Here is a 56,600-nt window from a genome sequence, read left to right as displayed (position 1 = left end):
ACATTTTCAATTCCAAATATTTTTTTATGATTTTCAGGATTAAAAACTTCTAAATTGGGACTCATGCATTTTATAAAATTACCATCGTTTTGACATTTAAAATCATTGAAATTCAGATTAATTTCAGATGAGTTTTGTTCTTCTCGAATTTGTGCATTTAAAGCATTTTCAAATTTTTTTGTGATGGATTGATCTAGTGAATTACTACTACATGCTGTAAAGAAAATTAAACTTGCACTAAGTATGAGATTTTTTTTCATAAACATCCCTTAATAATTTTTTAATAAAGAAAATTATAACAAGAAACTTTTTGATTTTATACAAAAAACAGAATAAAAAATAAAAATTTTTAAGTATAATACCTTTCTTAAAATTTTTAAAAATGATTAAAGAAAGGATAAAATGAAAAATATATTTTTAAGCTTTTTTGCTACTATAGTAGCTATATTTTTAAGTGCTTGTGGGGAAAATTCAAATTATATAAATTCACTTGAAAAAATAAAGCAAAATGGAGTAGTAAGAATAGGTGTTTTTGGCGATAAGCCTCCTTTTGGTTATGTAGATGAAAAAGGCAAAAATCAAGGTTATGATGTTTATTTAGCTAGACGCATAGCAAAAGAACTTTTAGGAGATGAAAATAAGGTTCAATTTGTGCTTGTTGAGGCTGCTAATAGAGTAGAATTTTTAAAATCAAACAAGGTTGATATTATTTTGGCTAATTTTACTCAAACTCTAGAAAGAGCAGAGCAGGTGGATTTTTGTTTGCCTTATATGAAAGTGGCTTTAGGGGTTGTTACACCAAAGGACAGTACTATTCATAATATAGAAAATTTAAAGGATAAAATCTTACTTATAAATAAGGGAACAACAGCAGATGCGTATTTTACAAAAAATTATCCTGATATAAAAACTCTAAAATACGATCAAAATACAGAAACTTTTGCAGCTTTAATAGACAAAAGAGGTGATGCGTTAAGTCACGATAATACTTTACTTTTTGCTTGGGTAAAAGATCATCCTCAATTTACAATGGCAATCAAAGAGTTAGGAAATAAAGATGTAATAGCTCCTGCAGTTAAAAAAGGAGACAAGGAACTTAAGGAATTTATTGATAATTTAATTATCAAGCTAGGCGAGGAACATTTTTTTCATAAAGCCTATGATGAAACCTTAAAACAGCATTTTGGCGATGATATTCAAGCTGATGATGTAGTTATTGAAGGCGGTAAGATACAATAAAGGTTTTTCCTTTATTGTATAAAAATATGCAAAAAAAATACAAAAATATTATTTATGCGTCTTTGGGAGGTATATTAGAATTTTACGACTTTGTTCTTTTTGTATTTTTTTTAGGTGTTTTTTCTAAAATTTTTTTTCCACAAAATGACTTTTTTTGGACTCAAATAAACTCTTACATAGCATTTGGAGCAGCATATTTAGCACGTCCATTTGGTGCTATAGTTATGGCACATTTTGGAGATAAATATGGGCGTAAAAATGCTTTTTATTTATCTATATTTCTTATGGTTATACCCAATTTAATTTTAGCCTTTTTACCAACTTATGAGAAAATAGGTTTATATTCCACTTTTGTTTTGTTTTTAATTCGTATTTTTCAAGGTTTAGCCATAGGAGCTGAAGTGAGTGGATCTTGGGTGTATATTAGCGAATTTGCAAAAGGGCGTCAAATTCCATTTGTACTTGGTTTTGCCTCTGCTACTTTAACTTCGGGTTTATTGCTTGCAAGCTTTACAACTTTGATTTTAGATGCATATTTTTCTAAAGATCAAATAGAGCAGTATGCGTGGAGATTTCCTTTTATTTTAAGTGGAATATTTGGAATTTTTGTTTTATTTTTAAGAAAAAAGATAAATGAAACTCCGGAATTTTTAAGATTACAAGTGCAAAAAAAACTTTTAAAATTTCCTTTACAAGAAGCGTTAAAAACGCATAAAATGAGTATGTTTATTTGTTTTTTAATGACTATAGTTCTAACAAGCGGAGTGGCAACTTTGATGATTTTGCCTATGCATTTTAAAGAACTTTTACATATGAATACTAAAGAAGCCTTATGGATGCAAAATTTTGGTATTTTGGCTGTAGTTCTTGGATCCTTTATTCAAGGAGTTTTGGCTAGCAAATGGGGAAGTTATAAAATTTGCACTCTATTTAGTATTTTATTTATGATTTTTGGAATCTTTTTTAGTTTTTATAATCAACAACGGTATTTTTTCATTGTTTGTTTTTCGCAAGGTATCATTACGTTTGCTCCAGTTTTTATGACTCAAATTTTCAAAAGTGAGCTTAGATTTAGTGGTTTGAGCTTTGCTTATAATATTTCATATGCCATATTAGCTTTTTTGACACCTTTTATGATTGATTTTTTGTATAAAAAATATTTGGGATTTTATTTTTTATTTGTAGGTTTATGCTCCTTATTTTGTATTTTTTTATTAAAGAAATTTTTTCACAAGGAGCTTTAGGATTAATTAAGATTTTCTAAGACTTCAAAAACAACTTTAGAAATTTTTTCTATAGAAGCTATTTCGCAATGTTCATCTGTAGAGTGAGGATTGTAAATATTTGGACCTATAGAAGCACATAATAATTTTTGTTTTTTCTCTATGATTCCACACTCAAGTCCTGCGTGAATGGCTGAAATTTTAGCTTCTGGAGATACTTTTTTTAAAGCTTTTAAAACCAAATCGCTGAGTGCATTTGGTTTGCCTTCCCAAGGAGGATAAAAATTAAAACTTTTACTTTGATAGCCAAAAGTTTTGAAAAATTCCAAGGTTTCAAATTCAATTGTTTTTAATCCGTCTAAGGTATTTGATCTTGCAAAAAGCCCAAATTCTATTTTATTGTTTTGCATTTTTAAGGTTGCAAGATTGATACTAGTTTGAACTATACCTAAATTTTTATCGTAAGCCCTAACTCCATGCGAAAAGCTGTTGATAGTATCTAAAAGCTTGTCGCTTTGATTGCAAATTTCAAATTCTTTCTCGCTTTTAAATTCACATTTTATCCATTCATTGCTTTTAACTTCGTTTTCAAAACACACTAAAGCTTTAGCGTGTTTTGGTATAGAATTAACCCTTTCTCCGCCTTCAAAAAATATGATTTTTCCATGATTTTGTTTTATAAATTTGGCCATTTCTTTAATGGAGCTTTTTTCGTTGTTTATGATATTAATTCCTGAATGACCGCCTTTAAAATTTTGCGCTTGTAATTCATAAATTTTACCTTTGCTTTTTATATTCTCATAATGCAAAGTCGCTTCTATATCGACACCACCGGCACAACCTATCATGATTTCATTATCGCTCTCATGATCTAAATTTAAAAGCATGCCTGATTTGATAGTATGTTCTAAAGAATTTACTCCCATGAGGCCAACTTCTTCATTGTTGGTAAAAAGGCATTCTAAATTTTCAAACTGATTCATCGCACTCATCATAATCGCTATTCCTATGCCATTATCTGCGCCTAGACTTGAATTTTTGGCTTTTAAATATCCATTTTCTTCATAAACATCCACTTTAGGCGCATTTCCCATACACACCATATCATAATGACTTTGCAAGCAAAGTTTAGGATTGCCTTTGATAGCGTGGATATTTCCAGCCTTATCTATATTAACTATAAAATTTTTATCTTTAGAATAATTGACTAAAAATTCTTTCATTTGTTCTGTTTCATAACTACAATGTGGAATTTTGCACAAATCTTTAAAATTATCTATAACTTTTTGCATTTTATCTCCTTTTCTTTGTTAAAATTATGACATATTTTTTTAAAAAATCAAGGATAAAATTGAGGATAAATTATAATAAAATCTTAAATTTAAGAAATATTCTAAGCGATCCTAAAAAACTTTTAGCAATTTTAATTTTTTCTTTTGTAGTTGTTTTTATTCAAAATTATATGGCAAAAACTCCAAACTTTAAAGCTAAGGTTGTAAGAGTTGTTGATGGTGATACTATAGAAATTTTAGATTCTAATAAAATTAAAAAAGTAAGATTTTATGGCATAGATGCGCCTGAAATTCGGCAAAATTTTGGAAAAGAAGCTAAAAATAATTTAAATCAAATTTTAAAAAATAAAGAAGTGGAAATTTTTTATAAAAATAAAGATATTTATGGTAGAATTGTTGCTGTTGTCAAGCTTAATAATATAGATATCAATTGTTGGTTAGTGAGCAAAGGTTATGCTTGGGCTGATACTTATTATACAAATGTGTATATTAAAGAGCAAAAAATTGCACAAAAATATAAATTAGGACTTTGGCGAGAAAAAAATCCTATTGAGCCTTATAAATGGCGTAAGCAAAATAGATTTTGAGGGTAAATTATGAAAAAATATATATTAATTATAGCTTTACTTTTGGGATTTTCTGGATGTTTTGTTAACGAAAGAGGAATGTCAAATCGCTTTTATGATGATTGTAGGGAATATTATGATGCAAGTGGGATGTATCATAAAGATTGTCCTAAAAATTGGATAAATATTAAAATGACTCCTTGATTATTTACCCATTGATGCAATAAGCGCTGATGCCATTGCTTCTGGACTAGCTATAGTTGCTGGAGCATTTGGATCTTCAGCAGGTTTAGCTGTGGTGAGCGGAGGGCGTTTTAAATTAAAAATATGTTCTTCTGTATTAACTATTTGTATAGTAGCCTCAAACATTTTAATTTCTTTGGTATATCCAACCACTTTAACATCTCTTTTTTTTGAGGTTTCATCAAATAGAGCGTGAGCTTCTAATTCTAAAATATCACCTATTTTTAAAGGGGCATAAAAGAAACATTTTGAACCTATAACAACAGAAAATTCTTTATTGATTGCAGCTTGTGCAACGTAATTTGCAGCAGCAAAAATAAAAGCATCGAAAACAAGGCCTTGTTCATCTACTACCATATCATTTGTAGCAACTAAAATAGATTTTGCAAAATTTTTATCAAGCTTAATAATAGTTCCAGTTATTGAAGTGTTAAGTTCTGGACAAGTTAAAAGTTCTGATTTTATACTTGATATTTCTTCTTGTGAAGCATATTCTTCAAGTTGTGCATATTCTTCAAAATTATCTTTTTTTGCCATTTTATACCTTTTAATTTGAATGATTCAATATATTCCAAAATATTTTTACAACCAAATCGGCAAAAAATAAAAATAATTTATATCTTTATTTTTATATAAACTCTTTTTGGAGCTTCATAACCTTCCACGGTAAGGTTTTTATCGTTTGGATCTAAAAAATCATTTAAAGAATAAGAATCAATCCATTCTGTTTTTCTTTGCTCATTTTCATCGGTTTTTTTGGTGCTTAAAATTTGAAAATCTTTAAAACCCGCTCTTTCGCACCAATTTTTTAAAGCACCTATGCTTGGAATAAAATAAATATTTGGAATTTTTGAATAGGTTTTATTTGGAACAAGTGCAATTTCTCTTTCATCTTCTATATACATAGTATCTAAAAAAACCACTCCATTTTTATTGAGTCCTGATTTTAATTCTTTTAACATCTTAACTGGATCGCTTCTATGATAAATAACTCCAAGGCAAAAAATCACATCAAATTTAAGCGGATATTTTGGAAGATCTTCAACGCCTAAAAGCTCATATCTTATTGAGGTTTTGGCCAAGACATTGATGAGTTCAAATTGCAACCGATATTTTATCGAAGGATCAAAACCTACTAATAATGCTGGATCAAATTCAAGCATTTTAAACATATAATAACCATTATTGCATCCAATATCTGCTACGGTTTTTCCTGAAATCTCATTCATAAAAGGCTTTAAAATATTGAATTTTATAAAACTTTGCCATTCGGTATCAATAAAAAGATCATCTATCTGAAAAGGACCTTTTCTCCATGGTTTTAATTCTTTTGCAATTTCTAAAATTTCATTTTTTTGAGTATTGTTTGTATTTAAGATCACGCTATTTTTTAAATAAAGCTTATTTTCACAATTTAATTCTTTTAATTTTTGAATTTTGGAGTATAAAGGGTGTTTTAATAATTGATTTTCTAAAGTATTTTTTTGCATAGATGTTTTATCCTAAAAATTAAAATTTTAGCATTTATTTTTTAAAAAAATATTTAATGATATAATTCCAAAATTATTGATTTTCAAGGATATATTAATGAAAATAAGAATTTATTATGAAGATACAGATGCTGGTGGAGTGGTTTATCATAGCAATTATTTAAAATTTTGTGAAAGGGCTAGAAGTGAAGTTTTGTTTTCTAAAAAAGCTTTGATATTTGATGCTACCAATGGCCATTTTTTGCTTACAAAAGCAAATTGTAATTTTATAAAACCTGCTAAACTCGGTGATATAATCGAAGTTGAAACAAAAATTTTAGAAATTAAAAATGTTTCTATAGAAATTTTGCAAGAAATTTATAAGGATAAAGATAAGATTTTTAAACTTATTGGAACTCTTGCTTATGTTAAAAAAGAAAAACCTGCTAGAATGGAGCCAGAAATTAAAAAGCTTTTTGAAGAATTATTTTAATTCTTCAAAGCTAGCTTTTATTCCTTGCATCAGTCGAACTTTATATATGACTTGAGAATTTTCGATTCTTTCATCAAAAATACTTTTGCTATTTTGATTTAAGAAATTTGTATAAAAATAATCAGTTCCAATACTTGTCGCATAAGCTACCCAATTGTAATCTATATTTTGATTAAAAATTTCATTCAAATAGGATAAGTTATCGTCATGATTATTTATAGAGTTAGCGATAATAAATTTTTTTCTATCGGCTTCTTGAGTGAGACTTAAAAAGGCAGGATTGTAATTGATTTGAGTGGATAATAATACATAAGGATATATATCATGAACACGCAATTGAGAACTTGTAAGTGCTGTTTTAACTAATGGTGTATTAAAGAAGATTGAAGTGTGGTTAAGACTTCCTTGAGAATTAAAAAGTTTAGAAAAATTGAGTTTATCTCCACCAATTTTATAAATCTTTGCATCACGATTTTTTTCAAGTATTCGCGAGTTTAAGTTATTAGATAAAGTAGAATTATCACTAAAAACTGCTATATTTGAGTTGGTTTTTTCCAAAAGAGTGGCAATTTGTGCATCATAATCTATACTGCCAAAAATTATATTTTGATTAGGATTAGAAGCAAAATTTTTATGGAGGGTTGGAATAAATATTTTCATATTTTTAGAATAATCTTTAAGCGCTGAAGCTCCTTTTAGTGTGAGAGCTGCAATAACATATTGATAGCCTTGATTTTCAATTAAATCAAGAGTTTGGCGTATTTTATTTTCATTTTCGGTACCTATTAAAAATACTTTAACTTTAATATCTGCTCTTTGTCTTAAAAGATAAGCAATACTAGAATTAACAATAATATTAGAATAGCTTTTAACGGTTTTTTCAGGAATAATGATTGCCATTTTTACTGCAGTAATTTTTTGCACCGCTTGATCAAAGTCAGTAATAGAATTTAAAAGTTTTGCATATACATTTGATAAAAATTGGTCTTTTTGGTCTGTAAATTCACTTAAAAAACTAAGATAAAGCCTTGATTCTAAAAGTTCAAAAAGACAATTTATGCTACATTCTTGCGTGTTAAGATTAGGATAGAAATTTTCAGAAGGGGGTATATCTACCAATTTTTGCTCTTTGGCTAAAAGACAGCAAAAACATAAGCTCAATATTAGAAGTATTTTTTTCATAAAAATCCTTTAATTTTTTGTAAATCTTCTATAAATTTTTTTTCATAACTTGGATTTTTTTCTATAAATTCAAGTTCAAAACTTGCTATAAAAAATAAATTTTTATAAGTAAAAATTTCTCCTCTTAAGGCGTTAAAATTTGAAAAACCTAAACCCTTGAATGTATATTCTCCTAAACAAAGGATAAGGTTAGGTTGAAGTAATTCTACTTCGTTCCAAAAAAATGGCAAACAAGATTGTAGCGAAAAATCATCAAATTTTCTATTAGAATAACATTTAAAAAGATAAGAAAAATAAAATTGTTCTTTTTTAAGCCCTAAAATATTATAAATGTAATTTTGTAGTTTTTTTCCTTTTTTGGATTCTAAGATACTACCGCTTTCATTTTCGCTTTTTTGTCCCAAAGTATCTACAATCATTAAACTAGCATCTTTTAGCTTGGTTTCCATAAGGGTAAAGTGGCGTAATTTTGAAAAATGACATAAAGTACATTTTTGTATATTTTTTTTCAAATCTTCAAAATTTTGCACCTTGGATTTTTTTGTTCTTATTTCGTCTGTAAAATTATAACCAATAGCTTTTAAATAATGCAAACTTCTTATCATTAAAATAACTTATCTCTAAATAAATCTGTAAAGTTATAGTATAATTAAATCTTGCTAATAATTAAATTAAAAGTTTATTCAATTTTCACATAAAAGCAATTTATAAGTAAGATTGAGATACAATTCGCTTTTATTTTATTGAATAAAATTTAAGGAATTTTTATGAAAAGAACTTATCAGCCACATGGTACTCCAAGGAAGCGTACTCATGGTTTTCGTGTTCGTATGAAAAGTAAAAATGGTCGCAAGGTAATCAATGCAAGACGTTCTAAAGGTAGAAAAAGACTTGCTGTGTGAAAATTTTTGATAAAATAAACACAAGTGAAGAATTTTCAGCCGTATATAAATTTGGAAAAAGATGGTATTGTGATGGTATCATTATTTTTTATTTTAAGTGTAATGAACGAAAAACAGCGGTTGTTGCTAGTAAAAGGGTTGGAAAGGCAGTGATTAGAAATCGTTCTAAACGCATCTTAAGAGCATTATTTTCTAAAATTGAAACAGAAATTTGTGATGGGAAGTATATTTTTGTTGCAAAAAGTGAAATTATTCAATTTTCTTTTTCTAGATTAGAAAAAAGCTTAAAATGGGGATTAAAGAAGTTGGAATGTTTAAAATAATATGTTTAAAACTACTCAGTATTTATCAGAAATTTATAAGTCCCCTTAAGTCTTCAGTATGTAGATTTTATCCATCTTGTTCAGAGTATGCTTATTGGCAATTTCAAAAAAAGAATTTTTTTTCAGCATTTTTTTTAACATTCTTTAGAATTTTAAGGTGTAATCCATTTTTTAAAGGCGGGTTTGATTATCCAAAAATTAAAAAAAAGATAATTTCTTGTAATTTTTGCTTCAAGCCTATTTATTTAGTCCGTAAAAAATTCCATTATTTTTACATACCCTATAATGATAAAGTTTTCTACCTTGTAAAATATATTAAAAAGGATAAGTAGTGAATAATACAAATAATTTATTTCAACAAAAACGTATACTTTTAGCCGTAGTGCTTTCTTTTTTATTTTTTATTGTGTATGATTATTTTTTTATACCAAAAAATCCTTCTAAAATAAGTCAAAATATTACTAAATCCGAAGTTAAATCTCAAAATAGCGCTCCTCAAGCAAATATGCAACCTTTAGAAATCTCTAAAGAAAATGTACTGCAAGATAGTATTATAGCTGATGTTAAAGGGGAGCATTTTGAGGCAAAAATTGATGCTTTGGGTAGAATTTCTAGTTTTTATCTTAAGGATAAAAAATATCAAAATGAAAAAGGAGAATCGATTAATTTAATTTCAAAAAGTAAATTTCCTTATCCTTTAGAAATGCGTTTTAGTGACAACAAAATCAATGAAGAAGCTTTTAATACTGCATATGTTTCAAATTTTAAAGAACTTTTTATTGATGAAAACGGTAGCAAGGCACTTAAACTTGTTCAAACACTTCCTTCAAATTTGATTATTGAAAAAAATATCACTTTTTATCCTAAGGGAAACTATAAAATCGAAGTAAATCTCAATAAAAATACACATTATTTTATAAGCCCTGGTTATCGTCCAGATGTAGCGGTAGATAGTTATACGGTGCATGGAGCTTTAACTATGGACGATAAAGAAACCATTCATACTTTTGAAGATGGTAAAACCGATAAAGAAGAAAATATGCAAAATGTTTGGATGACATCTGCTTTTGATAGATATTATGCAACGTTTTTTTATAATTTCCAAAAACCATTAAATATAGCTATTAGTAGAGACAATCAAGAAAATCCTTTGATTTTTGCATATAGTGATAATAAATTTGAAGCAGGTGGATATATAGGTTCTAAAGAACATGTGATCTTAAGAAGTATAGATTCACGTCTTGAAGCAGTAGTAGAATATGGCTGGTTTACCTTTATTGCAAAGCCTATGTTTGTATTTTTGGATTTTTTACATAATCATATAGGGAATTGGGGTTGGTCTATAGTAGTAATGGTGCTTATTATTCGTATTATTTTATTTCCATTAACTTACAAATCTATGATTTCTATGAACAAATTAAAAGATCTAGCTCCAAAAATGAAAGAATTAAGAGAGCGTTATAAAGGCGATCCTCAAAAAATGAATATTCATATGATGGAACTTTATAAAAAACACGGAGCAAATCCTATGAGTGGATGTTTGCCTATACTTTTACAAATTCCTATTTTCTTTGCAATTTATCGCGTATTATTAAACGCAATTGAACTTAAAGCTGCGCCTTGGGCGTTTTGGATACACGATTTATCAGTTATGGATCCTTATTTTGTACTTCCAATATTAATGGGTGCAACAATGTTTGTGCAACAACTTATTACGCCAATGACTATACAAGATCCTATGCAAGCAAAAATTATGAAATTTTTACCAGTTATATTTACATTTTTCTTCATTACTTTTCCAGCGGGACTTACCCTTTATTGGTTTGTAAATAATCTTTGCTCTTTAATACAACAATGGGTGATCAATAAAATTTTTGCTAAAGAGCATCACAAAAAACAAATGGAGTAAAAATATGAGAATCGAAGCTAAAGATCTTCAAGCTGCATTAACCGAAGCTTCAAAGAATCTTGAATGCTCGGTGATTGATTTAGAGTATGAAGTTATCCAATATCCAAAAAAAGGTTTTTTAGGTTTTGGACGTAAAAATGCTATTATTGAAGCAAGGGCAAAAAAGAAATATTATAAGAAGAATGCAAAAAAGAACTTCCACTCAAGCAAGTCTTATGAAAAAATATCTTCTGGGTTTGAAAATATTAAAAAAGATGTAAAAATAGATAAAGCAAAAGAAATTGTAGAAATAAAAAAAGAAGAATATATCGTTAAAAATGATAAAATTTTCGATAATTTTCATCGCGAAAGTAAAGATAGTCGCAATATTCAAGATATTTTAGATGAAATTCGTATTCAGCTTGAAAAACTACTTGCATCAACTCATTTTAAAATTTCTGTAATGGAATTAAAAATGTATAATGAAGATAGCGTTTTTATTTATTTAGATGGAGAAGATGCTGCTTTGCTTATCGGCAAAGAAGCACATCGTTACAAGGCTATTTCTTATCTTTTGCATAGCTGGATTAATGCAAAATATGATCTTTTGGTTCGTCTTGAAATAGCTCAATTTTTAGAGAATCAAATTCAAAATATGCAATTTTATCTTCAAGATGTAATTAAAAAGGTTAAAATGAATGGAAGTGGCCAAACTAAACCTTTAGACGGAGTTTTAATTAAAATTGCTCTAGAAAGATTAAGAAGTGAATTTCCAAATAAATATGTAGGCATTAAACAAAATAACAATCAAAGATTTGTAGTTATTAATGATTTTCTAAAAAAAGATGAATGATACTATAGTAGCCATTGCAACAGCACACGGAATAGGTTCGATTTCCATTGTAAGATTAAGCGGAGAAAGAGCTTTAGAAATTGCATCAAAAATAAGCAAAAAAAAAGAATTAATTCCGCGTTATGCTACTTTTACCAAGCTTTATAATCACAAAGATGAATTTTTAGATGAGGCTATAGTTATATATTTTAAAGCGCCTTTTAGTTTTACAGGTGAAGATATAGTGGAATTTCAAATTCACGGTGGTTTTAGCGTGAGTGAGATTTTGCTCGATGAGCTTGTAAATTTAGGAGCTAGATTAGCTCAAGCTGGAGAATTTAGCAAAAGAGCATGTTTAAATGGAAAAATGACTCCTTTAAAGGCTTTAAATATACAAGATTTAATCGTTTCAAAATCTGCTCTTGCAGCTAAAGTTATCGCAAGAAATATGCGAGGTGATTTAGGAGACCTTTTAGAAAAAATTCGCACCGATTTGGTTAAAACTTTGGCTTTTGTAGAAACAAGTATTGATTATGCTGATGATGATTTGCCACCTGATTTATTAGAGCAAATTAGCCTTATGTGTCAAGATAATGCTAAAATTTTAAGAGAAATTTATACGATTTCTCAAAGCAAAAAAGGACTTATAGAAGGTTTTAAAATAGCTATAGTAGGCAAACCAAATGTTGGAAAATCTTCTCTTTTAAATGCTTTACTTTCTTATAAAAGAGCCATAGTTTCAGATATAGCAGGGACAACTCGTGATACCATAGAGGAAAATTTTAAATTAGGTTCTTATTTGCTTCGCATTATCGATACAGCAGGCATTAGAGAAAGTAAAGATAAAATAGAACAAATAGGTGTAGAGTTAAGTAAAAAAAGTTTAAAAGATGCGGATATCATTTTGGCTGTTTTTGATTCTTCTAGAAAAGAAGATAAAGAAGATTTAGAAATTTATAATTTATTGCAAGATAGCGATAAAAAGGTATTTTGGATTTTAAACAAAACTGATTTGTGTGAGGTTTTTGAAAATAGTCAAAATATAGATTTTATAAGGTTAAGTGCTCAAAATGATATTAATTTGCTTAAAGAGGAATTGGAAAAATATCTCAATTCTTTTGATGCTGAAGATACTATGGTAAGTTCTTTGGAGTTAATTAATTCTTGCAAAATTGCAAGTGAGGATATATCAAGAGCAAGGGATCTTTTAAAAGAAAGTTCTCTAGAGCTTTTTGCATTTGAATTAAATTTGGCAATAGGCGAACTTTCTAAATTTACTAAAGATTTTGAAAGAGATGAAATTTTAGATGAAATGTTTAGTAATTTTTGTTTAGGAAAATGAAAGGTAACAATATGGATAAAGAAATTATAAAAGCACATAAAATCAGCGATGAAGAATATGATCAAATTTTAGAAATTCTTGGACGAGAACCTAATTTACTTGAATTAGGCGTTATTTCTGCTATGTGGAGTGAGCATTGCTCTTACAAATCAAGTAAAAAATACCTTAATGGTTTTCCAACCAAAGCGCCTTGGGTAATTCAAGGTCCTGGTGAAAATGCAGGGGTGATAGATATAGGTCAAGATATGGCAGCGGTTTTTAAGGTTGAAAGTCATAATCATCCTAGCTTTATTGAACCTTTTGCGGGGGCAGCAACTGGAGTAGGTGGAATTTTACGCGATGTTTTTACTATGGGTGCAAGAGTTGTTGCTGGACTTAATTCTTTAAAATTTGGAAATATTTATGATGAAAAATATGGAAATCATCAAAAATATCTTGTAAAAGGTGTTGTAAGTGGAATTTCTCATTATGGAAATTGTATGGGTGTTCCAACCATAGGTGGAGAATGCTCTTTTGATGAATGTTTTAATGGAAATATTTTAGTCAATGCATTTGCATTAGGGATTTGCAAAAAAGAAGATATTTTTTATGCCAAAGCTGAAGGGGTAGGAAATCCTGTAATTTATGTAGGATCAAAAACGGGTAGAGATGGGCTTGGTGGTGCTGTTATGGCTAGCGATAGCTTTAATGAGCAAAATAAAAGTTTAAGACCAACAGTGCAAATAGGAGATCCTTTCAGTGAAAAACTTTTAATGGAGGCGTGTTTAGAGCTTTTTAAAACCGATTTTATTATAGGAATTCAAGATATGGGAGCGGCTGGGCTTACTTCAAGTTCTTTTGAAATGGCAGGGCGAAGTGGAAGCGGAATGAAGCTTTATCTTGAAAAAACCCCTATGAGTGAAAGTGGTATGACGCCTTATGAATTAATGCTTAGTGAATCTCAAGAAAGGATGCTTATTTGTGCAAAAAAAGGTTGCGAAAATCAAGTTATAGAAATTTTTAAAAAATGGGATTTGGATGCTGTTGTGATTGGTGAAGTAACAGATACGGGAAATATGGAGCTTTTTTGGAATAATGAGCTTGTAGGAATGATACCTATTGAACCTTTAAGCGAGAAAGCACCTATTTTAGATCGTCCAATAAGTAAGCCAAAGTATTTAGATAATATTAAAGATTATCAGTTTGAGTTAAAAAGTGATATACAAGATTTATTCATTCAGATGATGAAAAATGAAAATGTTAATGATAAGGCTTTTATTTATGATCAATTTGATTCTAGTGTGCAAACTAATACAATTAAAGCTGATGGAAAATTAGGTGCGAGTGTTATACGCGTAAAAGAAAATAATGCAGCTATAGCAATGGCTATAGAGTGCAATTCTCGTTTAAATTATATTGATCCAAAAGTTGGAGCAAGTGCTGCTGTAGCAAGTGCTGGAAGGAAAGTAGCTTGTACAGGAGCAAAACCTTTAGCAATTAGCGATTGTTTAAACTATGGGAATCCACAAAATCCTGAAGTGATGTGGCAATTTGCACAAGGATGCGAGGGGATTAAGGAAGCTTGTAAGGAATTAAATACTCCTGTGGTTAGCGGTAATGTCTCTTTGTATAATGAAACAGAAGGAGTGAGTATTTATCCAAGTCCTACCATTGTAAATGTTGGTGTTTTAGAAAATTCTAGTCGTGTTTTAAAGGCAAGTTTTGATAAGGCCGGGGTTAGAATTTATCTTTTGGGAGAAACTTCGGGTAATTTCGGTGGTTCTTTAGTGATGAAAATTCAAGATAAAAAAGTAGCAGGAAATCTTAAAAATATAGATTATAAAGCAGAATTAACGCTTTGGAATTTTCTTTATAGGGCAAATCAAGAATCTTTACTTGAATGTGCAAATAGTGTAGGAGTAGGCGGTATTGCTATAACTTTGGCAAAAATGTGCGCTATTTCTAAAAAAGGTACGATTTTAGAAAGTGGCTTTAGTGATAAAAAAATGATTTTTGATGAAAGTTTTAGTCGTGCTATAATAGGCGTTGATGAAGCATATGAAGAACAATTTTTGCAATTAATTAAGGAATTTAATATAAAAGCTTACAAATTAGGCATAAGCACTGATGAGGATTGTTTTAGACTCGATGAAATTAATTTAAGTAAAAAAGAGCTTGAAAATCTTTATTTTGAAAGTTTTAAAGAGCAAATCCAATGAGTTTAATTTTAATCATTTTAGTTATCTTGGTTTTTTATTGGTATTATAAAACTTGGGAAAAACAAGGTTTTTTAAATTTGGCTGCACGTGGTGCTAAAGGTTTTGCAAAAGGCTTTATGCGTGGAGTGGTTGAAGAAAGAATGGATGAAATTAAAAGACGGATGAATTATTATGTAATCGCACTTTTGGCAAAAATTGCGAAAAGTGATGGCAGAATCAGTCAAGATGAAGCCGATATGATCACTCAAATTTTAGATGCAAATGCAAAAGATAAGCGAGAAAGAGAATTTTTAAAAGCAAGTTTTAATGAGCATAAAGAAAATTTAAATGATGCTTTTGAGGTTGCAAAAGACTTTTTAAGAGAAGTCCCTTTACCAAAAAGTGAGCGTTTTAATGTACTTAGAGTGCTTGTTTTTATGGCTTTTATTGATGCAGAATTTAGCCCTAAAAAGAAAGAAATTTTAGGACAAATTGCACAGGCTTTTGATATAAGTCAAAGTGAATTAGAGAATTTTATCAATAATTTTTCAAATTTAAATACTTCTAAACAACAAATAAGTCTAGATGAGGCTTTTGAAATTTTAGAATTACCAAAAAATGCTGATATCAATGCTGTAAAAAAACAATACCGAAATTTAGCGAAAAAATACCATCCTGATATTTTAAATGCAAATAATGTTAGCGAGGAAGAAATCAAAAAAGGAGTAGAAAAATTCCAAAAAATAAACGAAGCTTATGAAAAAATCAAAAAGCATTTGGAAAAATAATTTTGAATTTATGAATTTTTAGCCAGATAGTGCATAAGGAGAAAAAATGAGAGCATTGCTTAGTGTCAGCGATAAAGAAGGTATAGTAGAATTTGCTAAAGAACTTGAAAATTTAGGCTTTGAACTTCTTTCAACGGGTGGAACTTTTAAAATCTTAAAAGAAAATGAGATAAAAGTTGTAGAAGTGAGTGATTTTACAAAAAGTCCTGAACTTTTTGAAGGGCGAGTAAAAACCTTGCACCCTAAAATTCATGGAGGGATTTTACATAAAAGAAATGATGAAAATCATGTTAAACAAGCCAAAGAAAATGGAATTTTAGGTATTGATTTAGTGTGTGTGAATTTATATCCTTTTAAAAAGACTACTATTATGAGCGATGATTTTGATGAAATCATAGAAAATATCGATATAGGTGGGCCTGCGATGATTAGATCTGCAGCAAAAAACTATAAAGATGTGATGGTGATTTGTGATCCACTTGATTATAAAGAGGTTATTGAGGCTTTAAAAAATAAAAAAAATGATGAAAAATTTCGCTTAAATTTAATGATAAAAGCTTATGAGCATACGGCAAATTATGATTCTTATATAGCAAATTATATGAATGAACGCTTTAACGGAGGATTTGGAGCAAGTAAATTTATAGTAGGTCAAAAGGTTTTTGATACCAAATACGGGGAAAATCCTCATCAAAAAGGTGCTTTATATGAGTTTGATTCCTTTTTTAGTACCAATTTTAAAGCTCTTAAAGGCGAGGCTAGTTTTAACAATCTTACCGATATCAATGCGGCTTTAAATTTAGCTAGTAGTTTCGGGGAAGTTCCAGCTGTCTGTATAGTTAAACATGGAAATCCTTGTGGTTTTGCAATCAAAGAAAATCTTTTACAAAGCTATATTAGTGCTTTAAAATGTGATAGTGTAAGTGCTTATGGTGGAGTGGTTGCGATCAATGGAATGTTTGATAAAACTTTGGCTGAAAAAATAAATGAAATTTATGTTGAAGTGATTATTGCAGCAAATGTTACTCAAGAAGCTTTAGCCGTATTTGAGAGTAAAAAGCGTATTAAAATTTTTACTCAAGAAAATCCTTATTTGGTGCGTAGTTTTGATGCGTATGATTTTAAACATGTTGATGGTGGATTTGTATATCAAAATAGTGATGAAGTGAGTATCAATGAGCTTAAAAACGCAAAACTTGTTTCTCAAAGAGAAGCGAGCAAGGAAGAACTTCAAGATTTAGAAATAGCTCTAAAAATTGCAGCTTTTACAAAATCAAATAATGTTGTCTATGTTAAAAATGGAGCTATGGTGGCTATAGGTATGGGAATGACGAGTAGAATTGATGCTGCAAAAGCAGCTATTGCTAAGGCTAAAGAAATGGGACTTGATTTGCAAGGTTGTGTTTTGGCAAGCGAAGCTTTCTTTCCATTTAGAGATAGCATAGATGAAGCAAGTAAAGTTGGAGTTAAAGCTATAGTTGAACCTGGTGGAAGCATAAGGGATGATGAAGTGATAAAGGCTGCGGATGAATACGCTATGGCTCTTTATTTTACAGGAGTGAGACATTTTTTGCATTAATATTTATTAGATATTAATCTGAAATTTTGTTTGTTTATAAGTACGATTTAATAAAAATTAAATAATCTTTGAGTACAATGATTTTTAAGATTTTATTTTGAAAGTAATGTAAATGTTTAAGACTATTGGATTTAAAGTTTCTTCAGCTGTTTTTATTGTTTTATTATTTAGTTTTGTGATTATGCAAATTATAGTTAGTTTTGATTTTAAAAATACAGCTAACCAAATGAGCAAAGAAAATCTCAATACGGCTAGTAATTTAGTTTTCCAAACTATGAGAATGGCTATGAATTTAGGAGATCCAGATAAAATAAAAGAGGCTATTGATGATGCTAAGACTATTGAAGGAATTAGCGATATAAAAATTTATCCATCAAAAGAAACTATAGAGCTTTTTGATATTAAAAATCCTATAATTTCTAACGAAAATATTATATTAGATCAATTTTCAAATCCTAATTTAGTTTCTTTAGAACAAAGCATTAATGGAATAGATCATTTAAGACTTGTCCGTCCTTTGGTTGCAAATAAAACTTGCATAGCTTGTCATACAAATGTCAAAGAGGGTGATGTAATAGGAGTTATGGATGTTTATCATTCTTTAGAAAGCGTAGAAAAAGATATTTCAAGGACAAGTCAAACGTATATAGTAATTTTTACAATCGCTTTAATAGTAACTCTAGCCGTCGTGCTTTTTATACTAAAAATTGTCATAGGACAACCTATTTTAGAGCTTTTAAATCACGCAAAAGAATTAGCACAAGGTAGTGGAAATTTGAAAGCACGAATTCGTGTAAAAGGTCAGGATGAAATCGCAGTTACTTGTGGGTATATAAATCAATTTATTGAGAAAACTCATAAGGCTGTAAGCGGAGCAAGTTTAAGTTCTAAAAATGTTGAACAACAAAGTGTTCTTTTAAATTCGAATGCAACTTCTCTAAATGAAATTACTGAATTAAACCATAAAAAGATTGATTCAAGTTTTCATCTTGGAGCGAATATAGGTTCAGATTTGAGAGAATTAGCAAATTTATCAAGTGATGCGAATACTGCTAATGACAAATCTTATGAGTTGCTAGAACAAATGCTTCAATCTTTATTTTCAGTAGCGCAAAAAGTTACAGATATAGCTGAAAGTGAGAGTAGTTTGGCTAAAAAAATTGAAAGCATGGTTGAACAAGCAAAAAATATACAAAAAGCAACTCAAATGATGAATGAAATTGCCGATAAAACCAATCTTTTATCTTTAAATGCAAGTATAGAATCTGCAAGAGCTGGAGCTTATGGGAAAGGATTTTCTGTTATTGCTGAGGATATAAGATTGCTTGCTAGTAATAGTGAAGAATTTTTAAATAGTGTTGCAGTCATTACAAAAGAATTATTAATTAGCATAGAAAAAGTAGCTAATGAACTTAAGGATAATTCTCAGAAAATTTATTCTTTAAACGAAGATACAAGTGTATTGGTTAATAGTGCAAATGAGGTTAAGTTTTGTAATCAAGATGCAAAAAATCTTGTTCATCAATGCACTCAAAAAATAAAAGTAAGTCAAGAGAATATACAAGATTTGCTAATGAGAATGCAAGAAAATGTTGAAGTAAGTGAAAAAAATGAAGAAATTTCAAAAATTTTACTTCAAGTTGCTGATGAGTTAAAAATAGTATGTCATAATCTTGAAAACGAATTAAAGCAATTTCAAATTTAAAGGACAAAATATGAAAAAAACATTACAAATCGTTTTAGCTACAGCTTTTTTTGCAGGTTGTGCGAGTACTTCTGTATCTTCAAATTCTACTTCAGATATTCAAGGAAAGTTTATGCAAAATCAATTATTAAAAATAGAGAAAATTGTCGTAAATGGAAAAACGTTTGATCCTAGAAATGCAGAAGAAACTCCAAATATCAGCTTTGATAAAGACAAATTTTATGGTTATGCAGGATGTAATCGTTTTTTTGGTTCTTACAAGAATAATGGAAATACTTTAAAAATCGAAGGAGATCGTGCAGCTTCAACCCAAATGCTTTGTCATCCTCTAGATGTGATGGATTTTGAAAATTCTTTTCTTTCTAATTTCAATGGAACTTTTAAAATTTCAAACGAAAACGGAAAGCTTATCTTAAACAATGGTAAAATGAAAATCTTTTTTAAATAATTTTTAGCCCTTTTTTGGGCTACTTTCTAATAATATAAATTTCAAAAAATAAAAATCAGTTGTTTTAAAGGTTTAAAATGGTGAAATCTATTCCAGAATGGAATGAACAAGAATATTTAATTCTCGCTTTACCTCATAAAAAAACAGATTGGAGATTATATTTAGATGAAATTTTAAAAAGCTATCATGAATTTGTAAGGGTTGTGAGTCAATTTCAAAAAGTTTTATTGATTGCTCCGCAAGATCAAGATTTTATCCCTTTTAAGGATATAGAAAATGTTGAATTTTTTAAATGTGATACAAACGATACATGGATAAGAGATTTTGGTGCTATAGATATTTTTAAAGATAATCGTTTGCAGGCTCTTGATTTTACTTTTAACGCTTGGGGAAATAAATTTCAAAGTGAGTTAGATAATGCTGTAAATTCTAAGCTTTTTAAAGATAAATTTAAAGAAAAACTTCAAAAAATTAATATGATCTTGGAAGGTGGAAGTATCGATTTTAATGGAGATGGTGTTATGCTTACAACGGCAAATTGTTTGCTAAATTCAAATAGAAATTCTCATTTAGATAAAACTCAAATTGATAAAAAATTAAAAGAAATTTTTGGATTAAAACATATTATTTGGCTAGAAAATGGTTTTATAAAAGGCGATGATACGGATTCTCATGTGGATATTTTGGCTAGATTTATCGATAAAAATACGATAGCATATTGTGTTTGTGAAGATGAAAAAGATGAACATTTTTTACCTTTAAAGAAAATGCAAGAAGAGCTTGAAAGAACAGGATTTAATTTATTACCATTACCATTGCCTAAGCCTTTTTTTTATGATAATCGTAGAATGGGTGCTACTTATGCAAACTTTGTTTTTGTTAATAATGCTTTAATTGTCCCATTATATAAAGATGATAATGACAATATTGTTATTGAAAGACTTTCTAAAGCCTTGCCTGATAGAAAAGTTATAGGTATAGATGCGAGAGTATTTGTGCGTCAAAATGGCTCTTTGCATTGTTCATGTCAGAATCGCTTCAAAGGTTTAAGATGAGCTTGCAAAAAAAAGCTACTATAGTTGCGAGTATTTGCGCTCTTGGTTTAGCTTGTGTTAAATTTATAGTTGGCTTAATGAGTGGATCTGTTGCTGTTCTTTCAAGTGCGATTGACTCTTTAATGGATTTTGCAATTTCAGCTTTTAATTTTTTGGCTCTTAAAAAAAGTTCGCAAAAAGCAAATGAAAACTATAATTTTGGCTTTTCTAAAATCGAAGCTTTAATGGGGCTTCTTGAGGGTGGTTTTATTGTATGTGTGGGTATTTTTATCTTTTATGAAAGTATTTTAAAAATTTATTATAAAAAAGAAATTATTGATTTAAATTTAAGTATTTTTGTAATGATTTTTGCCATTATTGTAACCTTTTTTCTTATTCTTTTTTTAAATTATGTGGCAAAAAAAACAAAAAATCTAATCATTGAAAGTGATGCTTTGCATTATAGGAGTGATTTTTTAACCAATATTTGCACCTTACTTGCTTTAGTGCTGATTTATTTTACAAATTTATATATTATTGATGCTATTTTTGGGATAGTGATTAGCCTTTATACAGCTTTTTCCGCTTTTAAAATCATTAAAAAAGCTTTGTCATTTTTAATGGATCAAGCCTTACCAAAAGAACAAGTTGATCAAATCTGCACCTTAATTTCTAAAAATCCTGAAATCATTTCTTATCACGAATTAAAAACGAGAAAAACTCCAAGTTGTAATTACTTAAGCGTGCATTTGGTTTTTTGTCCTATAATTTCGCTTTTGAATGCTCATAAAATTTCCGATGAAATTGAAAATAGTATTCGAGTAATGTTTTGCAATGAAAAATGGGATATACAAATTCATTTAGATCCTTATGATGATCAAGAACAAGAAAGGCAAAGACAATGAAAATAGCTCTTGTGCAACAAAAATTTCATTCCAATAAAGAACAAACAATAAAAAAAACTTGCGAATTCATAAAAGAGGCGGCAAAAAAGGGAGCTGAGCTTGTATGTTTAGGAGAGCTTCATCAAAGCGAATATTTTTGCCAAAGTGAAAATGTCTCTTATTTTGATTACGCAAATGATTATGAAAAAGATGTTAAATTTTGGTCAGATATAGCTAAAAAATATAATATAGTTTTACTAACTTCCCTTTTTGAAAAACGCAGTGTAGGACTTTATCATAATACAGCCGTTGTTTTCGAAAAAGATGGTAGTATAGCTGGAAAGTACCGAAAAATGCACATACCTGATGATCCTTGTTTTTATGAAAAATTTTATTTTACACCAGGCGATTTAGGTTTTAAACCAATTCAAACAAGTGTGGGTAAGCTTGGAGTGCTGATTTGTTGGGATCAATGGTATCCTGAAGCGGCAAGATTGATGGCTTTACAAGGAGCTGAAATACTTATTTATCCTACAGCTATTGGTTGGTTTGATAAGGATGAAGAGGAAGAAAAACAAAAACAACTTAATGCTTGGCTAGGTGTTCAAAAAGGACATGCTATCGCTAATGGCTTATTTGTAGTAGCTATTAATCGTGTTGGATTCGAACAAGATGCAAGTGGAGTAGAGGATGGAATAAGATTTTGGGGAAATTCTTTTGTTTTTGGTCCTCAAGGAGAAGAGCTTTGCTTGTTAGATAATGAAAATGAATGCGTAAAGGTTATAGAGATTGATAAAAAAAGAAGTGAAAATGTAAGACGCTGGTGGCCATTTTTAAGAGATAGGCGTATAGAATATTTTCACGATTTAAGCAAAAGATTTATTGATTAGGTAAATCTTTGATTTTTTCTAAATAATTATTTATTTCATCTATTTCTTTTTGATTTAAATTAATAAAACCAACCTCTTTGATTTTTGAAAGTAATAAATTTTGTTCTAGAATTTCTTTTTTTCCTATTTCTAAAGAAGTGATAACGCTCTTTCCTATGATCAGTCTTTGAGTTTCTCCTTTTCTTAATCCCCATATATTATGTATAACCACGTCATTATCTGTAACTTTTCCAGCATAAAGCATAATGTGTCCTGGGATATAGAGCAAGGTTGTATAAGCTTTTCCAAATTGGTTTAAAAAATCTTTTTTTTGAGTATTATTTAACATACTGATATCAAAATGATAAAAAGCATTTTTTTGTGCAGCTGAATTTCTTGGCAAATAAAGCCCAAAAGCTGAAAATACGTCCCGAGTAAATAAAGAACAATCCCTTTCTAAGCTGTATCCACCCCAACCATAAGGCAAACTCAGTATTTGGCTTAATTGATTTTTTAAATTAGCGTCATTTAATTTTAAAGGAAATTTAGCCACGTCTTTTTTTAAAATTCTATATTTTTTTGAACCAATTTTTCCATAAAAATATTTTTCATCTTGTTCGTAGTATGGATAAATCGCACCAATTCTAGTTTCAAAGAAAAAACGATGATCTTCGCTAAAAACTACTTCTTTTTCTTTAAGTGGTGTAATAAAATGGAGTTTTTCATAAATTTTTGCTCTAGAATTAGAAAATATCTCTAAATTTTTACTCTCCACAAAGCCAAATCCTGTTTCGCTCAATACAAAAGCATATCGTTTATCTTTGGTATAATGAGAGATTAAAACAGGTGTAGCAATATTTAAAACAGCATCATTTGCGTAGTCAAATGGAAAACCTTCGTTTTCTTGGAAAGGATTTTTAAGTATTGCATTTTGTGTCGGAAAATTTTTCAACAGAGTGTTTTGAATAACTAAAGCTTTTTGATTTAATTTTCCTATATTGTTTGTATTGGCATTTTCGATTTGTTCTTTAAACCAAGATTTAGGAATTTCTTGTTTGTTAAAAAAATAGTATTTATTTTTTGGATTAAGATAAATAGGAAAAGCCCAAAATAAATTTTGGTTTTTATAGTTTTTAAAAGAAGAATGCCAAGGTTTAAAAAACATTTTTTTATAGTTTGTAGCATTGAAATTGATATTTTGATTAAATTTGGGCAATATATCAACACTTTGTTCAAATTCTAATTTTGCATAATGTGTGCTTTGATTATTATCTTCCTTAAAAGCAAGATTATTATTTGTTGAGTTTTTAAAGGAGCAAGCTGTAAAAAACAATAGAGAAAAAATTAAAATATATCGCATAATCAACCTTTTACAAAAAATCGTTATAATTAAAGCCAAGGAAGTATAATGCTTGATAAACTGGAAAAAATTTTAGTCAATGATAATGTTTTTTTAAGCGGTGGTGCTGGAGTTGGAAAGAGTTTTTTAACTAATAATTTAATGAAAGCTTATAGAAAAAAAGGTAAATTTGTAGTCGCCTTAGGCTCTAGTGCACTTTCTGCATTTAATATCGGCGGAATCACCTTGCATAGTTTTTTTTGTTTAGGTTATTGTGAAGATATGATGGCTTTAAGTGTTTTTGATCGCAAACAAAAAGAAAAAATTGCTAAGCTAAATGAAAATTTAAAGAAAATCGATCTTATTATTATCGATGAAATTTCTATGGTGAGTGCTAATATTTTTGAAATGATAGGTTTTAGAATAAAAAATTCAAGATTTGATGGAAAAATTTTAGTCGTAGGAGATTTTTTTCAATTACCCCCTGTGATTAAAGAAAAAAAAGAAACGCTTTTTTTAAATTCTTATTATGCTTTTTCTTCTTTTTTTTGGAAAGATTTAAATTTTAAAAATGTTAAACTTTCACAACCTAAAAGAACTCAAAATTTAGAATTTTATGAAAATTTATCTTTAATAAGACAAGGTGTTTTAAACGAAAAAATCATAAGTCAATTTAGACAAATGTGTATTAACACGAAGGAATTAGAAGGCTTAGAAGATGATTATACTTTGCTTTGTGGAATAAATAAAAAAGTAAATGAAATCAATGAAAATAAACTTAATCGTTTATCAACTCCTTTGGTAAGTTTTAAGGCTAAAATTCAAAAAGAAGATAAAGAACTTGAGGATAGTAAATTAGAAAATTGGATTAAAGGTTTAAATATCTTAGAAGATCTTAAGATTAAAATAGGGGCTCGCATTATTTTTTGTATTAATAATTGGGATAAAAATTACTATAATGGAGAACAAGGAGTGGTTAAAGATATTATTTATGATGAAGATAAAATTTATATCAGTATTATGAAAAATAATGGGATAAATATTACGCTCGAACCTTATGTTTTTTTTATGGAGGAGATTGAGCAAAATAATGGAGAATTGATTGTTAATACTTTAGCAAGTGTGAGTCAGTTTCCTATAAAATTGGCCTATGCTATTACCATACATAAATCTCAAGGTATGAGTATTGAAAAGTTGGTTTGTGATATAGATCATATTTTTGAAAATGGACAACTTTATGTGGCATTATCAAGAGCGATCAATCCTGATACTTTAAAAATTTATTTTACCAAGGGTGTAAAATTTGAAAATTATTTTACAAATATTTTAAAATTCGATCCTAGGGTTATCGATTTTTATAAAGATAATGCTTTTTTAGATCTTGAATTTGAAGATAATATTGCTTAATAAAAGGAAATAAAATGAAAAAAATATTTTTTGCGATTTTTTTATTTTTAAATTTAAATGCACAAAGTCTTGAAATATCTAAGTTAAGAACAGATTTATATTCTAAAAGCGGAGCAAATATTCTTAAAAAAGTTGAAATTTCTTTAGATTTTGAAGGAGAAAATTTAAAAGAAAATGAGCTTAAGCTGATTGATTCTATTAATACTGTTATTTCTGGCTTTTTTTACGAGGATTTATTTACTGAGATTGGAAAAGATAATTTTAAAAAAGTTTTGAAAAAATTTATAGAGAAAAAATATAAAATGAATATTAATGAAATTTACATTTTATCTTTAAGCGGAGTTGAAAAATTTGATTTAGAAGAATTTAAAAGGTTTTTACAAAGCACAGAAGCTAAGAAAAAAAATGCGAGTAGTGAAGTCAAAAAAGTTTTAGAAAATTTAAGTGTTCCCGAAGTTCCACAGGTTAAAACTCCAAATAATATCAGCATTCCTAATATACCTGAAGCAAAGCAAATAGGGCAACTTTTTGGCGATGGCAATGAAGATAAAAAAGATGATGGTGAGATCAGTTCTGATTCTCTTAATATCCCTAAGATCAATCCTTCAGAACTTGAGGAAAAAATCAAACAAGATTTGATTAAAAATCCACCAAAAATTTTTCAAGAAAAAAATATAACAAAAACTTCTCCCGAAGAGAATTCTAGTATAGGTTTTGATTTGAAATTGGATAACAATTCTACAAAATAAATTAATATTTTGTAGAAAATCAATATCTCAACGAACTACATCGTAATTTTTTGGAATTTTAAATTCAAAAATTTTAGGATCAATTTTAGGATTTTTGATTTGATTGCTTAAGGTTATTGTTACGTCATTTTCAAATTCATCTTTATAAGAAATAGACTGAATTTTATCTTGGTCTAAAATAAGAGTGTAATCAATCTTTTCATATTTTGCTAAAAGTTTATTTTTTGAAATTTGTTTAGCATTTTTAAAAATTTGATTAAGATTAGGTATGTTATCGAGTTTTGAAAAGATCACTTGTTCTAAATCATGTTCTATGATCGCAACTTGATTTTTATTGATATAAATTTCTTTTTTATTGGGTGTGGTATATTCCCAAAATGCTTTATCTTTGCTTATGATAAAATATCCGCTATAACGAAGCGTTGAATTTTTGGATTTAACCAGTTGAGTGAAATTGCTTGAATAAGTATTAAAATCAAGATCAATAGCCCAAATTTTAACTACAGCAATTAAAAAAAATATAAAAATTTTTTTCATTATTTTCCTTAAAATTTTTTATTAATTCTAGCTAACTTTAATTAAACAATAGCTATAATGATAGCTTGAAATTTTAGCAAAAGGTTTTAAAAATGTTTTTAAATGCTTTAAGGGCCATATTTGGAACAAAAAATGATCGCGAAGTAAAAAAATATTTTAAACGAGTGGCACAGATTAATATGCTTGAGCCTAAATATCAAAATTTAAGCGATGAAGAGCTTAAAGCTGAATTTTTAAAATTTAAAGAGCAAATTATTAAGAGTGAAAAAGAAGAAAATGAAATCTTAAATGATGTTTTTGCTATAGTAAGAGAAGTAGGTAAAAGAACTTTAAATATGCGTCATTTTGATGTGCAATTAATCGGCGGTATGGTTTTGCACGAAGGTAAGATTGCAGAAATGAAAACAGGGGAGGGAAAAACCCTTGTGGCGACTTTACCTGTTGTTTTAAATGCTATGAGTGGAAAAGGCGTTCATGTTGTAACTGTGAATGATTATCTAGCTAAAAGAGATGCAGAGCAAATGAGTGCGATTTATAACTTCTTAGGTTTTAGTGTCGGGGTTGTGCTTTCATCTCAAAATAATGACTTAGAGCATAAAAAAGCTTATGATTGCGATATTACTTATGGGACAAATAATGAATTTGGCTTTGATTATTTGCGTGATAATATGAAATTTTCAAAGGCTGAAAAGGTTCAAAGAGGGCATAATTTTGTAATTGTAGATGAAGTAGATAGTATTTTAATCGATGAAGCAAGAACTCCTTTGATTATTAGTGGGCCTACTAATAGAACTTTAGATGGTTATATAAAAGCCAATGAAGTGGCAAAAAAAATGAAAAGAGGTGAAGCGGTGTTACCTCCTGCCAAGCCTGAAGGTGATTTTGTAGTGGATGAAAAAAATAGAAATATTTTGATCACAGAAGCAGGAATTGCTAAGGCTGAAAAGCTTTTTGGAGTGGAGAATTTATATAGTCTTGACAATGCTATTTTAGCGCATCAGCTCGATCAAGCTTTAAAGGCGCACAATCTTTTTGAAAAAGATATACACTATGTTGTTAGAAATAAAGAAGTTATTATTGTTGATGAATTTACAGGGCGTTTAAGCGAAGGTCGTCGTTTTAGTGAAGGACTTCACCAAGCTTTAGAGGCTAAAGAAAATGTAAAAATTCAAGAAGAAAGCCAAACTCTAGCAGATATTACTTTTCAGAATTATTTTAGAATGTATAATAAACTCGCGGGTATGACAGGAACAGCACAAACTGAAGCTACAGAATTTTCACAAATTTATAATTTGGACGTTATTTCAATTCCAACTAATATTCCCATCAAAAGACAAGATAAGGATGATTTAATTTATAAAACACAAAATGAAAAATTTAAAGCTGTAATTGAAGAAATTAAACAAGCAAATAAAAAAGGACAGCCTGTTCTTGTGGGAACTGCAAGTATAGAAAGAAGTGAAGTTTTTCACAATATGCTTGTAAAAGAAAGAATTCCACACCATGTTTTAAATGCTAAAAATCACGAACAAGAAGCTTTAATCATCCAAGATGCTGGTAAAAAAGGAGCTGTTACCATAGCGACAAATATGGCAGGACGTGGAGTTGATATCAAAATAGATGATGAAGTAAGAGCTTTGGGAGGACTTTATATCATAGGAACTGAAAGGCATGAAAGCCGTCGTATTGATAATCAACTTCGTGGTCGTGCAGGGCGTCAAGGGGATCCAGGGACTAGTCGTTTTTATCTTAGCTTAGAAGATAATTTACTGAGAATTTTTGGTGGAGATCGTATTAAAGGAATTATGGAACGTTTAGGTATAAAAGAAGGCGAACATATTGAATCAAGTATAGTTACAAGAGCGGTCGAAAATGCACAAAAAAAGGTTGAGAGTTTGCATTTTGAAAGCAGAAAACACTTGTTAGAATACGATGATGTTGCTAATGAACAAAGAAAAACAATTTATCGTTATCGCAATGAATTGCTAGATGAAGAGTATGATATAAAAGCGAAAATATCACAAAATATTGCAGAATATTGCGCGAGTGTAATGAGCGAATTTATGCTTGATGAAAGTAATGGGGAAGTTAATTTTAAAACTTTGAAAAATAAAATTTTTGACGAATGTTCTACTGAAATTAAAGAAAGCGATTTTGAAAATCTTAGCATGATTGAAATGCAAGATAAATTAAGTGAAATTTTGGAGCAATCTTATAATCAAAAAATGGAAAAGCTTGATGAAAAAGAATTGCATAATATAGAACGTATTTTATATTTACAAGTTTTAGATAATGCTTGGCGAGATCATTTGTATCAAATGGATATTTTAAAAACAGGTATAGGACTTCGTGGATACAATCAAAAAGATCCTCTTGTTGAGTATAAAAAAGAGAGTTATGATCTTTTTTTAGAACTTGTTAATCGTATCAAATTCGATAGTATTAAATTGCTTTTTAGCGTAAGATTTAACCAAGAAGAAGTAAAAGATTTGGAAAATAAAGCAAACAAAGAGAATGATAAGATGCTCGAAAATTCTACAGAAAAAGGTGTTAGTGAAGATGGATTAGATATTAAAAAAGTTCCTCGTAATGCACCTTGTCCGTGTGGGAGTGGAAAAAAATTTAAAGAATGCCATGGTAAAAGTGGTCCAAAACAAGGAATTTTAGCTTGAATAAAAGTGTTTTAAAATATTTACTTTTCAAATATTTAAGGTTTGATAAAGAGCAGCCCTTTATTAATTTGTCTATGCTTTTAGCTTTTTTAGGAGTATGTGTAGGACTTTGCGTTTTGCTTGTAGCGATGGCTATTATGAATGGTTTTGATAAGGAATTTGAAAAACGTTTTTTTATAATGAATTACCCTATCACTATAATGCCAAAATTTTATGCTCCAGCTAACGATGATTTAGTTAATGAACTTAAAGAAAGATTTCCTAAATTGCTTTTTAGTCCTTATATTAGCACTCAAGTTGTTATAAAAGGAGATAATCGTTTTGAAGGCGGAGCACTTTTTGGTGTAAATTTTAATGATGAAACTAAGATTAATGAAGTGGTGGCTAAAGCTATTAAAGATGAAAATTTAAGCGGTTTTGATATTCTTGTAGGATCAGCCTTGGTAGATGAATATAACTTGCATAAAAACGATATGATCTCTCTTATTTTTTCAAATTTTAATCCTAGCGGTTTTTCTTTAATTCCTCAGACAAAACGCTTTAAAGTTAAAGCACGCTTTGCTTCCGGACTTGCTTTTTATGACAAGGCATATATGTATACAGATGTTAAGGCTTTAAGAAAAGTTCTTGGGGTAAGTGAAAAACAGGGCTATGATGGAATACATGTTTATAGCAATGATGCTTTTAAAGATGTAGAAAAATTAAGAGCATATTTAAAGGATGATTATGCTGTTATAGGGTGGTGGGAACAAAATAAAAATTTCTTTTCAGCCTTAAAGCTTGAAAAACGTGCTCTTTTTATAGTTTTGATGCTTATTATCTTGGTTGCCAGTTTAAATATAGTTAGTTCTCTTTTAATGATAGTAATGAATCGTCGCAGTGAAATTGCTCTTTTATTTGCATTAGGTGCAAGTAAAGCAGAAGTTAAAAAAAGTTTTTTTGCTTTGGGAATGCTAATAGGTGGTAGTGGTATGATAGTGGGTATTTTACTTGCTTTTATTGCTCTATGGCTTTTAGGAAATTTTGATATTATTACTTTACCAGAAGATGTTTATGGTACAAGTAAATTGCCACTTGACTTATCGATTATGGATTTTTCTTTAACAGTGGTTGGAGCTTTAGTTATTATTGCTTTATCATCTTTTTATCCAGCTAAAAAAGCAACTCAAATCAATGTTTTAGATACTTTGAGAAATGAATAGATTTTTATAAAAAGAATTGAGTTTATCTAGAAATATTAGAATATAAAAAACCAAAATTAAGGAGATGTTATGCCCTTTGTTAATATTAGAATCACAAAAGAAAAAGGTGAACCGACACTTAAACAAAAACAAGAATTAATTGAAGGTGTTACAGATTTACTTGCTAAGGTTTTAAATAAAAATAAGGCTTCCACTGTTGTAATTATTGATGAGATTGAAACAGATAATTATGGCTTAGGTGGAAAAACTATCACCGAAGCAAGAAAAGAGCAGGGTAAAAATTAGATTTGCTATATATAAAACCGCTTTTCAAATCAAAGTCATATTTTTTGACTTTGATTTCTAATGCAAAATTTTAACTTATTTTCTACTTTCAAAAGCTTTGATAATATCTGTTTTATATTGATAAATATCTTCCAATTTTTCTATATTTACATTTGTTCCATCTGGAAAACCAATAGACTTTTTAGAGCTGTATTAAAATATAATCGACATATCCACTCAGTAACTTTACCTTAATACAAAATACCAAAATAACTTAAAGTATCTTTATAATTTATATCTTCAAGATTAGCTCCAGCACTCGCAAGTATTGATTTTACTATATAGAAACCTTGTAATTCTTCTTCTGTTGTTACATGTTACAATATCTCTACTTTCATTAATCTGCTCATTATCTTCATCATCATTGATGGCTTGGAGATTATTTTTTATATTTGTGATTTTTTATCATAAACCAAATCATTAATAATTTCTTGTAAAAGATTTTTTAATATAATTTTAAATTCTTCTAAAACAGCACTAGCTATTCTTTTTTCTGTCATTTGTTTGGCAAAAAAACTTATAAATTCATCACTTGAATTTTCTATTTCGCTTTTAAAGATATTTTGTATAGCTCTATAGTATTTTTTATGGTAAAAAACAAGCGATGGAACAAAACTTGCTACAAATCATCCATTTTAGAAAGTGGAGCTACTTACACACAAACTACAAGTGCAAATAAAGATAGTCAATTCATAGAAAGCAAACAATTTTAAGTGATAGAAATTGCAAGGCTTTTTAATATCCCACCTCACCAAATTAGGCGATCTTTCAAGAGTGACTTTTTCAAATATCGAGCAACAAGAAACCAATTATATGGTGCAAACCATCACTCCTTTAACCATTAAAATAGAACAAGCCTTAAATCGTTTTTTATTAAGCAAAGAAGAATGAGGCAGATTTTATTTTAAATTTAACATCAACGCCATTTTAAGAGTTGATAGCTCTTCAAGATGGGAAAGTTATACCAAAGCTTTGAGTAATGGTGTGATGAGTATAAATGAAGTAAGAGCCTTAGAAGAAATGTGAACCCAATCAACAATGGAAACGATCATCTTATACCGCTAAATCTTATCAAAATAGATCAAAAAGACACTCAAAAGGAAAAAAGATAATGTTTAAGGTAGAAGGCTTAAATGAATCAATGCAAGGTTTAGTAAATATCAATATAAAAAAGCTTTATCCAATATTCTTAAAGAAAAATATATTAGCGTTTTTTTAGTTATGATTTTTTTAAATATTATAAAAAGCAATTTAATTATGCAAATGATTGAAATCACTATAATAAATATAATAATAAAATAAAGTGTTTCTAGATTAATCCCAATTTTTTCAGAATAACTTTTTAAATTTAAAAAAGCAGCACCACACGCTAAATCAATAATTATAATTAGTACTAATAATAGGGTAATTTTCAATATTCTTGTTAAAATATAATTTTTATTTCCCACATAACTTCACCCTTTAAACTCTTTATTTATTAAAAATAAATCATCTTATGTGAAAATTGGTGCGGTTAGCGAGATTTGAATAATATCTATTTAAATATTATAAAACAATATTTTAATTTTTATAAATTAATTAAAGTCAATAAATAGGTCAATAGATTTTTAAAAATAAAAGCAATAATTTTTCTAAAATTAAAATCCGATTAAAATAAGTATGTTTTTTATTGCTTAAAATCCGATGAAAAACAATAGCTTAAATTATTAAAATCCGATGAAATTAAGTAGGATAAATTTTATCAGTTAGCTTTTGCAAATAGATTTTTAGAAAAAAGCTATCAAAGTATTTTTTAAACTTTAGTTTCTTAGTAAGAGCAATAAGTGTTCCATAAATAAATAAATTTTTATTTTGGATTAATATTTTTATTAGTTTTTTTATTTTAAAATTATCGATCTAAGAAGAACTTTATTAAGCTACCTTTCAACTTATCAAAGAATATAAAATGTTTAACAAAGATGATATTATTAATAATGCAATTCCAGTAAAAACTTTTGCAACTAATATAGGTTTGTATGATAATTTTTACAGAAATGTAAATGATATTAGAAGTGGTTTCAAAATTAAACAGGTAGGGAACAATTATTTTGTTTTACTACCTGAATGGTTTGTTAAATTATTAGAGATTAACTACGATTGCTATGTAATAAAACCTTATGAAAGTTTTAATTATGAATTTAAAGTAAAGATTACCAAAAAAACCGAAATAGGATTTTATAAAAAATGATAATTTATAAGCTTTGTAAGTGTGGAAAAAAAATAGAAACTCATTTAAGAAAATGTAAAGATTGTGATAAAACTTATAAGATGATTACAAATAAAAATTATGATTTATTTAAAAGAAATAAAGAGAGTGCAAAATTTTATAATAGTTCAGAGTGGAGAAAGTTAAGAACAATTTTTATAAATAAAAATCCTTTTTGTTTCAATTGTGGAAAACTTGCTAAGATTGTAGATCATATCATTCCAATTAAGCAGGGTGGCGATAGGTTAAATCAAGACAATCTTCAAAGTCTATGTATAAAATGTCATAATGAAAAAACTAAAAAAGAGCTTAAGGGGTAGGGGTGTAAATCTCTATGAAGTCAAAAAAAATACACCGAAACGGCAGACTTGAAAAAATGTGAGCTAAATTTTTACACTACGTTATACTTAACTAACAAATTAACTAATGAAAATTTTATCCAACCCTTGCAAAATCTTTATTTTTTACCAATAGTTTTTTTAAAAAATTCAAAAAAAGCTTAATTTTTTATTTCTATTTGACTAACACACATTTTAACGCCTCAAACTTTTTTTAAAATTCAAATAAAAAAGGTTTAAAATGCTAAAAGAATTTTTAAATATTGATGAGGTTTTACAAATACTCAATATTAAATCCAAAGAATATTTAAGTCGTTATTTAAAGAAAAATGGTGTTAAGGTTTTTAAAGGAAAAGCTAAACCTTACCCAAAAGATGAGATTTTAAGACTAGCTAAAAAAAGACAAGAAGAAAATCATCATAATTCTAAACAAAACAAGGTGATTTTATATATTGATGATAATACTATCAAAGAAAAATCAAAGCAAACTAAAAAAGCACAGGAACAAACCACACCTCAAAAAGAACTAAATTTAAGTGACATTGAGCAGGAATTAACGCAAAAAACTATTAATGAATTAGAAAATTTGGGAATTTATGATCCTTTGGAAAATGACATCATCAAGGTTTATGCTAAAAATCTTATTTTGTTTGAATGCTCTAGTAAAGAGATAGAAAATAAAGGTTTTTATGTTACAAGCGATAAAGGAACACCTATAATTTCACCCGAATTTACCGCTTTTAATTCTTTAACAAAAAACATTATAGGATTAGCAAAAAATTTGGGAATTGGAGCACCAAATAGAGTAAGAGTAAATCCAAAAGAAAACAAACAAAATTCAACCTTTGATATTCTTTTAAACGAGACGGAAAATGAATGAAATCAAATTAAGATCAAGAGAAAACATATTAGAATACGCAAAAAAATACATAAAAATAAAAAATAATGAATTTCAAAACTCACCCTTTTATATCGATGAAAAAACCGCACTAAACGCCGTTTTATTTATCTCACTTTTAAAACATACCGATGGAGATCTTGCAGGTAAACCTTTTCAACTTTTAGATTTTCAAATCGAATTTATCATAGATATTATCGCTACTTATTCTAAAGAGAAAAAAGCAAGGCGTTATTCTTATGCTTTGCTTTTTATACCACGTAAAAATGGTAAAACAGAACTTATAGGTGCTATTTTACTTTACTTTCTTTTTATAGATAAAGAAAAAGGTAAAAAAATATATTGTGCAGCAAATGAAACCGAACAAGCAAAATTAGTTTTTAACGCTGCCTCTTCTATGGTCAGTCAAGAAAAAGAACTTAATGAAATTTGCTATCAATACAAAACCTATAGAGAAATACGCAAAAAAAATGCCAAATTTGAAGATTTTATCAAGGTATTAACTGCATCAAGTGAGACAAAGGACGGCTTAAGACCCTATGTTTTTATTTATGATGAGCTTCATGCTGCAAAGGATGGAAGTTTATATAAAGTTTTAGAAGAAGGCACAGCAAGTAGATCTAATTCGCTTTGCATAGTCATTTCAACTGCGGGTTATAATCAAAACGGAGAAATGAAAAAACAATACGATTATTGTAAAAAAGTCCAAAGTGGGATTATAAACGATCCTTCAACTTATGCCAAAATTTATGAACCTGATAAAAATGATAATTGGCAAGATGAGAAAACCTGGATAAAGGTAAATCCCGCTTTGGGCTATGGAGTAAAAATTGAAAAATTAAGAGAATATTTTGAAAAAGCCAAAAATAACGCAGAAGATGAGGTAAGTTTTAAAACAAAACATTTAAATATCTGGACTTCAAATGCAGGAGCTTTTGTCAAAGATGATGATTTTATAAAATGCAATTTAGGAGATCTTGATTTAAGCAAAGATGTTTATTTAGGAATAGATCTTTCAGCAACCACTGACTTAACCGCTCTTGCTATGATTTGTGAGGTGAATAAAATTTTACACATAGATTTTAAATTTTACGCTCCAGAACTTAGTGCAAGAGAACGAAGTAGAAGAGATAAAGTCCATTATTTAGAATGGGCAAGACAAGGATTTTTAACCCTAACACCAGGCAATAGTGTCGATTATGATTATTTGATTGAGGATATTATAGCTTTAAATAAAACACTTAAAATCAAAATGATAGGTTATGATCCATGGAATTCTCACGAGGTAGCCAAAAAACTAGCCGAAGAAAATCTAGAATGTGTTCAAATAAGACAAGGTTTTGCTACCATTAGTGAACCTTTAAAAGAGTATCAAATCAGAGTTTTAAAACAAACTTTAAATCATAATGCAAACCCCATTTTAAGATGGTGTAACTCAAATTTAGTTGTAGATAAAGACGCAAGAGAAAACATAAAACCTGATAAGAAAAGATCGAGTGAAAGAATAGACGCAATTTCAGCTCTAGTAACTGCAATCGCCACTAAAAACAGCATAGAAAAACCAAAATCAAGCGTTTATGAAACAAGAGGTATAAGGTTTTTGTAACACGCACTTTAACGCCTCAAACTTTTTTTAAAATATGTAAAAAAGTAAAAGGTTTTTTACATGTTTGATAAATTAAGATCATTATTTTTAAAAAAACAAAAAAGAAGCGATGAGCTTGTAAATGGAATTGATTTTTTATTGAATGACAAAATAAAAGCCGAGGAGCTTTCAGCAGTCATTGCTGCGATTTCAAATATAAGCGAAACCATAGCAAGTCTTCCTTTAAATTTATATCAAAAAACAAGCGATGGATCAAAACTTGCTACAAATCACCCCTTGTTTCATCTTATAAAAATAGCACCAAATGAAAAAATGACACCTTTTACACTTTTTGAAGCCTTTATGGTGCAAATGCTGATTTATGGAAATGGCTTTTTATATCCACTTAGAAAAAGAAACGGACAAATTCACTCTATAGAGCTTTTAGAACACAAAGACATAAACCTTTTTAAACAAAATGGAAAGTATTATTATCAAGCTTATTCTAATAATAAAAGTATAGTGTTAAATTACGATGAGGTTGTTAATGTTCCTTATCATACAAAAGATGGTGTTTTAGGTATAGCACCACTCAGAAAAAGCAAAAATACCGCCGAACTCGCATCAGCCATAGAGCAACACGGCTTAAGTTTTTTTAAAAATGGAAGTTTTACAAGTGGGGTGATTTCCATCCCAACAGAATTAAGTGATGAAGCTTATCAAAGACTAAAAACCTCATTTAAAGAAAATTACAATCAAAAAAAGGCTTACAATATATCTATTTTAGAAAGCGGAGCTACTTACGCACAAACTACAAGTGCAAATAAAGATAGTCAATTCATAGAAAGCAAACAATTTCAAGTGATAGAAATTGCAAGGCTTTTTAATATCCCACCTCACAAATTAGGAGATCTTTCAAGAGCAACTTTTTCAAATATCGAGCAACAAGAAACCAATTATATGGTGCAAACCATCACTCCTTTAACCACTAAAATAGAACAAGCCTTAAATCGTTTTTTATTAAGCAAAGAAGAATGGGGTAGATTTTATTTTAAATTCAATATCAATGCCATTTTAAGAGCTGATAGTTCTTCAAGATGGGAAAGTTACACCAAAGCTTTAAGTAATGGTGTGATGAGTATAAATGAAGTAAGAGCCTTAGAGGAAATGAACCCAATCGACAATGGAAATGATCATCTTATACCGCTAAATCTTATCAAAATAGATCAAAAAGACACTCAAAAGGAAAAAGATAATGCTTAAGGTAGAAGGTTTAAATGAATTAATGCAAGGTTTAGCAAATATAAATAAAAAAGCTTTACCCAATGCTGCTAAAAAATCCGCTTTAGAAGTTGCAAAAGAAATCACCAAAGAATATAAACGCAATATCCCAAAAGATACAGGACTTTTAAAACAAAGTGTAAAAGCAGTTCCAAGCTATACTTTACAAAAAGGTGTCTATCGTGCCGCTTCGGTTGTTTTTAGAATGAAAAAAGTATCTCAAAAACGTTATGAAAAATTAGCAAAAAAGAAAAAATGGATACAAAAAAAGAAAAATGATAAAAAACAAAGAATAGATTATTTCGCAAGTGCTTATTATGCTAGGTTTATAGAATATGGATTTTACCATAAAGGTGGGATAAAAAAGAGCCAAAAAGGTAAAACCAATACAAGTGGTAAAACAACCTTTGTAGAAGGAACTTACACTATGCAAAATGCAAGAGATAAAGTAGATCCAAAAGCAGATAAGCTTGTAGAGATTAAATTAGATGTTGAATTAAATAAATTAGGTTTTTAAGATGCAAGATTTTTTAAGTCATTTTTTAAAAGAATTAAAAGACTTTTTAGATATTGAAATATATCCTATTTCCAGAGCTAAAGATAAATTAGAAAAGGCATTTTTAATCTATGAAATAAGCAATGAAGAATTAAATTTAAGCATAGATGATAGGATTTTAAACAAAGAATTAGAAATTAATTTAACCCTTTATACTCCAAAATACAAAGAATTAAGAGAATTAAAACACAAAATAGAAATCTTTGTTTTAAAATTTCAAAAAAAACCGATTGAAATATTATTTAACACAGAAGATAAAGACGAGGAAAGCGGATTTTATAGTAGTGATGTTTTTCTTACTTATTATTTATAGAGATTATAACAAAATTATTTTATAAAAGGTTTTATAGATTTTGAAATTTCATCTAAAACTAAGCTTTTTTCGTAGTAATATAAAAAAGGTTCAACCCAAGCGGGAATTTCTTTATCATCCTTCCAATTTGTAGAAATTCCACTATAGCTTACTTTTGCTATATCTGCAAATGTTTTTCTTGTTAAACCTAATTGTTTGATTTTTTTATCAAATTCTAATCTTGTCATTTAATACCTTTTATGTTATTTATATAAAAATAATAACATATTTTTAGTAAATAACATAAAATATACTTGACTTTTTTAGTAAAATACTATATAATTATATTAAGTTTTTAGTAGATAACTAAAAACAAATCAAAAAGAAAGGAGTAAAAGATGAAAAAGCTAAGATTACTCGCACTAATCTTACAAACAATATTTTATATTGTAGCTTTACTAAAGCTTTTAACAAGCTAAAGTAACCCCCAGTGCGAGGGGGTTTTCATCTTTGAAACTATTATACCATAAAAGGATTAAAAATGAATTTCGATTTTTTGCTTATTATCATTTTGGCTGCTTGGGTAGGAGTGTGTGAGATACGCATTAATAAACTTGAGAAAAGGATAAAAAATGAGTAGCTTAATTATTAATAGTAAAACACGCTAACACGCACTTTAACGCCTCAAACTTTTTATAAAATCTCCTTATATTTATTTATAAGGAGAAAAATATGTCAAAAGACAAAATCGTTACAGACGCCCCAGACGTGCAGGGACTTAGAATTTTAGTTTTATCTCGTGCAATGGAAGCTGCAGACAAAGAACCTATTCAAGCAGGATTTCTAACAAGCATTTCAGGACTTAAAGGCGGAACAAGAGAAAGTCAAAAGCTAAGCCCTATAAATGATAGAGACTATGAAGAGATTAATTCAGTAGGTAAAAAAACTTCAGCCACCATCAATTTAAATTTACTTTATAAATTTGTAAAAGATGGCAAAGTTGAAAGTTATGAAGGGGTGCATTATCTTGAAAAAGCCTTTGAAGATAACGAAGAAGTATTTATTATAGTTGAGGTCAATGATGAGAGAAAAACTACGCTTAAAATAAAAATGAAACTCACAGGTTTTGAACTTCAAAGCGAAGCAAATAACAAATTCAGTGCAAATATTACCGCTGAAAAAATCGGTGAAGCAAAAGATATCACGCCTTTTAGATTTGAAGAAGGTGAAGAGGTAGAACACACTACAAAAGCTTTAAAAGTAGGAGATGTTTTGGAGGATAAAAAAGGCAAAATAGTTTATTATTATATCAAAGAAAGCACACTAACTAAACCTGAAATAAACGATAAAAGATTGGTTTATGTTTTTGATGCTATTCGCGGAGTTGTACCAAATCCTAGCACACAAACTTTTAATGAAAAAGAAGAGTTTGTTACAACAAAAGAAGCAGAAGCTAAATGGCAAAAAGAAAGCGATGCTATCCATGAGACTAAGAATGAACCTATAAAAGATCAAACCTATGAAGATAAAAAAGGTAAAACGATTTATTTTTATCCAAATCCTTTAAGTCTTACCTATCCAGCTAATGGCGACACGCGTAAAAAATACACCATAGATGCAACCTCAGGCGTAGCCAGTGAAGCAGAAGAGCAAAGCTTTTTAAACAATACCTTTACTACCACATCAAAACAAAAGGTTAAAAAATGAAATTCAATGACTTTTTAAAACAACACTCTTTAGGAGAAAAAGAAATTTCAATTGAAGGCATAGATGAAAAATTTAAAATCCGTCAGCTTTCTATGGTAGAGCAATTAGAGATTATGGAAAAAAATAAAATCGAATTGCAAGATCAAAATCAAGAAAAAAATCAAGAAATAAGCCTTGATCTTATCAAGAAAAATTCTAATTTTAGAAAAGATATTATACTCACCGCTTTGCTTGATCCAAAGGTAGATAAAAAAATTATCGACAATCTAAATCAAGAGGGCTTAAAAGTTTTTGCACAACTTGCAGATGAGATTTTAAAATTCACAAATGAAGCACCAAAGCAAGAGAGCAAGGACGATTAAAATATCGCCTCGCCCTTGCTCTTGGGCGTAGCGTGGGCGAATTAGAAAGAACCATCACACAAGCTGAATTTAATGAGTGGATGTATTTTTTCAGCCATGAACCCTTAGCAAGTGAAAAAAATGAAATTCAAATGAATATTTTGCTGAGTATGTTAGCTTCATTTATGGGTGTTAAATGCAATCAAGATGAATTTTTACTAAGCACTCATTTAAAATCAGAACATACCCAGCAAAATAACAAAGAGAATTTAGACATTAAAAAACTTCAAGAAGATGTTTTGAAATTTTTAGGATAAAAAATGATTGATTTCTATATTAAATTCTTTTTCATTAGGATAATCTTGCAAGATTTGTTTAAATTGTTTTGTGAAATCTTTGTTAAAAAAATTATTTTGCACCGCAAATTCCAAACAGGACGCACTCATAAGAACGCTTTTTGTTTGTTTTGTTTTTGCAAATTCATTTACCGCATTTTTAAACTTATAAAGTTCATCTTTGTATTTTTCATATTCTTCATTAAAAGCTTGGATTTTAAAAAGTCTTTTACTTTTTTTTCGCATAAGAAAAAAGACAAACAGCAAAAATACAAAACCACAAAAACTAAGGGGTGTATAACTATAAAACATATTTTTCAAACTCCTTTTATAAATTCTAACAAAACCAAACTAAAGGAAGTATAAATGGCAAAGAATGTTAAAGTCGGTATTAGTGTAGATACAAATGAAGGCGTTGTTAGTGTTCAAAAACTCAATAAAGGTTTTAGTGGATTAAACCAAACAACACAAAACACAAGAAAATATTTAAAACAAACAGAACAAAGCTTTTTAGGTCTTTCAAAAAGTATTTTAGACATGAATGCACATTTAGTTCAAGCTTATCAAGGTTATAAAAATTTATTTTTAGATATAAAAGATTTTGGAAGTTCTTTTATTGATGCGAGTAAATCCTTTGAAACAGCAAAAACACAACTCGCTTTCATTACAGCAACCACACACGCAAACGTAGATGCTACAGGCAAAGCGATTTCACAACTTCAAAAATGGCAAGCCGCTACAAAAAGCAGTGAACAAACCTTTAAAGAATTTAACGATTTGCACACTAAAACGGGCTATTCTTTGCAAGATTTAGCAAGTATGTTTCAATCCTTCGCCTCCACAGCTATGAATAATATGAATTTTGATGAAGCTAAAAAAGCTTTTGAAAGTATTTTGATAGCAACTTCAAATACTTCCATGAGCACAGAGCAACTTTCAATGACTATAGATAGCTTAGGAGCGGGTGTATTTAGTGCAAGTGGAGATTTAAGACGTTTTGCTGAAAGCTTAGGAATTACCAACGAGGCAATGGCTGAGGCAAAGAAAAATGGAAAACTTTATGATCTTTTCATAGAAAAAACAAAAGAACTCACAAAATATACAGATTACACCACCCAAACCTATGAAAAGCAAATGCAAAAATTTGAAGCCAATATCCAAATGTTACAGGCTGAACTATCAAAACCTATTTTTGATGCTCTTAAAAACTCACTCATTGATATAAATACTTATATCAAAGATAATGAGAAAGAGATAAAAGATTTAATGAAAACATTAAGCAATATTACTCCTATAATAGTAAATTTAGGATTGGCTTTTGCGGGATTAAAAATAATTAATATTTTAACTAAAGGATATTATGATTTTAAATTAGCAATTATAGAAAGCACAAATGCACTTTATAAACAAAGAGTTCAAATGCTTTCTAATACTCAAAGCATTACCGAAATTAATAAAAAAACTTTACTTTTAGGCGAAGGCTTTAAAAGATTAGGAAATCTTACAAAAGGTGCCATACCATTAATCTTAATAGACAGGCTTTTAAATATAGAAAGTTCTTTAGATAAAGCTTATGAAAAAACCGATAAATTAGATTCTGCCTTTAAAAGAAAAGTAGATTTTATGGATAAAGATGAGTTAAAAAAATATAGAGATGATCTTGAAAAAGAGATTGATAATATTAATAAAATAGGACAAGGAAATAATGTATTTGGTAATTTTTTAGATGAGTATACTTTTAAATTTTTAGGAGATGCCCATCGAGCATTTGCCAAGAGTGTTTCAAGTTTTTACGATGAAATAGGTCTTAAAAGAGAAAAAAGCTTAAGTAGTATTGTAGCAGAAGGAAATGCTTTACAGAAATTAGCATTGATTAATGAAAAAATCAAAGAAACTGAAAAAAATGATTTTAAATTACAAAATATAGAAAAATTAAATAAAGAATTAAGCGATGCTGTTTCTTTGGTTTCATCATTAAAAGTGCCAGAATTTGAAAGTGATAAAATAGAAAAAACAAGCAAAGCAATTGCCGATCTTAATCAAAAATTGCTTAGCCTTGTTAGCATGGAAGGTTGGGAAAATAATAACGCTTTAGTTGAACAGGTAAATATTATTTCAAATGCGTTAGCAAATGCCAATGCTTATGAAGAAGCAAATAAGAGATTGGAAGCAGAGAAAAAAGCAGAAGAGGCTAAAAGAGAGTATATAGAACGTCTCAAAGAACAAAACGAAGCCTTAAAAGAAATTTCACAAATTGGAATGAGTGAATATGATAAAAAATTAAGTGAAATCAATGAAAAATTAAAAGAATGGAAAAAATTAGGACTAGATAAAAATAAAATCAAACAAGCAGAAGAAAGCCTAAAAATCAAACTCGATTTAGATCAATCCAATAAGGATTTTAACGAAACAAAAAACTTAATGTTAGAATACTATGAAAGCATAGGAAACAAACAAGAAGCTTGGGCTTTAAAAGAAATTGATTTGCGTGAAAAATATTCTCAGCTTTTAAGTGAAAATCTTATTAAAGAAGAAGATTTTGAAAAGATGGTTAAAGCTAGCAAAGAAAGTTATTTGCAAATCAACAAAGATGCTAAAAATGCAATGGATGATACAAGGGTATATTATGAAAAAATGATTGCAAATATGCAAAAAACCATAGAAAGCAGTTTTTTTGATTTTATTAATGGAAAGATTAAAGATTTAAAGGATTTATTTAAGGATTTAGGAAAAACGATTTTACAAGATTTTCTAAGCCCTTATATTTCTTCTCTTAGCGGGTTTTTATCCAAAGCTGGAGCTGGTGTTTTAGGTGGTCTTATGCCAAGTTTTGCAGGAGCATCCACTACTACACACAAAAGCAATGTTTTAAACTCTGTTGTAGATTTTGCAAAAGATCAAGGCTTAAGTTTAAATAATGATGGTAAATATCAAGGTGTGGTTAATGGTGTTGAGGTAGTTATGGATAAAACAGGCACTATAGAAAAAGGAAATAGTGCTTTTAACGACGTAGTTAATATTATAGATAATGCAAATAAATTAGAAGGCATTGTAAGCGGAGATTGGATAGATAAAGCAAACGCTACTTATGATAAAGTAATGGATTGGTTTGGGGGCAGTGAAAATGCAAACTTTAGTGATGCTTTAAATGCGGATGGTTTTAGCGACTTTTTAGGGTCAAGTGACATAAGCACAACAATTGAAAGTTCAAGTTCAAATGTAATAGATAGTATAGGAAATGGTTTTAATTCTTTGTTTGAAAACTTACAAAGTTATATAAATTCAATCGGAACTTTTGGAAGCAATCTTTTAGCAAATTCATCGGCTTACCTTGCAAATTTAATCGGATTAGGTGGAAATTTTAGTGCCGGTGCATCTTTAGCAGGGATGGGCTTAAGTGGTGCTAATGGTGTCTTTTCTTTTGGTTTAAGTGGTGGACTTGGATATGCGGGTGGTTTGGTTGCTAATGCTGCTATGGGTGGGCTTTTAGGTTATGGTATAGGAAGTTTAGGCGATTGGCTTTTTAAGGCAGATACTCATGCAGGAACAGGCGGTGCGATTGGTGGAGCGTTAGGCTCTTTAATCTTACCTGGTATTGGAACTATAGTAGGCGGTCTTTTAGGATCGGTAATTGGCGGTATTTTTGGAAAAACCAAAGTAACAGGAAGCGGTTTGCAACTTTGGGGGAATTTAAATGGGGGTAATTATTTAAGTAGTAGTGATTTAAGTTCTTATGTGGATTATCAAAAGAAAGGTTGGTTTTCTAAAAAAGATTGGAGTGAATATCAAAGCATTAATAATGAACAATTAAAAAAATTAAATCTTTACTTATCTAATCAATTTTCGGTTTTAGAAAAATTAAACGTAAGTATTGATAAATTTAATATTAATGCAGGCAAATACTCTGGAAATTCTTTAATAGATACTGCCATTCCAAACGCAATGCTAAGCGCATTTTTAAATATAAGTGATCCTTCTAAAATCGCAGAACAAATCAGTTCTATTTATGAGAAGGCAAAGGAAAATAATATAAGCTATGCTGAGCAGCTAGGAAATCAATTTACAACTTTCATTAATCTACAATCTAGTATTTTAAATCAAATGTATAAGGGTGATCCGGTAAAGGTGGCCAAACAAAATTTAGAAGATTTAACCTTTACACTTAAAACACTTATGAGAAATATAGATGGAGGATTTGAACGTTTCGGATTGAGCGAGGATAATTTTACGAGCATAACCCAGATTTCAGTCGATAAATTAAATGAAGCTTTTAATGATAGTCTTAGAGATAATTTCACACCTGAGAATTTAGATCTTTGGCAAAACTTAATACAAATTTTTAATCAAGCACAAGAAGGAATCGAAAATCTATATAATACTATAATTCAAAAAACAAGCCAAATCATGCAAATAAGCCAGAATTTCGCAAATGCGAATAATTTACAAGGAAACATTTTTGCAATTAATGATCTTATTAATCAATATGCAGTGGTTATGAATAAACTTTCAGATGATCTAAGTTCCAAAGAAAAAGAAATGTTAAGCGATATTTTTAGTGCTAATGATAAATTATTACAAGGTGGTTTTAATGCTTTAAATGATTTTTTAAGCACTGGAAATACTGAAGTAAGACAGCAATTAATTCAAATTTTGACTCAATTTAAGCAAAGTATTGATGCTCAAGGAGGTTTAATTTTTTCAAGCGAACATTTAAGCAAACTAGCTGAGGTAGATAAACTTATCGCAGCTTATGAAAAAAAAGATGAGAATTCAAAAGAATATGCACAGGTAAAACTTAACGAAAACAATACTTTATTGCAAACTTTAAATTCGCAACAAAGCATTTTAAGTTCTTTAGGAAATTTTAGCACCAATCTTATAAATCAAACCATAGGAACAAGCGAAAGCATCAGTAAAAACTATGATAAATATTTAAAAGAAGCACAAAAAGCTTATAAAGATAAAAATTTTAGTTCTTCAGTCTTTAGTGCATTACAAAATGCTGCTACTTCAAAGGCTAATGAAATCAAAAGTTCTGCTAGTGATTATGCCTCTTATCAGCTTGAAATGTTAAAAATGGCAAATGAAATGAAAGATTTAGGAGGAGAAGCTGATCTTAATTCTATACAAGATGAGATTAAAAAAATTACTGAAGAAAATGAAAAACTACAAGAGAAATTGCAAGAAACTATAAAAGATACAAGCTCAATGTCCTTAGAAGAATTAAAAACTTATAGGGAAACTTTAATCAACGAAAGTCAAAAAGAAATCGACGCTATGATTAAATATCTAGGAACAAATTCACCTATAGCAAAATATTTAGAAAATATGTTAAAAGAAATTAAAAATGGAACTAAGCTAAGTGATGCGGCATTAAAAAATCTAACCTATGCGATTTTACAATACCAAAATAATTACAATGGAGCAAATAAAGATCTAAATACTGCTTTAAGCAACACTAGAGCTTTTGCAGATGGAGGCATAGTTACACGTCCGACAAATGCTTTAATAGGAGAGAATGGCTATCCAGAAGCAGTTATTCCTTTAAAAAATGGAAAAGGTGTAAAAATAGATACAAGTGGAGTTTTTGACAAAATAGGAAATGCCTTTGAAAAAGCTATAGAAAAAGGTTTTGAAGGTTTAAAAGAAAAATTAGATTTAATCATTTCAAAAACAGATAATGTCAATAAAAGCGTTCAAAGATCTAATATGGATTTAAGCATTTTAACCAAGCAAACAAGAGAAATAGCAGAAAATATCTAAAAGGAAAAAATATGACTATAGTAAAACCCTTAGAATTTGAAGTCTTGCAAAATTCAGCAACTAAAGATGAAACGCCTTTATGGGTTAAAGAAAAAACGTATAAGAGTGATGAAAAAGTTCAATTTAAAGGCTTTATTTGGGTAAGTGCAAGTGATGAAGATACACACGAAGAACCAGATGTTTATTTTGATAAATGGGTAAAATTTGCTCCTGTAAATGAAAATGCTTTTTTTGATGATGAGGTAAATACACAAACCAAATGTGATAAAGCTTGGAGTATTCAATTGAAAATAGATGGCGTTTTTGACACCTTAGCTTTTTTAAATTTAAATGTTTCAAAAATAAAAATTCAAACAATAGACAAAAAAATAATCTATGAAAAATCAATGTATTATAAAAAAACAAAAACATGGTGGGAATATTTTTTTGGAAAATTTAAGGTCAATAAAGAAGATTTTGTTTTTTTACCTTATCCGATCAATAGTGAAATTTTGATTAGTTTTAAACCTGCAAAAACAGGGTGCGATGTAGGGCATATTTTAATAGGAAAAAAAGAATTTGCAGGGATTACAATTTATCCAGCAAGCAGCACTTATTTAAACTACTCAAAAACTTCAACGAACGAATGGGGTATCACTAACGTTGTTTCAGGAAAGAAAGCAAAATATTTAGAATTTGTTGTAGCTATACAAAAAAAGGATTTTGATTATTATGATGAGCTAATATCTGAAATCTATAACGTTAAAGCTTTATTTATAGGTGATGAAAGTGAATTGGGCTTTAAAAAACTTACTACATTTGGCATTTTAAAGGATTACTCCGCACCTTTAGAAGTTGAAGATTATATTCAATATAAATTAAATGTTCAAGGATTAATTTAATCAAAAAAACTCAAAAAAACTTCTAACACGCACTTTAACGCCTCAAACTTTTTTTAAAATTTCTAAAATCTATAAAAATAAGGATTTTAGAATGAATTTTATTAGAGCTGATGCTGCAAGATTAAGAAACATAAGCGAAGAAAATAACACTTTAAGTTTTGTTATGGTTTCTAATTCTAACGCTTGTAAGCGTTTTGATTGGGAATTAGGAGATTACATAGAAGAATTAGACGTCAAAGGGGCAAAATTTGAAGGACTAAAAACTCTTTTTAAAGATCATAATCCTAGCGTAGATAATGCTATTGCTAGAATTGAAAATATAAGGATAGAAAATGATGAGCTTGTTTGTGATTGTGTATTTGCTAAAGATGAAAAAAGCCAAGAAATCTTTAAAAAATATCAAGATGGAATCTTAAGCGATGTATCGATTGGATATCGCATTTTAAAACACAATATCGATAAACAAAGCACACCCAAAAGAGTTGTTGTAACCGAATTTGATATTTTTGAGCTTAGTGCAGTTTGGAAAGGTGCGGACAAAAACGCTAAAAAACGTTTTGAAGAGGATAACGAAAAAAGAAAAATTAAAGCTTTAACAGAAGCAAGAGAAAGAGAAATAGAACTTTTAAGAAAATCAATTTTTTAAGGAGAAAAAAAATGCAAAAATTAAGACAAGAAATTGGAAACATTCATGAACAAATGGTGGCTTTATCTAATTTAGCCAAAAATGAGCAAAGAAGCTTTAGTGCTGAAGAAAATGTCAAATATGAATCTTTAGTTAAGGATTTTGAAGAAAAAAGAAACGAGCTTTCAAGATTGGAGGCTGAAGCTGAAAGAGAAAAGTATTTAAATCAAGTCATTAGTCCAATTTTAACAGAAAATCCACAAGATCAAAGACAAGCAAATGAAGAAGAATATATGCGTTCTTTTGTAAATTATCTAAGAAATGGTCTTATAGATCAAAATTTACAAAGAGATGTTCTTAATGAGACTACCGCAGAAAAAGGTGGGGTTTTAGTTCCTACTATTTTACAAAGCAAGATCAGAGAAAAACTTACAGATTTAAGTGTGATTAGAAAAATAGCAACCATACAAAAAAGCTCAAGCAATCAAACTATACCTGTATTTGATGGAATGGGTGATTTTTCTTGGATTGATGAAATGGCAACTTTTAACGAAGTATCAGCAAACTTTACAAAGTTAAGTATAGGAGCTTATAAACTCGGAGGGATTATTAAGATTAGCGAAGAACTTCTAAGTGATAATATTTTAAACCTTGAAAGTTTTATAGTTAGAAAAGCTGCCGAAAAGATATCTAAGGCCGAAGAAGACGCCTTTATAAGAGGAGATGGAGACAAAAAACCAACTGGTTTGATCAATGCTAAAAAAGAATTTAAATTAGTCTCCAACTCAGGAATTACAAGTAATGATTTAATCGATGCTTTTTTTAATCTAGATAGTGCTTATAGAAAAAATGCTTGTTGGCTTGTAAGTGATGATTTTATGAAAGGGGTTTATAAGCTTACCGATAACGATGGGCGTCCTTTATGGTTACCTGCTTTGAGTGCTGGAGGATATGACACTATACTAGGTAAAAAAGTAGTGTATTGTTCCGCTTTAGATGGATTTGGAGCTAATAAAATTCCTGCTTTCTTTGGAGATTTTAGCTTTTATGAAATCTGGGATCGTTCAAACATGAGTTTTACAAGATTAAATGAGCTTTACGCACAAAATGATCTTATAGGAATTAAAGTTCGTCTAAGACTAGATGCAAAACTTATGGATGATTTGGCAGTTTGTAAAATTTCTTGTCCAGCTTAAAGGATAAAAAATGAAAAAAGTTATTTTTTTAACTTGCCTTAGTGGTAACGTGTTTTATAAAAAAGGCGATGAGGCTTTGTTAAATCTTAGTGAAGCCTTAAGACTGAAAGAAAAAGGCATTGTTGATTTTGTTTCAAGTGATGATAAAGAAATTCAAGAACAAGAAAATGAAAATCTAGATCAAACAAATGAAGAAGAAATCCAAGAAGAACGAGAAGAAGAACTAGATCAAACAAATGAAGAAGAAATCCAAGAAGAACGAGAAGAAGAACTAGATCAAACAAATGAAGAAGAAATCCAAGAAAAACAAGAAAATTCAGAAGACAAAGACGCCAAAAATAATAAAAAAGGCAATAAAGGTAAAAAATGATTATTAAGGTATTAGAAGAGTGTGAAAAAGATCTTATAAGTATTGAAGAGTTAAGAACTTTTTTAAGATTAGATAGTGATGTTTTTGATGAAAATTTAAAACAATTTCTAAAAGCTGGAATAAGTGAATTTCAAACAAGAACAAATCGTATTTTAATCTCTAATATTTATAGGATTGAGTTTTACAATGAAAGAGTAATTTTGGCACCTTTTGATACCTTAATTAATGCCAATTTTAATGCAGAATTTAGAACCAATTTAAACATTCTTTATTGTATAGGAAGTGGAAAGATGGATGTAAAATTAGGCTATGAAGAATTACCACAAGATATAAAGCTTTGGCTTAAAAATTATGTTTTGACGGCATTTGATGGTGCGAGTATGCCAAAAATTTCAAACGCACTAGTAAGTAGATACAAGGTGGCATTTTTTTAATGAAAGCAAATACCTTTAAGCATCGAATTAAAATTTATAAAAAAGAGCAAAGCAAAAATGAATTTAATGAACTTGATTTTACCCAAGAATTACTTTTTAAAGAAGTTTATGCAAGTTGTAAAAATCTAAGTGTAGAAAGCAAAAATTTAGACGATGGAGTAAGTCAAATAGCTACACATGAATTTGAACTTAGATTTTTAGAGCTTGACTTTTCTTATTTTATAGTTTTTAGGGATAGAAAATATGAAATTTTAAGTATACAAGATATGGATCAAAATAAACAATTTCTAAAAATTAAGGCGAGATTACAATGAAAATAACCATACATATAAGCGATTTGCCAAAAGCTCCAAATATGCAAGAACCGGTAAATTTTGATGCTGAAGCCGATCGATTTGTCGCAGCTTTACCACCTTTTGGAAAAGAATTAAACGCCTTAATAGAAGAATTAAATGGCTTTATTGCTTTTATACAAAGCTCTAGTGAAAATATTCAAAATATGTCTAATTTATTTTTTGAAGATATTAAAAAAGAAAGAATTGACACAATTTTTGAAATAGAACTTGAAAGTTTTAAGATAAAACAAAAGACGCTAAATACAACAAAATTAGAGTTTGAAAAATATACTAATGAATGCATCGAAAGAATAAATTCTCAAAAATTTTCAGCATTACAAACTATACAAGATAATGAGAGTGGGGCAGATTATATAGCGATTTGTCAAAATATAGCCCATGTTATATCGCTAGAGAGACATTTGTTTGAAAACAATCTAATTAAATTGAAAAGAAGTTAAGGAGAAAATATGCAATTAACTAGCGTTGAAGAATATAAATTTTTAAGTCCAATAGCACAAGACATTCAAGCAATCAGACTTAAATTAAATGGAATTATGGATGAACTAGAAGTTTTCATTAATGAGAAAAAAGATGCAACTATACAAGAATATAAAGATTTAGTAGAGCAAAAAATAGAAGAACTTAGAAAACTTTACGAGCGAGTGGTTAATCCGTTTGATTATTCAAGTGATTTGGAACCTTATAAACCAAATTTGGGTGAAATTTGGTTTAAAAAAGATACAGCCGAAATCTATATCTATAAAGAAAATCCAGATATTACATACTTTGGAAAAGAAACGCCTAAAACTTCAAACACAGGTGAAATTTGGTTTAAAAATACAAACGACGAAGATTTTCACGAGGGACAATTTTACGTAGCAGAACAAGTCGTGGAAGGAAAAGCTTGGATAGATCCTACTTTACCTGCAACTTTTAAAGCTAAATTTAATCAAAGCGAACAACCAAAAGATGATGAGACGGAATTAGGCGATATTTGGTATAGAAATAATACAAAAGAATATTTAATCTATGTAAAAACTACAAGCGGTAATTTTTGGGCTAATCCGCAAATTCCAAGTACATTTAGTGCTAAATTTAGCACCGAAGAGAAACCGCAAGAACCAAATTTGGGTGATGTATGGTATAAAAGCGATACAAAAGAGTATTTGGTTTATGCGAGAGTAACTGATACAAATACTTGGGTTTTAAAAACAGATCTTGCAATAAAGGCTTATATTTGGCAAAAAACAAACAAGCCAGAAACAAATTATAGTGAGCCACCGAGTATAGAAAAAGAACCCATAAAACCTACAGATGCAGTAAATAAGAAATATATAGATGATTTAATCAATTCAATAAATGATGAAATTAAAAATAAGGTAGGTTTAGAAGGTGATGAGACAATCGATGGGGCAAAAACATTTAAAAAAGAGATTGTAATTAATGACCCAAAAGCTGACAATCAGGCCGCGACTAAAAAATATGCAGATCATCAAGGGGGTTTAGTTACTTCAGCTGCTGCAATTGATTTTACAAAAGGTGTCCATTTTAATATAACCTTGAGTGCAAAATCTGCGATAAGTGTATCTAATTGGGGCTCTTTGATAGGAAAAAGTGGAACGATAACGATAAATAACGCTAATAATATAACCGCTTTTAATGCACCTTTTAAATTTAGGGCAACGCAAAGTAATTTTAGTGGAACTGAAATTTTTGCTTATTTTGTAGTTTCAAATTCTCACATAAGACTTGTAAGGAGTTAAAATGGCTAATACTATGCTTTTAGGAGGTGAAAGTATTGTATATGACAATCCTATAAATTTAGAGTTTAGCGATACATCTTATATATTTTCTCAGACTGATTATTCTTATGCTAGTCAAATGTTAAAAGTGGCTAAAAAAATAAAATATGAAATTGCTATAGGAAAACATACCGCATATGGTATTGAACCTAATACCCATATAAGTGAAACATATGAATACAAATTTGAATTATGGCTTTATGCTACAAATAAAGACACAATTAAAGAGGGATGGTTTTTAAATAAAATTTGCGATAAAGATAATACTAATAAATTTATTAGTGGGGAATTAGATATAGAAAAAAATAATAATTTTGATAATTTTGGATCTTTAAGAATAGTGATTTTTAAGTATAAAAATAATGATGAGGATGTTTTTATGCAGGAAATTCCAGTCGAAAAAGCCTTAGCTTATCTTTCGATTTAAATATAAAGGAGAATAAATGTTTTATTTAATTAAGGAAAAAAAATTTTATTATGAAAAAATTTTTTGTCAAGAATTAGAAAATGGTGGCGAGAATTTCTGGATTTTAGAAAATCTCGACAATGAAGACTTAAGAAAATTAGGTTTAGCAAAAGTAATTGAACATAAGATACCAGAGTATGATAAAAACACACAAAATTTAAATTTAGTTCAGGATTATGATGAATTAAAAAATGAATTTAATATAAGTTATAAAGTAGAAGAGAAGAGTTTAGAGCAGTTAAAAGATTTAAAATTAAAAGAATTAAAAACCATTAAAGAGCAAAAACTTCTCTTTATGCCTTATAAAAATACAATTTTTCAAATTGATACAGATGCCAAAATCAATATAAGCGGAAAAGTAAGCGAAATTGTGTTGGCGCAACTTAATCAAAAAACGCTGGAGAATATTAATTGGATTGATAAGAATAATCAAATTATTATCTTTAGTGCAAGTGAATTTTTAGAATTTGGTATCAGCATTGCAAAATATACTGAAGAGGTTATTTTTAAAAATGATACTCTTAGAAATGAAGTTAAAAATGCGAGTTCTTCAGAAGAGTTGAAAAAAATACAATGGGAGAATAAAGAATGAATAATTTAGAAAATAATGCTAATTTTGTTTTAATTTTTGGAAGTGTAATTTTAGCTTTAATCTATCAATTTCTAGCTTATCTTAAAATTGAAATCGCACAAGTTATAGTTTTGCTTATAGTTTTTACATTTAGTGGTATTGCTGCTATTATTAAAATCTTGGCTTTAAATAAAAATCTTAGAGCTTTTTTGACAACAGATATTTTAAGCAAAACTTTAGCATTTTTTATCCCTTTTATTTTGGCGGTTATGGCTAAACAAATCAGTGTTTTTTATTATTTAGTTGATTATTCTTTTAGCTTTTTAACCATTGGAGAATTCTTTGCATTCTTGGTCAGCATACAAAGTATTAGAAAAAAAGAAGATATAAAAGAAGTAGATTTTTATAATATTTTTATTGAAAAATTTAAAAAAATAGCAAGTAAATATCTAAAGATAGAGGATAACAATGACAATAAAAAATGAATTAAAAAGGGTTTGTGTAAAACCCTTTGATAAAGATAAATTCGAAGTGGTTAGTGATTATACTTTTATATTGCCAAGCTTTAACGGCATAGTGCCAAAAGGATTTATAACAGACGGAGCGAGTATCCCTCGTATATTTTGGAGTTTTTTTCCACCATACAGGAGTGAGTATTTTAGTGCTTGTGTGATACACGATTATTTATGCGAAAAAGCCAATTCGAGAAAAGATTACAAGTTAGCCGATCTTGCTTTAAAAGAGGCAATGCAAGAGCTTAAATGTCCTAAGATTAAATGTTTTGTGTTTTACCATGCTTGCAATACTTTTCATTTTTTAAAATGCTTTATAAGGGGTTAAAAGATGGATGAAAGCTTAAAAATTATTGTTGAAAATTCCAAAGCTATCAATAAAGACTTTGAAATCATCAAATATAAAATATTAGAACTTTTAGACAAGGGTGCAACACCGAGCGAAGAAAGTATAAAAAAAGCCATCGATGAGGTATTGTCAAAAAATGCTTTTATTAAAGAAAATGAACTAAAAGGAAAGTTAGAAAAATTATTAAAAGAACTTGATATAAATTTAAACATTGATAAAGAAATGTTAGAAGAAAAAATTTTAAAAATATTTTCAGAAAATAAAGAAAAATTCAAAGGTGATCCCTTTACTTATGAAGATTTTACCCCTGAGCAATTAGAAAATCTAAAGGGAGAAAATGGTAAAAGTGCTTATGAAATTTGGCTTAATAATGAGCAAAATTCAGGCAAAAGCGAAGATGAATTTTTAGCTTCTTTAAAGGGTGAAAAAGGAGAAGATGGTGATAAAATAAGTGATGAAAGATTAACACAAAGCTTAGAAGAAGTAGCAAAACCTTTAATCGAAGAAAATATGATTAGAATTTCAACTATAGAAAATAATTGCCTTGCTCAATTTTTAAGCGCTTTGGAAAAAAATGCTATACTTTGTAATGTAGCAAATACACCACCAACCCTACAAGGTAATATGACAGGATTTCCTAAAGGTTTTATCTGGATAGATAGATCTACAATTCCAAATTCTATTTACATAAGTAAAACAACACAATGGGAGAAAGTGGATCTGGGCAAAGAAAATTTTATTAATAAACTTTCCATAATAGTCAGTAGAAATAATATATCAGTTTCTTACAATGCATGTACAATAAGCAATTTTGGCTTAATAGATTTTAATGAAAAAGCTATTTTTGCTAAAAGTTCTAACATAGGAACTAGTCCAAGTGGAAAGGCTATTTTTGAAATTGATGGCGTTGATTATACAGCGACTATATCAAGCACAATTTCAATTTATAGTAGTTCTTACACATACAACATTCTTAGTGGAGATAGTAAAACTTTATTAAGTGGTGCCTTGTCAAATAATGGAAATTATGAATACACCTTAAGTTTTGACAAGCCATTACCTGCGAATATAAAAGGTTTTGGAGTTCGTCCTTATGGAAACGTAACAAGTAGAGACTGGACACCAAAATTAATCCTAAAAGCATATTGTGCAAATATGCTAGAGCCTTTATTTAGTTTAGAAAAAACTGCTAAAAAAAATGATGATATTCCAAAAACAATGATTTATGCGATTGATATTACAACAGGAGGAGATATTACAAGAAAAGTAAAAGATTATTCAGATTGGACTATATTAAATTCTTAAGGAGCTAAAATGAAAGAAAACAAATATTTTAAAGAAGACGAATTTAAATGCAAGTGCGGTAAGTGTGAATTACCAAAAGACGTTCCAAGCGATGAGTTAGTCGATGTGCTTTGTGAGATCAGAGAACATTACAACGTACCTATTACCATAAATAGCGGTTATCGTTGCAAAGAGCACAATGCAGAAGTAGGTGGAGCTAAAAGCTCACAACACACCATCGGCAGTGCGGCTGATTTTGTCGTTAAAGGGGTTAAAACTGAAGAAGTGCATCAATACGTTTTAGAAAAATACGGTGATAAACCTTTTGGAATTGCTATAAAACATAACCCTAAGAATCCTTTTGGTGGTTTTGTCCATTTAGACACCAGAGGCAAAAAAGCCAGATGGACTTATTCTTAATTTTTTAGAAAGGAGTGAAGAAGTTTAAAGCCAAAGGGAAATTATAGCTCCCCTTTTAAAGGGGAATCAAATGTTAAGAACACTTGACTATAATTATACAAAGTAGTATAATTATAACTATAATTTTGTTTGACACATAAATCACCGCCTTTCTGGGCGTGATTGATGCCAAAGGGTAGCCACCTTTGGCATCTACCCTTTGAAATTATATTTAAACTTCTTAAATATCAAATGTTTAACTTTTTATTTGGCAATGTAAAACTTTATTTTGTTTTAGCTTTAATGGCTATTTTATCTGGTTATTTATATCTAAGACTTGATAACACGAAATCAAGATTAGAAAAAAGCCAAAACGATCTAGCTTTGGCTTTAGAGATTAATAAAAACAATCAAGAAAAGATTCAAGAACTTACACAAAGACACAATCTAGAACTCAAAGCCTTAAATGAAAGCTATATTCAAAAAAATCAGATCAAAGAAAGGATAAATTATGTTAAAGAATATATCTATAAAAGCAATGAAAATAATCTTATTAAGCTTTTTAACGATGTCATTGATAGGTTGTGGGACGACAACGCAACAAGTAATAAGCAAAATACAAATTCAAAAAGTGAAAATTCCAAACGAGCTACTAACCATAAGCCCCCTTGAAAAACCACAAGTCAAAAATGAACTTGATATCATAAATGCTTATTCTTTACTTTTTTACAAGTATAAACAGTGTGAGATACAAATAAATAAGATTAAGGAGTTAAATGAGGATTAATCCTCATTACATCCATTCTAGAACTTCTGTTTTGTGTTTTTCATACTCGGCTTCGCTGATAACACCTTTTTCTTTTAATCCTCTTAAAAATTCTAAATCTCTCATTTTAGACATTTTTTGTTCTCTTTTGTAAGGTTCTTTAACTGCGATATATAAAATCCATACAAATATTCCTAAAAGAAAAGCGCCAATACCCCACCATAAACCACTCATATTTCTTTGCTTTGCATCTCTAGCAATTTCAATTGCTCCAATAAAACTAATAATAAAATAAGCCAAACCTACAAATCCCATTTTTACTCCTTTTAATTTAAATAATTTAAAAAAGTTTATTTTTTTAATTTACAATAAAACAATTTATGTCATTAAAAACGATTAAAATTGATCACAATCAACCTTATAACTTTTTATACTTTCATCATCAACTTCGTGATTTGGCACTTGATAACATTCTTTAAAATTATTGCCTTTTAAGATCTTAACATAAGAGCTTGGAATAGCTATATTATTTTTTATTCTTTGTGGATTATTGTCATA

The 56,600-nt window shown here is 28.9% G+C and carries 63 protein-coding genes and 3 pseudogenes (1 of these 66 running past the window's edge); 53 read left to right on the top strand and 13 right to left on the bottom strand.

Features of this window, described 5'->3' with window-relative positions; translation table 11 throughout:
• Window positions 1-260, bottom strand: partial view of a JlpA family lipoprotein adhesin gene (locus CQA69_RS05525; protein WP_171000345.1) — the beginning only. Its footprint begins 811 nt before the window's first position; the window shows 260 of its 1,071 coding nt (coding positions 1-260); it begins with the start codon at window positions 258-260; its stop codon lies beyond the left edge, outside the window.
• A 142-nt stretch (window positions 261-402) separates the two neighbouring features.
• Here CQA69_RS05525 and CQA69_RS05520 point away from each other — a divergent pair, with 142 nt between their 5' ends.
• Together CQA69_RS05520 and CQA69_RS05515 are read left to right on the top strand one after the other, a co-directional pair.
• Window positions 403-1,239, top strand: coding sequence for a cysteine ABC transporter substrate-binding protein (locus CQA69_RS05520; protein WP_137620800.1), 837 nt, complete (start codon window positions 403-405; stop codon window positions 1,237-1,239).
• Window positions 1,240-1,265: 26 nt separating this feature from the next.
• Window positions 1,266-2,483, top strand: coding sequence for an MFS transporter (locus CQA69_RS05515; protein WP_137620821.1), 1,218 nt, complete (start codon window positions 1,266-1,268; stop codon window positions 2,481-2,483).
• 2 nt (window positions 2,484-2,485) lie between these two features.
• On the opposite strand, the gene CQA69_RS05510 is transcribed toward CQA69_RS05515, so the two are convergent.
• Entirely contained in the window at window positions 2,486-3,754 is a 1,269-nt protein-coding gene (locus tag CQA69_RS05510; protein WP_137620799.1) for a M20/M25/M40 family metallo-hydrolase, read from the bottom strand.
• A 59-nt stretch (window positions 3,755-3,813) separates the two neighbouring features.
• On the opposite strand from CQA69_RS05510, the gene CQA69_RS05505 reads away from it, so the two are divergent.
• Window positions 3,814-4,341 carry a thermonuclease family protein gene (locus tag CQA69_RS05505; RefSeq protein ID WP_137620798.1) on the top strand — a complete coding sequence of 176 codons (528 nt, stop codon included), beginning with the start codon at window positions 3,814-3,816 and terminating at the stop codon, window positions 4,339-4,341.
• A 9-nt stretch (window positions 4,342-4,350) separates the two neighbouring features.
• Entirely contained in the window at window positions 4,351-4,524 is a 174-nt protein-coding gene (locus tag CQA69_RS05500; protein ID WP_137620797.1) for a hypothetical protein, read from the top strand.
• Here CQA69_RS05500 and CQA69_RS05495 read toward each other — a convergent pair whose 3' ends face one another.
• Together CQA69_RS05495 and cmoB are read right to left on the bottom strand one after the other, a co-directional pair.
• Window positions 4,525-5,100, bottom strand: coding sequence for a hypothetical protein (locus CQA69_RS05495; protein WP_137620796.1), 576 nt, complete (start codon window positions 5,098-5,100; stop codon window positions 4,525-4,527).
• 77 nt (window positions 5,101-5,177) lie between these two features.
• Window positions 5,178-6,053 (bottom strand): tRNA 5-methoxyuridine(34)/uridine 5-oxyacetic acid(34) synthase CmoB, encoded by an 876-nt coding sequence (cmoB, locus tag CQA69_RS05490; protein ID WP_137620795.1) that lies wholly within the window; start codon window positions 6,051-6,053, stop codon window positions 5,178-5,180.
• 97 nt (window positions 6,054-6,150) lie between these two features.
• Between cmoB and CQA69_RS05485 the strand changes: the two genes are divergently transcribed.
• Window positions 6,151-6,525 carry a YbgC/FadM family acyl-CoA thioesterase gene (locus CQA69_RS05485; protein WP_137620794.1) on the top strand — a complete coding sequence of 125 codons (375 nt, stop codon included), beginning with the start codon at window positions 6,151-6,153 and terminating at the stop codon, window positions 6,523-6,525.
• Here the strand turns inward: CQA69_RS05485 and CQA69_RS05480 are convergent.
• Both CQA69_RS05480 and CQA69_RS08975 read right to left on the bottom strand, forming a co-directional pair.
• Entirely contained in the window at window positions 6,517-7,707 is a 1,191-nt protein-coding gene (locus CQA69_RS05480; protein WP_171000342.1) for a hypothetical protein, read from the bottom strand. The genes CQA69_RS05485 and CQA69_RS05480 overlap by 9 nt on opposite strands.
• A complete protein-coding gene (locus CQA69_RS08975) occupies window positions 7,704-8,312 on the bottom strand; it encodes a uracil-DNA glycosylase family protein (RefSeq protein ID WP_171000340.1) in 609 nt (202 codons plus the stop codon). The genes CQA69_RS05480 and CQA69_RS08975 overlap by 4 nt, the downstream gene beginning before the upstream one ends.
• Before the next feature lie 162 nt (window positions 8,313-8,474).
• Between CQA69_RS08975 and rpmH the strand changes: the two genes are divergently transcribed.
• From rpmH to CQA69_RS05410, 14 genes are all read left to right on the top strand, one after another.
• A complete protein-coding gene (gene rpmH, locus CQA69_RS05475; protein WP_137620793.1) occupies window positions 8,475-8,609 on the top strand; it encodes a 50S ribosomal protein L34 in 135 nt (44 codons plus the stop codon).
• Complete coding sequence (gene rnpA / locus CQA69_RS05470) at window positions 8,606-8,932, top strand: ribonuclease P protein component (RefSeq protein WP_137620792.1); 327 nt, start codon at window positions 8,606-8,608, stop codon at window positions 8,930-8,932. Before rpmH ends, rnpA begins: the two co-directional genes overlap by 4 nt.
• Window positions 8,920-9,264 (top strand): membrane protein insertion efficiency factor YidD, encoded by a 345-nt coding sequence (yidD, locus tag CQA69_RS05465; protein ID WP_137620791.1) that lies wholly within the window; start codon window positions 8,920-8,922, stop codon window positions 9,262-9,264. Before rnpA ends, yidD begins: the two co-directional genes overlap by 13 nt.
• A complete protein-coding gene (gene yidC / locus CQA69_RS05460) occupies window positions 9,264-10,841 on the top strand; it encodes a membrane protein insertase YidC (protein ID WP_137620790.1) in 1,578 nt (525 codons plus the stop codon). Before yidD ends, yidC begins: the two co-directional genes overlap by 1 nt.
• Window positions 10,842-10,845: 4 nt before the next feature.
• Entirely contained in the window at window positions 10,846-11,673 is an 828-nt protein-coding gene (locus CQA69_RS05455) for a Jag N-terminal domain-containing protein (protein WP_137620789.1), read from the top strand.
• Window positions 11,666-12,994: a tRNA uridine-5-carboxymethylaminomethyl(34) synthesis GTPase MnmE gene (mnmE, locus tag CQA69_RS05450; RefSeq protein ID WP_137620788.1), complete on the top strand. Its 1,329-nt coding sequence runs from the start codon at window positions 11,666-11,668 to the stop codon at window positions 12,992-12,994. Before CQA69_RS05455 ends, mnmE begins: the two co-directional genes overlap by 8 nt.
• Window positions 12,995-13,005: 11 nt before the next feature.
• The gene (gene purL, locus CQA69_RS05445; RefSeq protein ID WP_137620787.1) at window positions 13,006-15,192 is read left to right on the top strand and encodes a phosphoribosylformylglycinamidine synthase subunit PurL; all 2,187 of its coding nucleotides are present in this window, start codon (window positions 13,006-13,008) and stop codon (window positions 15,190-15,192) included.
• A complete protein-coding gene (locus CQA69_RS05440; RefSeq protein WP_137620786.1) occupies window positions 15,189-15,959 on the top strand; it encodes a J domain-containing protein in 771 nt (256 codons plus the stop codon). Before purL ends, CQA69_RS05440 begins: the two co-directional genes overlap by 4 nt.
• Before the next feature lie 46 nt (window positions 15,960-16,005).
• Complete coding sequence (gene purH, locus CQA69_RS05435) at window positions 16,006-17,538, top strand: bifunctional phosphoribosylaminoimidazolecarboxamide formyltransferase/IMP cyclohydrolase (protein WP_137620785.1); 1,533 nt, start codon at window positions 16,006-16,008, stop codon at window positions 17,536-17,538.
• A gap of 112 nt (window positions 17,539-17,650) precedes the next feature.
• Complete coding sequence (locus CQA69_RS05430) at window positions 17,651-19,243, top strand: methyl-accepting chemotaxis protein (protein ID WP_137620784.1); 1,593 nt, start codon at window positions 17,651-17,653, stop codon at window positions 19,241-19,243.
• 10 nt (window positions 19,244-19,253) lie between these two features.
• Window positions 19,254-19,691, top strand: coding sequence for an META domain-containing protein (locus CQA69_RS05425; protein ID WP_137620783.1), 438 nt, complete (start codon window positions 19,254-19,256; stop codon window positions 19,689-19,691).
• Window positions 19,692-19,768: 77 nt separating this feature from the next.
• Complete coding sequence (locus tag CQA69_RS05420) at window positions 19,769-20,746, top strand: agmatine deiminase family protein (RefSeq protein ID WP_137620782.1); 978 nt, start codon at window positions 19,769-19,771, stop codon at window positions 20,744-20,746.
• A complete protein-coding gene (locus tag CQA69_RS05415) occupies window positions 20,743-21,630 on the top strand; it encodes a cation diffusion facilitator family transporter (protein WP_137620781.1) in 888 nt (295 codons plus the stop codon). The genes CQA69_RS05420 and CQA69_RS05415 overlap by 4 nt, the downstream gene beginning before the upstream one ends.
• Window positions 21,627-22,499 (top strand): N-carbamoylputrescine amidohydrolase, encoded by an 873-nt coding sequence (locus CQA69_RS05410; protein ID WP_137620780.1) that lies wholly within the window; start codon window positions 21,627-21,629, stop codon window positions 22,497-22,499. The genes CQA69_RS05415 and CQA69_RS05410 overlap by 4 nt, the downstream gene beginning before the upstream one ends.
• On the opposite strand, the gene CQA69_RS05405 is transcribed toward CQA69_RS05410, so the two are convergent.
• Complete coding sequence (locus CQA69_RS05405) at window positions 22,489-23,838, bottom strand: SH3 domain-containing C40 family peptidase (RefSeq protein ID WP_137620779.1); 1,350 nt, start codon at window positions 23,836-23,838, stop codon at window positions 22,489-22,491. The two genes, CQA69_RS05410 and CQA69_RS05405, sit on opposite strands and share 11 nt — an antisense overlap.
• Before the next feature lie 48 nt (window positions 23,839-23,886).
• Between CQA69_RS05405 and CQA69_RS05400 the strand changes: the two genes are divergently transcribed.
• Window positions 23,887-25,224 carry an ATP-dependent DNA helicase gene (locus tag CQA69_RS05400; protein ID WP_137620778.1) on the top strand — a complete coding sequence of 446 codons (1,338 nt, stop codon included), beginning with the start codon at window positions 23,887-23,889 and terminating at the stop codon, window positions 25,222-25,224.
• A 14-nt stretch (window positions 25,225-25,238) separates the two neighbouring features.
• The gene (locus CQA69_RS05395; protein WP_137620777.1) at window positions 25,239-25,973 is read left to right on the top strand and encodes a hypothetical protein; all 735 of its coding nucleotides are present in this window, start codon (window positions 25,239-25,241) and stop codon (window positions 25,971-25,973) included.
• Window positions 25,974-26,000: 27 nt separating this feature from the next.
• Here CQA69_RS05395 and lolA read toward each other — a convergent pair whose 3' ends face one another.
• Complete coding sequence (gene lolA, locus CQA69_RS05390) at window positions 26,001-26,510, bottom strand: LolA-like outer membrane lipoprotein chaperone (RefSeq protein WP_137620776.1); 510 nt, start codon at window positions 26,508-26,510, stop codon at window positions 26,001-26,003.
• A 92-nt stretch (window positions 26,511-26,602) separates the two neighbouring features.
• On the opposite strand from lolA, the gene secA reads away from it, so the two are divergent.
• The 3 genes from secA to CQA69_RS05375 all read left to right on the top strand — a co-directional run bounded on the left by secA (window position 26,603) and on the right by CQA69_RS05375 (window position 30,669).
• A complete protein-coding gene (secA, locus tag CQA69_RS05385; RefSeq protein WP_137620775.1) occupies window positions 26,603-29,182 on the top strand; it encodes a preprotein translocase subunit SecA in 2,580 nt (859 codons plus the stop codon).
• On the top strand, window positions 29,179-30,384 hold the full coding sequence (locus CQA69_RS05380; protein ID WP_137620774.1) for an ABC transporter permease: 1,206 nt from the start codon (window positions 29,179-29,181) through the stop codon (window positions 30,382-30,384). The genes secA and CQA69_RS05380 overlap by 4 nt, the downstream gene beginning before the upstream one ends.
• 69 nt (window positions 30,385-30,453) lie before the next feature.
• Window positions 30,454-30,669, top strand: coding sequence for a 2-hydroxymuconate tautomerase family protein (locus CQA69_RS05375; protein WP_137620773.1), 216 nt, complete (start codon window positions 30,454-30,456; stop codon window positions 30,667-30,669).
• A gap of 75 nt (window positions 30,670-30,744) precedes the next feature.
• On the opposite strand, the pseudogene CQA69_RS09335 reads toward CQA69_RS05375, so the two are convergent.
• Window positions 30,745-31,295 (bottom strand): annotated as a pseudogene (locus CQA69_RS09335) (type I restriction endonuclease); the annotation flags it as partial.
• Here CQA69_RS09335 and CQA69_RS09180 point away from each other — a divergent pair.
• The 9 genes and pseudogenes from CQA69_RS09180 (at window position 31,296) to CQA69_RS05330 (ending at window position 37,924) form a co-directional block, all read left to right on the top strand.
• Entirely contained in the window at window positions 31,296-31,421 is a 126-nt protein-coding gene (locus CQA69_RS09180) for a phage portal protein (RefSeq protein ID WP_246023126.1), read from the top strand. It begins immediately after the preceding pseudogene.
• A 61-nt stretch (window positions 31,422-31,482) separates the two neighbouring features.
• Window positions 31,483-31,734: pseudogene (locus CQA69_RS09330) on the top strand (phage portal protein).
• A gap of 919 nt (window positions 31,735-32,653) precedes the next feature.
• Window positions 32,654-32,935, top strand: coding sequence for a hypothetical protein (locus CQA69_RS05360; protein WP_137620772.1), 282 nt, complete (start codon window positions 32,654-32,656; stop codon window positions 32,933-32,935).
• A complete protein-coding gene (locus tag CQA69_RS05355; RefSeq protein ID WP_137620771.1) occupies window positions 32,932-33,273 on the top strand; it encodes an HNH endonuclease in 342 nt (113 codons plus the stop codon). The genes CQA69_RS05360 and CQA69_RS05355 overlap by 4 nt, the downstream gene beginning before the upstream one ends.
• A gap of 259 nt (window positions 33,274-33,532) precedes the next feature.
• Window positions 33,533-34,171 carry a P27 family phage terminase small subunit gene (locus tag CQA69_RS05350; protein ID WP_137620770.1) on the top strand — a complete coding sequence of 213 codons (639 nt, stop codon included), beginning with the start codon at window positions 33,533-33,535 and terminating at the stop codon, window positions 34,169-34,171.
• Window positions 34,164-35,795: a terminase large subunit gene (locus CQA69_RS05345; RefSeq protein WP_137620769.1), complete on the top strand. Its 1,632-nt coding sequence runs from the start codon at window positions 34,164-34,166 to the stop codon at window positions 35,793-35,795. The genes CQA69_RS05350 and CQA69_RS05345 overlap by 8 nt, the downstream gene beginning before the upstream one ends.
• A gap of 60 nt (window positions 35,796-35,855) precedes the next feature.
• Entirely contained in the window at window positions 35,856-37,037 is a 1,182-nt protein-coding gene (locus tag CQA69_RS05340) for a phage portal protein (protein ID WP_137620768.1), read from the top strand.
• A complete protein-coding gene (locus CQA69_RS05335; RefSeq protein WP_137620767.1) occupies window positions 37,030-37,572 on the top strand; it encodes an HK97 gp10 family phage protein in 543 nt (180 codons plus the stop codon). The genes CQA69_RS05340 and CQA69_RS05335 overlap by 8 nt, the downstream gene beginning before the upstream one ends.
• A gap of 1 nt (window position 37,573) precedes the next feature.
• Window positions 37,574-37,924 carry a hypothetical protein gene (locus tag CQA69_RS05330; protein WP_137620766.1) on the top strand — a complete coding sequence of 117 codons (351 nt, stop codon included), beginning with the start codon at window positions 37,574-37,576 and terminating at the stop codon, window positions 37,922-37,924.
• 14 nt (window positions 37,925-37,938) lie between these two features.
• Here the strand turns inward: CQA69_RS05330 and CQA69_RS05325 are convergent, their stop codons facing one another.
• A complete protein-coding gene (locus CQA69_RS05325; RefSeq protein ID WP_137620765.1) occupies window positions 37,939-38,151 on the bottom strand; it encodes a hypothetical protein in 213 nt (70 codons plus the stop codon).
• A gap of 484 nt (window positions 38,152-38,635) precedes the next feature.
• On the opposite strand from CQA69_RS05325, the gene CQA69_RS05320 reads away from it, so the two are divergent.
• Genes CQA69_RS05320 through CQA69_RS05310 form a run of 3 tightly spaced genes read left to right on the top strand, consistent with a single transcriptional unit; the run spans window position 38,636 to window position 40,268 of the window.
• Entirely contained in the window at window positions 38,636-39,610 is a 975-nt protein-coding gene (locus CQA69_RS05320) for a hypothetical protein (RefSeq protein WP_137620764.1), read from the top strand.
• On the top strand, window positions 39,607-39,972 hold the full coding sequence (locus CQA69_RS05315; RefSeq protein ID WP_137620763.1) for a DNA repair protein: 366 nt from the start codon (window positions 39,607-39,609) through the stop codon (window positions 39,970-39,972). Before CQA69_RS05320 ends, CQA69_RS05315 begins: the two co-directional genes overlap by 4 nt.
• Before the next feature lie 32 nt (window positions 39,973-40,004).
• Complete coding sequence (locus CQA69_RS05310; protein ID WP_246023124.1) at window positions 40,005-40,268, top strand: phage tail assembly protein T; 264 nt, start codon at window positions 40,005-40,007, stop codon at window positions 40,266-40,268.
• On the opposite strand, the gene CQA69_RS05305 is transcribed toward CQA69_RS05310, so the two are convergent.
• Complete coding sequence (locus CQA69_RS05305; protein ID WP_137620762.1) at window positions 40,260-40,598, bottom strand: hypothetical protein; 339 nt, start codon at window positions 40,596-40,598, stop codon at window positions 40,260-40,262. The two genes, CQA69_RS05310 and CQA69_RS05305, sit on opposite strands and share 9 nt — an antisense overlap.
• Window positions 40,599-40,652: 54 nt before the next feature.
• Between CQA69_RS05305 and CQA69_RS05300 the strand changes: the two genes are divergently transcribed.
• From CQA69_RS05300 to CQA69_RS09165, 17 genes are all read left to right on the top strand, one after another.
• Window positions 40,653-46,049 (top strand): hypothetical protein, encoded by a 5,397-nt coding sequence (locus tag CQA69_RS05300; protein WP_137620761.1) that lies wholly within the window; start codon window positions 40,653-40,655, stop codon window positions 46,047-46,049.
• An 11-nt stretch (window positions 46,050-46,060) separates the two neighbouring features.
• Window positions 46,061-46,930 (top strand): hypothetical protein, encoded by an 870-nt coding sequence (locus CQA69_RS05295; protein WP_137620760.1) that lies wholly within the window; start codon window positions 46,061-46,063, stop codon window positions 46,928-46,930.
• A 91-nt stretch (window positions 46,931-47,021) separates the two neighbouring features.
• Entirely contained in the window at window positions 47,022-47,576 is a 555-nt protein-coding gene (locus tag CQA69_RS05290; protein WP_137620759.1) for an HK97 family phage prohead protease, read from the top strand.
• Window positions 47,577-47,587: 11 nt separating this feature from the next.
• The gene (locus CQA69_RS05285) at window positions 47,588-48,751 is read left to right on the top strand and encodes a phage major capsid protein (protein ID WP_137620758.1); all 1,164 of its coding nucleotides are present in this window, start codon (window positions 47,588-47,590) and stop codon (window positions 48,749-48,751) included.
• Window positions 48,752-48,761: 10 nt separating this feature from the next.
• The gene (locus CQA69_RS05280) at window positions 48,762-49,121 is read left to right on the top strand and encodes a hypothetical protein (protein WP_171000338.1); all 360 of its coding nucleotides are present in this window, start codon (window positions 48,762-48,764) and stop codon (window positions 49,119-49,121) included.
• Window positions 49,118-49,555 (top strand): head-tail connector protein, encoded by a 438-nt coding sequence (locus CQA69_RS05275; RefSeq protein ID WP_137620757.1) that lies wholly within the window; start codon window positions 49,118-49,120, stop codon window positions 49,553-49,555. Before CQA69_RS05280 ends, CQA69_RS05275 begins: the two co-directional genes overlap by 4 nt.
• Entirely contained in the window at window positions 49,555-49,869 is a 315-nt protein-coding gene (locus CQA69_RS05270; protein WP_137620756.1) for a phage head completion protein, read from the top strand. The genes CQA69_RS05275 and CQA69_RS05270 overlap by 1 nt, the downstream gene beginning before the upstream one ends.
• On the top strand, window positions 49,866-50,351 hold the full coding sequence (locus tag CQA69_RS05265; protein WP_137620755.1) for a hypothetical protein: 486 nt from the start codon (window positions 49,866-49,868) through the stop codon (window positions 50,349-50,351). The genes CQA69_RS05270 and CQA69_RS05265 overlap by 4 nt, the downstream gene beginning before the upstream one ends.
• Window positions 50,352-50,360: 9 nt before the next feature.
• Window positions 50,361-51,656 (top strand): hypothetical protein, encoded by a 1,296-nt coding sequence (locus tag CQA69_RS05260; RefSeq protein ID WP_137620754.1) that lies wholly within the window; start codon window positions 50,361-50,363, stop codon window positions 51,654-51,656.
• Window position 51,657: 1 nt separating this feature from the next.
• The gene (locus tag CQA69_RS05255) at window positions 51,658-52,122 is read left to right on the top strand and encodes a hypothetical protein (protein ID WP_137620753.1); all 465 of its coding nucleotides are present in this window, start codon (window positions 51,658-51,660) and stop codon (window positions 52,120-52,122) included.
• A 16-nt stretch (window positions 52,123-52,138) separates the two neighbouring features.
• Window positions 52,139-52,753, top strand: coding sequence for a DUF4376 domain-containing protein (locus CQA69_RS05250; RefSeq protein ID WP_137620752.1), 615 nt, complete (start codon window positions 52,139-52,141; stop codon window positions 52,751-52,753).
• Window positions 52,750-53,217, top strand: coding sequence for a hypothetical protein (locus CQA69_RS05245; RefSeq protein WP_137620751.1), 468 nt, complete (start codon window positions 52,750-52,752; stop codon window positions 53,215-53,217). Before CQA69_RS05250 ends, CQA69_RS05245 begins: the two co-directional genes overlap by 4 nt.
• Window positions 53,201-53,572, top strand: a complete 372-nt coding sequence (locus CQA69_RS05240; protein WP_137620750.1) for a DUF1353 domain-containing protein — start codon at window positions 53,201-53,203, stop codon at window positions 53,570-53,572. Before CQA69_RS05245 ends, CQA69_RS05240 begins: the two co-directional genes overlap by 17 nt.
• A gap of 3 nt (window positions 53,573-53,575) precedes the next feature.
• Window positions 53,576-54,898 (top strand): hypothetical protein, encoded by a 1,323-nt coding sequence (locus CQA69_RS05235; protein WP_137620749.1) that lies wholly within the window; start codon window positions 53,576-53,578, stop codon window positions 54,896-54,898.
• A gap of 9 nt (window positions 54,899-54,907) precedes the next feature.
• The gene (locus CQA69_RS05230; protein WP_137620748.1) at window positions 54,908-55,297 is read left to right on the top strand and encodes a D-Ala-D-Ala carboxypeptidase family metallohydrolase; all 390 of its coding nucleotides are present in this window, start codon (window positions 54,908-54,910) and stop codon (window positions 55,295-55,297) included.
• 231 nt (window positions 55,298-55,528) lie between these two features.
• Window positions 55,529-55,948, top strand: coding sequence for a hypothetical protein (locus tag CQA69_RS05225; protein WP_137620819.1), 420 nt, complete (start codon window positions 55,529-55,531; stop codon window positions 55,946-55,948).
• Entirely contained in the window at window positions 55,845-56,063 is a 219-nt protein-coding gene (locus CQA69_RS09165; RefSeq protein ID WP_137620747.1) for a hypothetical protein, read from the top strand. Before CQA69_RS05225 ends, CQA69_RS09165 begins: the two co-directional genes overlap by 104 nt.
• A gap of 6 nt (window positions 56,064-56,069) precedes the next feature.
• Here CQA69_RS09165 and CQA69_RS05215 read toward each other — a convergent pair whose 3' ends face one another.
• Window positions 56,070-56,357 (bottom strand): SHOCT domain-containing protein, encoded by a 288-nt coding sequence (locus CQA69_RS05215; protein ID WP_070209750.1) that lies wholly within the window; start codon window positions 56,355-56,357, stop codon window positions 56,070-56,072.
• A gap of 81 nt (window positions 56,358-56,438) precedes the next feature.
• Window positions 56,439-56,600, bottom strand: a pseudogene (locus CQA69_RS09160) (DNA/RNA non-specific endonuclease); the annotation flags it as partial.

The sequence above is a fragment of the Campylobacter estrildidarum genome (assembly GCF_005406205.1).
Taxonomy (GTDB): domain Bacteria; phylum Campylobacterota; class Campylobacteria; order Campylobacterales; family Campylobacteraceae; genus Campylobacter_D; species Campylobacter_D estrildidarum.
Note: the sequence above shows the minus strand (reverse complement) of the source record. Positions and strands in the feature narration are given on the sequence as shown.

What these genes read in the sequence shown, in the direction of transcription:
- CQA69_RS05245 (WP_137620751.1), top strand. Translation starts at nt 52,750, where the DNA reads ATGAATAATTTAGAAAATAATGCTAATTTTGTTTTAATTTTTGGAAGT.
- CQA69_RS05485 (WP_137620794.1), top strand. Translation starts at nt 6,151, where the DNA reads ATGAAAATAAGAATTTATTATGAAGATACAGATGCTGGTGGAGTGGTT.
- CQA69_RS05325 (WP_137620765.1), bottom strand. Translation starts at nt 38,151, where the DNA reads ATGACAAGATTAGAATTTGATAAAAAAATCAAACAATTAGGTTTAACA.
- cmoB (WP_137620795.1), bottom strand. Translation starts at nt 6,053, where the DNA reads ATGCAAAAAAATACTTTAGAAAATCAATTATTAAAACACCCTTTATAC.
- CQA69_RS05520 (WP_137620800.1), top strand. Translation starts at nt 403, where the DNA reads ATGAAAAATATATTTTTAAGCTTTTTTGCTACTATAGTAGCTATATTT.
- CQA69_RS05295 (WP_137620760.1), top strand. Translation starts at nt 46,061, where the DNA reads ATGACTATAGTAAAACCCTTAGAATTTGAAGTCTTGCAAAATTCAGCA.
- CQA69_RS05360 (WP_137620772.1), top strand. Translation starts at nt 32,654, where the DNA reads ATGTTTAACAAAGATGATATTATTAATAATGCAATTCCAGTAAAAACT.
- purL (WP_137620787.1), top strand. Translation starts at nt 13,006, where the DNA reads ATGGATAAAGAAATTATAAAAGCACATAAAATCAGCGATGAAGAATAT.
- CQA69_RS05400 (WP_137620778.1), top strand. Translation starts at nt 23,887, where the DNA reads ATGCTTGATAAACTGGAAAAAATTTTAGTCAATGATAATGTTTTTTTA.
- CQA69_RS05405 (WP_137620779.1), bottom strand. Translation starts at nt 23,838, where the DNA reads ATGCGATATATTTTAATTTTTTCTCTATTGTTTTTTACAGCTTGCTCC.
- CQA69_RS05290 (WP_137620759.1), top strand. Translation starts at nt 47,022, where the DNA reads ATGAATTTTATTAGAGCTGATGCTGCAAGATTAAGAAACATAAGCGAA.
- CQA69_RS05420 (WP_137620782.1), top strand. Translation starts at nt 19,769, where the DNA reads ATGGTGAAATCTATTCCAGAATGGAATGAACAAGAATATTTAATTCTC.
- CQA69_RS05240 (WP_137620750.1), top strand. Translation starts at nt 53,201, where the DNA reads ATGACAATAAAAAATGAATTAAAAAGGGTTTGTGTAAAACCCTTTGAT.
- CQA69_RS05395 (WP_137620777.1), top strand. Translation starts at nt 25,239, where the DNA reads ATGAAAAAAATATTTTTTGCGATTTTTTTATTTTTAAATTTAAATGCA.
- CQA69_RS05265 (WP_137620755.1), top strand. Translation starts at nt 49,866, where the DNA reads ATGAAAATAACCATACATATAAGCGATTTGCCAAAAGCTCCAAATATG.
- CQA69_RS05335 (WP_137620767.1), top strand. Translation starts at nt 37,030, where the DNA reads ATGCTTAAGGTAGAAGGTTTAAATGAATTAATGCAAGGTTTAGCAAAT.
- CQA69_RS05320 (WP_137620764.1), top strand. Translation starts at nt 38,636, where the DNA reads ATGTCAAAAGACAAAATCGTTACAGACGCCCCAGACGTGCAGGGACTT.
- CQA69_RS05345 (WP_137620769.1), top strand. Translation starts at nt 34,164, where the DNA reads ATGAATGAAATCAAATTAAGATCAAGAGAAAACATATTAGAATACGCA.
- CQA69_RS05215 (WP_070209750.1), bottom strand. Translation starts at nt 56,357, where the DNA reads ATGGGATTTGTAGGTTTGGCTTATTTTATTATTAGTTTTATTGGAGCA.
- CQA69_RS05230 (WP_137620748.1), top strand. Translation starts at nt 54,908, where the DNA reads ATGAAAGAAAACAAATATTTTAAAGAAGACGAATTTAAATGCAAGTGC.
- CQA69_RS05415 (WP_137620781.1), top strand. Translation starts at nt 20,743, where the DNA reads ATGAGCTTGCAAAAAAAAGCTACTATAGTTGCGAGTATTTGCGCTCTT.
- secA (WP_137620775.1), top strand. Translation starts at nt 26,603, where the DNA reads ATGTTTTTAAATGCTTTAAGGGCCATATTTGGAACAAAAAATGATCGC.
- rpmH (WP_137620793.1), top strand. Translation starts at nt 8,475, where the DNA reads ATGAAAAGAACTTATCAGCCACATGGTACTCCAAGGAAGCGTACTCAT.
- CQA69_RS05270 (WP_137620756.1), top strand. Translation starts at nt 49,555, where the DNA reads ATGAAAGCAAATACCTTTAAGCATCGAATTAAAATTTATAAAAAAGAG.
- CQA69_RS05495 (WP_137620796.1), bottom strand. Translation starts at nt 5,100, where the DNA reads ATGGCAAAAAAAGATAATTTTGAAGAATATGCACAACTTGAAGAATAT.
- CQA69_RS05510 (WP_137620799.1), bottom strand. Translation starts at nt 3,754, where the DNA reads ATGCAAAAAGTTATAGATAATTTTAAAGATTTGTGCAAAATTCCACAT.
- CQA69_RS05260 (WP_137620754.1), top strand. Translation starts at nt 50,361, where the DNA reads ATGCAATTAACTAGCGTTGAAGAATATAAATTTTTAAGTCCAATAGCA.
- CQA69_RS05355 (WP_137620771.1), top strand. Translation starts at nt 32,932, where the DNA reads ATGATAATTTATAAGCTTTGTAAGTGTGGAAAAAAAATAGAAACTCAT.
- CQA69_RS05455 (WP_137620789.1), top strand. Translation starts at nt 10,846, where the DNA reads ATGAGAATCGAAGCTAAAGATCTTCAAGCTGCATTAACCGAAGCTTCA.
- CQA69_RS05480 (WP_171000342.1), bottom strand. Translation starts at nt 7,707, where the DNA reads ATGAAAAAAATACTTCTAATATTGAGCTTATGTTTTTGCTGTCTTTTA.
- CQA69_RS05305 (WP_137620762.1), bottom strand. Translation starts at nt 40,598, where the DNA reads ATGTTTTATAGTTATACACCCCTTAGTTTTTGTGGTTTTGTATTTTTG.
- CQA69_RS05225 (WP_137620819.1), top strand. Translation starts at nt 55,529, where the DNA reads ATGTTTAACTTTTTATTTGGCAATGTAAAACTTTATTTTGTTTTAGCT.
- CQA69_RS09165 (WP_137620747.1), top strand. Translation starts at nt 55,845, where the DNA reads ATGTCATTGATAGGTTGTGGGACGACAACGCAACAAGTAATAAGCAAA.
- CQA69_RS05300 (WP_137620761.1), top strand. Translation starts at nt 40,653, where the DNA reads ATGGCAAAGAATGTTAAAGTCGGTATTAGTGTAGATACAAATGAAGGC.
- CQA69_RS05340 (WP_137620768.1), top strand. Translation starts at nt 35,856, where the DNA reads ATGTTTGATAAATTAAGATCATTATTTTTAAAAAAACAAAAAAGAAGC.
- CQA69_RS09180 (WP_246023126.1), top strand. Translation starts at nt 31,296, where the DNA reads ATGGTAAAAAACAAGCGATGGAACAAAACTTGCTACAAATCATCCATT.
- CQA69_RS05425 (WP_137620783.1), top strand. Translation starts at nt 19,254, where the DNA reads ATGAAAAAAACATTACAAATCGTTTTAGCTACAGCTTTTTTTGCAGGT.
- CQA69_RS05330 (WP_137620766.1), top strand. Translation starts at nt 37,574, where the DNA reads ATGCAAGATTTTTTAAGTCATTTTTTAAAAGAATTAAAAGACTTTTTA.
- CQA69_RS05440 (WP_137620786.1), top strand. Translation starts at nt 15,189, where the DNA reads ATGAGTTTAATTTTAATCATTTTAGTTATCTTGGTTTTTTATTGGTAT.
- CQA69_RS05255 (WP_137620753.1), top strand. Translation starts at nt 51,658, where the DNA reads ATGGCTAATACTATGCTTTTAGGAGGTGAAAGTATTGTATATGACAAT.
- CQA69_RS05410 (WP_137620780.1), top strand. Translation starts at nt 21,627, where the DNA reads ATGAAAATAGCTCTTGTGCAACAAAAATTTCATTCCAATAAAGAACAA.
- CQA69_RS05500 (WP_137620797.1), top strand. Translation starts at nt 4,351, where the DNA reads ATGAAAAAATATATATTAATTATAGCTTTACTTTTGGGATTTTCTGGA.
- CQA69_RS05285 (WP_137620758.1), top strand. Translation starts at nt 47,588, where the DNA reads ATGCAAAAATTAAGACAAGAAATTGGAAACATTCATGAACAAATGGTG.
- CQA69_RS05235 (WP_137620749.1), top strand. Translation starts at nt 53,576, where the DNA reads ATGGATGAAAGCTTAAAAATTATTGTTGAAAATTCCAAAGCTATCAAT.
- CQA69_RS05350 (WP_137620770.1), top strand. Translation starts at nt 33,533, where the DNA reads ATGCTAAAAGAATTTTTAAATATTGATGAGGTTTTACAAATACTCAAT.
- CQA69_RS05375 (WP_137620773.1), top strand. Translation starts at nt 30,454, where the DNA reads ATGCCCTTTGTTAATATTAGAATCACAAAAGAAAAAGGTGAACCGACA.
- CQA69_RS05315 (WP_137620763.1), top strand. Translation starts at nt 39,607, where the DNA reads ATGAAATTCAATGACTTTTTAAAACAACACTCTTTAGGAGAAAAAGAA.
- CQA69_RS05430 (WP_137620784.1), top strand. Translation starts at nt 17,651, where the DNA reads ATGTTTAAGACTATTGGATTTAAAGTTTCTTCAGCTGTTTTTATTGTT.
- CQA69_RS05515 (WP_137620821.1), top strand. Translation starts at nt 1,266, where the DNA reads ATGCAAAAAAAATACAAAAATATTATTTATGCGTCTTTGGGAGGTATA.
- CQA69_RS05275 (WP_137620757.1), top strand. Translation starts at nt 49,118, where the DNA reads ATGATTATTAAGGTATTAGAAGAGTGTGAAAAAGATCTTATAAGTATT.
- mnmE (WP_137620788.1), top strand. Translation starts at nt 11,666, where the DNA reads ATGAATGATACTATAGTAGCCATTGCAACAGCACACGGAATAGGTTCG.
- purH (WP_137620785.1), top strand. Translation starts at nt 16,006, where the DNA reads ATGAGAGCATTGCTTAGTGTCAGCGATAAAGAAGGTATAGTAGAATTT.
- yidD (WP_137620791.1), top strand. Translation starts at nt 8,920, where the DNA reads ATGTTTAAAATAATATGTTTAAAACTACTCAGTATTTATCAGAAATTT.
- CQA69_RS05280 (WP_171000338.1), top strand. Translation starts at nt 48,762, where the DNA reads ATGAAAAAAGTTATTTTTTTAACTTGCCTTAGTGGTAACGTGTTTTAT.
- lolA (WP_137620776.1), bottom strand. Translation starts at nt 26,510, where the DNA reads ATGAAAAAAATTTTTATATTTTTTTTAATTGCTGTAGTTAAAATTTGG.
- CQA69_RS05250 (WP_137620752.1), top strand. Translation starts at nt 52,139, where the DNA reads ATGTTTTATTTAATTAAGGAAAAAAAATTTTATTATGAAAAAATTTTT.
- CQA69_RS08975 (WP_171000340.1), bottom strand. Translation starts at nt 8,312, where the DNA reads ATGATAAGAAGTTTGCATTATTTAAAAGCTATTGGTTATAATTTTACA.